The 57671-nt window shown below is 70.9% G+C and carries 50 protein-coding genes (2 of these 50 cut by a window edge); 28 read left to right on the top strand and 22 right to left on the bottom strand.

Annotated elements, in window-relative coordinates:
• Positions 1–304, top strand: partial view of an LPXTG cell wall anchor domain-containing protein gene (locus tag ACLZOT_RS26065; RefSeq protein WP_416971486.1) — the 3' end only. The gene continues 7211 nt to the left of window position 1, outside the view; the window shows 304 of its 7515 coding nt (coding positions 7212–7515); its start codon lies beyond the left edge, outside the window; the stop codon is at positions 302–304.
• A 75-nt stretch (positions 305–379) separates the two neighbouring features.
• Here ACLZOT_RS26065 and ACLZOT_RS26070 read toward each other — a convergent pair whose 3' ends face one another.
• Complete coding sequence (locus ACLZOT_RS26070) at positions 380–574, bottom strand: hypothetical protein (RefSeq protein WP_416971487.1); 195 nt, start codon at positions 572–574, stop codon at positions 380–382.
• 8 nt (positions 575–582) lie between these two features.
• The gene (locus ACLZOT_RS26075; RefSeq protein WP_416971488.1) at positions 583–1389 is read right to left on the bottom strand and encodes a helix-turn-helix domain-containing protein; all 807 of its coding nucleotides are present in this window, start codon (positions 1387–1389) and stop codon (positions 583–585) included.
• A 220-nt stretch (positions 1390–1609) separates the two neighbouring features.
• Here ACLZOT_RS26075 and ACLZOT_RS26080 point away from each other — a divergent pair, with 220 nt between their 5' ends.
• Genes ACLZOT_RS26080 through ACLZOT_RS26090 form a run of 3 tightly spaced genes read left to right on the top strand, consistent with a single transcriptional unit; the run spans position 1610 to position 2897 of the window.
• Complete coding sequence (locus tag ACLZOT_RS26080) at positions 1610–2134, top strand: ATP-binding protein (protein WP_416971489.1); 525 nt, start codon at positions 1610–1612, stop codon at positions 2132–2134.
• 53 nt (positions 2135–2187) lie between these two features.
• A complete protein-coding gene (locus ACLZOT_RS26085; RefSeq protein ID WP_416971490.1) occupies positions 2188–2562 on the top strand; it encodes a type II toxin-antitoxin system RelE/ParE family toxin in 375 nt (124 codons plus the stop codon).
• On the top strand, positions 2559–2897 hold the full coding sequence (locus ACLZOT_RS26090; RefSeq protein ID WP_416971491.1) for a helix-turn-helix domain-containing protein: 339 nt from the start codon (positions 2559–2561) through the stop codon (positions 2895–2897). Before ACLZOT_RS26085 ends, ACLZOT_RS26090 begins: the two co-directional genes overlap by 4 nt.
• 3 nt (positions 2898–2900) lie before the next feature.
• On the opposite strand, the gene ACLZOT_RS26095 is transcribed toward ACLZOT_RS26090, so the two are convergent.
• Positions 2901–4061 (bottom strand): thiolase C-terminal domain-containing protein, encoded by a 1161-nt coding sequence (locus ACLZOT_RS26095; protein WP_416971492.1) that lies wholly within the window; start codon positions 4059–4061, stop codon positions 2901–2903.
• A 90-nt stretch (positions 4062–4151) separates the two neighbouring features.
• On the opposite strand from ACLZOT_RS26095, the gene ACLZOT_RS26100 reads away from it, so the two are divergent.
• Both ACLZOT_RS26100 and ACLZOT_RS26105 read left to right on the top strand, forming a co-directional pair.
• Entirely contained in the window at positions 4152–5468 is a 1317-nt protein-coding gene (locus ACLZOT_RS26100; protein WP_416971493.1) for an acyl-CoA dehydrogenase family protein, read from the top strand.
• Positions 5465–5956, top strand: a complete 492-nt coding sequence (locus ACLZOT_RS26105; protein ID WP_416971494.1) for a nitroreductase family deazaflavin-dependent oxidoreductase — start codon at positions 5465–5467, stop codon at positions 5954–5956. Before ACLZOT_RS26100 ends, ACLZOT_RS26105 begins: the two co-directional genes overlap by 4 nt.
• Positions 5957–5996: 40 nt before the next feature.
• On the opposite strand, the gene ACLZOT_RS26110 is transcribed toward ACLZOT_RS26105, so the two are convergent.
• Positions 5997–6632, bottom strand: a complete 636-nt coding sequence (locus tag ACLZOT_RS26110) for a TetR family transcriptional regulator (protein ID WP_416971548.1) — start codon at positions 6630–6632, stop codon at positions 5997–5999.
• A 133-nt stretch (positions 6633–6765) separates the two neighbouring features.
• On the opposite strand from ACLZOT_RS26110, the gene ACLZOT_RS26115 reads away from it, so the two are divergent.
• The 3 genes from ACLZOT_RS26115 to ACLZOT_RS26125 all read left to right on the top strand — a co-directional run bounded on the left by ACLZOT_RS26115 (position 6766) and on the right by ACLZOT_RS26125 (position 10712).
• Positions 6766–7569 (top strand): VOC family protein, encoded by an 804-nt coding sequence (locus tag ACLZOT_RS26115; RefSeq protein ID WP_416971495.1) that lies wholly within the window; start codon positions 6766–6768, stop codon positions 7567–7569.
• A gap of 210 nt (positions 7570–7779) precedes the next feature.
• Positions 7780–10218: a PQQ-binding-like beta-propeller repeat protein gene (locus tag ACLZOT_RS26120; RefSeq protein WP_416971496.1), complete on the top strand. Its 2439-nt coding sequence runs from the start codon at positions 7780–7782 to the stop codon at positions 10216–10218.
• A gap of 284 nt (positions 10219–10502) precedes the next feature.
• Positions 10503–10712, top strand: coding sequence for a hypothetical protein (locus tag ACLZOT_RS26125; RefSeq protein WP_416971497.1), 210 nt, complete (start codon positions 10503–10505; stop codon positions 10710–10712).
• A 1-nt stretch (position 10713) separates the two neighbouring features.
• Here the strand turns inward: ACLZOT_RS26125 and ACLZOT_RS26130 are convergent, their stop codons facing one another.
• The 4 genes from ACLZOT_RS26130 to ACLZOT_RS26145 form a co-directional block, all read right to left on the bottom strand.
• Entirely contained in the window at positions 10714–11694 is a 981-nt protein-coding gene (locus tag ACLZOT_RS26130) for an alpha/beta fold hydrolase (protein WP_416971498.1), read from the bottom strand.
• 75 nt (positions 11695–11769) lie between these two features.
• A complete protein-coding gene (locus ACLZOT_RS26135; RefSeq protein WP_416971499.1) occupies positions 11770–12540 on the bottom strand; it encodes an enoyl-CoA hydratase/isomerase family protein in 771 nt (256 codons plus the stop codon).
• The gene (locus ACLZOT_RS26140) at positions 12537–12947 is read right to left on the bottom strand and encodes a Zn-ribbon domain-containing OB-fold protein (protein ID WP_416971500.1); all 411 of its coding nucleotides are present in this window, start codon (positions 12945–12947) and stop codon (positions 12537–12539) included. The genes ACLZOT_RS26135 and ACLZOT_RS26140 overlap by 4 nt, the downstream gene beginning before the upstream one ends.
• Before the next feature lie 44 nt (positions 12948–12991).
• A complete protein-coding gene (locus ACLZOT_RS26145) occupies positions 12992–14140 on the bottom strand; it encodes a lipid-transfer protein (RefSeq protein ID WP_416971501.1) in 1149 nt (382 codons plus the stop codon).
• Between the two features lie 110 nt (positions 14141–14250).
• On the opposite strand from ACLZOT_RS26145, the gene ACLZOT_RS26150 reads away from it, so the two are divergent.
• The 5 genes from ACLZOT_RS26150 to ACLZOT_RS26170 all read left to right on the top strand — a co-directional run bounded on the left by ACLZOT_RS26150 (position 14251) and on the right by ACLZOT_RS26170 (position 22246).
• Positions 14251–15846, top strand: a complete 1596-nt coding sequence (locus ACLZOT_RS26150) for a FadD3 family acyl-CoA ligase (RefSeq protein ID WP_416971502.1) — start codon at positions 14251–14253, stop codon at positions 15844–15846.
• A gap of 182 nt (positions 15847–16028) precedes the next feature.
• Complete coding sequence (locus ACLZOT_RS26155) at positions 16029–19001, top strand: BTAD domain-containing putative transcriptional regulator (RefSeq protein WP_416971503.1); 2973 nt, start codon at positions 16029–16031, stop codon at positions 18999–19001.
• 345 nt (positions 19002–19346) lie between these two features.
• Positions 19347–20579, top strand: a complete 1233-nt coding sequence (locus ACLZOT_RS26160) for an amidohydrolase family protein (protein ID WP_416971504.1) — start codon at positions 19347–19349, stop codon at positions 20577–20579.
• On the top strand, positions 20576–21514 hold the full coding sequence (locus ACLZOT_RS26165; protein WP_416971505.1) for an LLM class F420-dependent oxidoreductase: 939 nt from the start codon (positions 20576–20578) through the stop codon (positions 21512–21514). Before ACLZOT_RS26160 ends, ACLZOT_RS26165 begins: the two co-directional genes overlap by 4 nt.
• Positions 21515–21592: 78 nt before the next feature.
• The gene (locus ACLZOT_RS26170; RefSeq protein ID WP_416971506.1) at positions 21593–22246 is read left to right on the top strand and encodes a LuxR C-terminal-related transcriptional regulator; all 654 of its coding nucleotides are present in this window, start codon (positions 21593–21595) and stop codon (positions 22244–22246) included.
• Between the two features lie 12 nt (positions 22247–22258).
• Here the strand turns inward: ACLZOT_RS26170 and ACLZOT_RS26175 are convergent, their stop codons facing one another.
• On the bottom strand, positions 22259–23044 hold the full coding sequence (locus tag ACLZOT_RS26175) for a hypothetical protein (protein ID WP_416971507.1): 786 nt from the start codon (positions 23042–23044) through the stop codon (positions 22259–22261).
• Positions 23045–23082: 38 nt separating this feature from the next.
• Positions 23083–23820, bottom strand: a complete 738-nt coding sequence (locus ACLZOT_RS26180; RefSeq protein ID WP_416971508.1) for a hypothetical protein — start codon at positions 23818–23820, stop codon at positions 23083–23085.
• Between the two features lie 193 nt (positions 23821–24013).
• On the opposite strand from ACLZOT_RS26180, the gene ACLZOT_RS26185 reads away from it, so the two are divergent.
• The 5 genes from ACLZOT_RS26185 (at position 24014) to ACLZOT_RS26205 (ending at position 30158) form a co-directional block, all read left to right on the top strand.
• A complete protein-coding gene (locus ACLZOT_RS26185) occupies positions 24014–24793 on the top strand; it encodes an SDR family NAD(P)-dependent oxidoreductase (protein ID WP_416971509.1) in 780 nt (259 codons plus the stop codon).
• Positions 24794–24894: 101 nt separating this feature from the next.
• Positions 24895–26013 carry an LLM class flavin-dependent oxidoreductase gene (locus ACLZOT_RS26190; protein ID WP_416971510.1) on the top strand — a complete coding sequence of 373 codons (1119 nt, stop codon included), beginning with the start codon at positions 24895–24897 and terminating at the stop codon, positions 26011–26013.
• Between the two features lie 6 nt (positions 26014–26019).
• Positions 26020–27750, top strand: coding sequence for an N-acyl-D-amino-acid deacylase family protein (locus ACLZOT_RS26195; RefSeq protein WP_416971511.1), 1731 nt, complete (start codon positions 26020–26022; stop codon positions 27748–27750).
• Positions 27747–29198 carry an aldehyde dehydrogenase family protein gene (locus tag ACLZOT_RS26200; protein ID WP_416971512.1) on the top strand — a complete coding sequence of 484 codons (1452 nt, stop codon included), beginning with the start codon at positions 27747–27749 and terminating at the stop codon, positions 29196–29198. Before ACLZOT_RS26195 ends, ACLZOT_RS26200 begins: the two co-directional genes overlap by 4 nt.
• Positions 29199–29366: 168 nt before the next feature.
• Positions 29367–30158 (top strand): alpha/beta fold hydrolase, encoded by a 792-nt coding sequence (locus tag ACLZOT_RS26205; protein ID WP_416971513.1) that lies wholly within the window; start codon positions 29367–29369, stop codon positions 30156–30158.
• Between the two features lie 104 nt (positions 30159–30262).
• Here the strand turns inward: ACLZOT_RS26205 and ACLZOT_RS26210 are convergent, their stop codons facing one another.
• Together ACLZOT_RS26210 and ACLZOT_RS26215 are read right to left on the bottom strand one after the other, a co-directional pair.
• Positions 30263–30658 carry a nitroreductase/quinone reductase family protein gene (locus ACLZOT_RS26210; RefSeq protein ID WP_416971514.1) on the bottom strand — a complete coding sequence of 132 codons (396 nt, stop codon included), beginning with the start codon at positions 30656–30658 and terminating at the stop codon, positions 30263–30265.
• A 149-nt stretch (positions 30659–30807) separates the two neighbouring features.
• Complete coding sequence (locus ACLZOT_RS26215) at positions 30808–32319, bottom strand: CehA/McbA family metallohydrolase (protein ID WP_416971515.1); 1512 nt, start codon at positions 32317–32319, stop codon at positions 30808–30810.
• 200 nt (positions 32320–32519) lie between these two features.
• Here ACLZOT_RS26215 and ACLZOT_RS26220 point away from each other — a divergent pair, with 200 nt between their 5' ends.
• Entirely contained in the window at positions 32520–33365 is an 846-nt protein-coding gene (locus ACLZOT_RS26220; protein WP_416971516.1) for an LLM class F420-dependent oxidoreductase, read from the top strand.
• Here the strand turns inward: ACLZOT_RS26220 and ACLZOT_RS26225 are convergent.
• A complete protein-coding gene (locus tag ACLZOT_RS26225) occupies positions 33330–34034 on the bottom strand; it encodes a hypothetical protein (protein WP_416971517.1) in 705 nt (234 codons plus the stop codon). The genes ACLZOT_RS26220 and ACLZOT_RS26225 overlap by 36 nt on opposite strands.
• Positions 34035–34196: 162 nt before the next feature.
• Between ACLZOT_RS26225 and ACLZOT_RS26230 the strand changes: the two genes are divergently transcribed.
• Complete coding sequence (locus ACLZOT_RS26230; protein WP_416971518.1) at positions 34197–36782, top strand: bifunctional FO biosynthesis protein CofGH; 2586 nt, start codon at positions 34197–34199, stop codon at positions 36780–36782.
• A gap of 129 nt (positions 36783–36911) precedes the next feature.
• Positions 36912–37490, top strand: a complete 579-nt coding sequence (locus ACLZOT_RS26235; protein ID WP_416971519.1) for a hypothetical protein — start codon at positions 36912–36914, stop codon at positions 37488–37490.
• A gap of 81 nt (positions 37491–37571) precedes the next feature.
• Here ACLZOT_RS26235 and ACLZOT_RS26240 read toward each other — a convergent pair whose 3' ends face one another.
• From ACLZOT_RS26240 to ACLZOT_RS26250, 3 genes are all read right to left on the bottom strand, one after another.
• The gene (locus ACLZOT_RS26240; RefSeq protein WP_416971549.1) at positions 37572–38705 is read right to left on the bottom strand and encodes an ADP-ribosylglycohydrolase family protein; all 1134 of its coding nucleotides are present in this window, start codon (positions 38703–38705) and stop codon (positions 37572–37574) included.
• 227 nt (positions 38706–38932) lie between these two features.
• Positions 38933–40489 (bottom strand): sodium:solute symporter family protein, encoded by a 1557-nt coding sequence (locus tag ACLZOT_RS26245; protein WP_416971520.1) that lies wholly within the window; start codon positions 40487–40489, stop codon positions 38933–38935.
• Positions 40490–40722: 233 nt separating this feature from the next.
• On the bottom strand, positions 40723–41511 hold the full coding sequence (locus tag ACLZOT_RS26250; RefSeq protein WP_416971521.1) for an SDR family oxidoreductase: 789 nt from the start codon (positions 41509–41511) through the stop codon (positions 40723–40725).
• A 76-nt stretch (positions 41512–41587) separates the two neighbouring features.
• Between ACLZOT_RS26250 and ACLZOT_RS26255 the strand changes: the two genes are divergently transcribed.
• Entirely contained in the window at positions 41588–42457 is an 870-nt protein-coding gene (locus tag ACLZOT_RS26255) for a hypothetical protein (RefSeq protein ID WP_416971522.1), read from the top strand.
• A gap of 48 nt (positions 42458–42505) precedes the next feature.
• On the opposite strand, the gene ACLZOT_RS26260 is transcribed toward ACLZOT_RS26255, so the two are convergent.
• Together ACLZOT_RS26260 and ACLZOT_RS26265 are read right to left on the bottom strand one after the other, a co-directional pair.
• Positions 42506–44410 carry an MFS transporter gene (locus tag ACLZOT_RS26260; RefSeq protein WP_416971523.1) on the bottom strand — a complete coding sequence of 635 codons (1905 nt, stop codon included), beginning with the start codon at positions 44408–44410 and terminating at the stop codon, positions 42506–42508.
• Positions 44411–44589: 179 nt separating this feature from the next.
• Positions 44590–47028, bottom strand: coding sequence for a D-alanyl-D-alanine carboxypeptidase (locus tag ACLZOT_RS26265; RefSeq protein ID WP_416971550.1), 2439 nt, complete (start codon positions 47026–47028; stop codon positions 44590–44592).
• Positions 47029–48456: 1428 nt separating this feature from the next.
• Here ACLZOT_RS26265 and ACLZOT_RS26270 point away from each other — a divergent pair.
• The 3 genes from ACLZOT_RS26270 to ACLZOT_RS26280 all read left to right on the top strand — a co-directional run bounded on the left by ACLZOT_RS26270 (position 48457) and on the right by ACLZOT_RS26280 (position 50845).
• Positions 48457–49215, top strand: coding sequence for a GOLPH3/VPS74 family protein (locus ACLZOT_RS26270; RefSeq protein WP_416971524.1), 759 nt, complete (start codon positions 48457–48459; stop codon positions 49213–49215).
• Between the two features lie 396 nt (positions 49216–49611).
• The gene (locus ACLZOT_RS26275) at positions 49612–50493 is read left to right on the top strand and encodes a helix-turn-helix domain-containing protein (protein ID WP_416971525.1); all 882 of its coding nucleotides are present in this window, start codon (positions 49612–49614) and stop codon (positions 50491–50493) included.
• A gap of 163 nt (positions 50494–50656) precedes the next feature.
• On the top strand, positions 50657–50845 hold the full coding sequence (locus tag ACLZOT_RS26280) for a DUF397 domain-containing protein (protein WP_416971526.1): 189 nt from the start codon (positions 50657–50659) through the stop codon (positions 50843–50845).
• Between the two features lie 125 nt (positions 50846–50970).
• Here ACLZOT_RS26280 and ACLZOT_RS26285 read toward each other — a convergent pair whose 3' ends face one another.
• The 3 genes from ACLZOT_RS26285 to ACLZOT_RS26295 form a co-directional block, all read right to left on the bottom strand.
• Entirely contained in the window at positions 50971–51846 is an 876-nt protein-coding gene (locus tag ACLZOT_RS26285) for a MerR family transcriptional regulator (protein ID WP_416971527.1), read from the bottom strand.
• A 109-nt stretch (positions 51847–51955) separates the two neighbouring features.
• Positions 51956–52459 (bottom strand): glutathione peroxidase, encoded by a 504-nt coding sequence (locus ACLZOT_RS26290; RefSeq protein WP_416971528.1) that lies wholly within the window; start codon positions 52457–52459, stop codon positions 51956–51958.
• Between the two features lie 24 nt (positions 52460–52483).
• Positions 52484–53440: a transcriptional regulator gene (locus ACLZOT_RS26295; RefSeq protein WP_416971529.1), complete on the bottom strand. Its 957-nt coding sequence runs from the start codon at positions 53438–53440 to the stop codon at positions 52484–52486.
• A 92-nt stretch (positions 53441–53532) separates the two neighbouring features.
• Here ACLZOT_RS26295 and ACLZOT_RS26300 point away from each other — a divergent pair, with 92 nt between their 5' ends.
• On the top strand, positions 53533–54732 hold the full coding sequence (locus tag ACLZOT_RS26300; protein WP_416971530.1) for an MFS transporter: 1200 nt from the start codon (positions 53533–53535) through the stop codon (positions 54730–54732).
• 595 nt (positions 54733–55327) lie between these two features.
• Here the strand turns inward: ACLZOT_RS26300 and ACLZOT_RS26305 are convergent.
• On the bottom strand, positions 55328–56137 hold the full coding sequence (locus ACLZOT_RS26305; protein ID WP_416971531.1) for a hypothetical protein: 810 nt from the start codon (positions 56135–56137) through the stop codon (positions 55328–55330).
• Between the two features lie 126 nt (positions 56138–56263).
• Here ACLZOT_RS26305 and ACLZOT_RS26310 point away from each other — a divergent pair, with 126 nt between their 5' ends.
• Positions 56264–57671, top strand: partial view of an acyl-CoA dehydrogenase family protein gene (locus ACLZOT_RS26310; protein ID WP_416971532.1) — the 5' portion only. Its footprint extends 398 nt past the window's final position; the window shows 1408 of its 1806 coding nt (coding positions 1–1408); it begins with the start codon at positions 56264–56266; its stop codon lies beyond the right edge, outside the window.

The raw sequence follows: 57671 nt of genomic DNA on the forward strand, positions 1-57671 counted from the left end.
CGGGGCTGCGAAGTTGATCCCCGGCCAGCGGGTCACCTGTACGGCGACGTACGTGGTGACCGAGGCCGACGCGAAGTCCGGCAAGCTCAGCAACTCGGCGACCGGGACCGCGCGAGTGCCTGGTGGCGGTACGCCGCCCGTGCCGCCCACCTCGACGGTGACGGTGACGACCGTGCCGCCCGCGACGCCGGAACTGCCGGAAACGGGCGACGAGTTCAACCCGTTGCTGATCGGGTTGGCGGTGTCGTTGGCTGCGGCTGGTGGAGGGCTGTTGTTGGCGGTGAGGCGCCGACGCGGGGAGTAGTGACCGCGTGGTGAGGAGCGGGGCGTCTGCCGGGTGGCGGGCGCCCCGTTCGGCGTTGGGGGTGGGAGTTGGGGTTCAGAGGAGGTGGTCGGCTTTGCCGGCTTTGATTTCGAGGATGAGGGCGCGGAGGGCTTCGTGGGTGTCGGTGAGGGGGGTGGATTCCTGTCCGGTGACGGCGATGTAGGCGTTGCCGGAGGAGTCGGTGCCGAGTCTGAAGCAGGCGGATCCTTCCTGGCAGAAGGGGGCTTCCCAGGTGATATCGCTGCGCATGGGGGTCCTCAAAGTTCACGTGCGACAGTAAGGATGAAGTCGCGCGAGGCTGCCGGTGACAGCGCGGTGGAGTCCATCCAGTTCATATGTGCACGGTACTTCGCGAGTTGGGCGTCCGCGTCTGTGAATACAGGGCCGCTGGTGGAGTCCAACTGGACGGTGTCGAGCTGGGGGACGGGCCCGTCGGCGTACAGCATGGTGTGCCCCGCGCCGGGGAAGTCGAGGACGGTCATGGGGATGACGCGCACCTCGATCATGTCGCGCTCGGACTGCTCGGCCAGGTGCGTCAGTTGGTTTCGGGTGGCTTCGATGCTGCCGAACCGCATGCGCAGCGCCGCTTCGTGGATGTAGGTGAGGAAGGGGAGCGGGTCGGGTCGGTCGAAGACCTGTTGCCGGGCGATGCGATGGGCGACCCGCAACTCGATCTCCAGGCGGCTGATGGGAATCAGCCCGGCGCCGAAGATGCCGCGCGCGTACTCCTCGGTCTGGAGGAGGCCGGGCGGGTGCATGAACTGGGCCGCGCACAGCCGCGTGGCATGCCACTCCAACTCGGCGATGTCCAGCAGGCCGGCGGGCAGGGTGCCCCGGTACTGTTCCCACCAGCCGCGTTCCTTGTACTCGGCCATGGCGACCAGCGCGTTGACGTAACTCTCGTCCGTGCACTCGTAGTTGCAGGCAAGCGTGCGCACACGGTCCGCCGAGAACGTGCGGATGCCGGACTCCATGTTGGACAGGCGGGTCCGGTCGATGCCGAGGAGTCCGGCGGCGTACTCGGTCGTCTGCCCGGCCGCCGTGCGCATCTTGCGCAACTCCATGCCCAAGCGCTTCTGCCGCTGAGTCGGCGTGTTCCTCGTGGCCATGCTGCCCCTAACGCACGTGTGGTCGGCCCAAGTCTGCCGTGGGCAAGGTAACCGAGTCCAACACGGCCGGGGTAATTGTTCGCGAATCGATGGACAGTTAGCGGAACAACTCCCTACAGTCGGTCATGGCTCAGTCACTGAGCACTCAATCCCCACGCACCACAAGGGAGTTGCCGTGACCCTCGACCTGCCCGGAGACGGAATCTGTCGGTCCCCCCGCCTCAACCCCACCCACCTCCCCTTCACCCCCTGCCTCCCCACCGGCCTCCGCTACAGCTTCACCCTCCCCGCCGACCTCCAGACCCCCGCCGTCGCCCGCAACATCACCCGCGCCGTCCTCGACATCCACTCCCTCCCCGCCCTCACCGACGCCGCCGTCCAGACCGTCAGCGAACTCACCACCTGCGCCTGCCGTTTCACCCCTGGCAAGGACATCTACCTCTCTCTCCGCTACCGCCAGGACGCCCTGTACATCACCCTCTTCGACGACCACCCCCAGCACACCAACAGCCACCTCAAGTCCGCCTGCGAAACCCACCGCTGCACCGCCCTCGACCTCCTCGACCGCGTCATCAACACCTGCGCCGGCGACTGGGGCATCGGCCCGAGCAGCAGCTTCAGCGGCGGCACGAAGATGTGGGCGGTACTTCCGCGGGAGGGGGCGGAGGGGTACTTGAAGGAGGGGCGCTCGTACGGGTGACAGGAAACCGGAATCCGGAGCATGTGGGCAGTGCGGGCCACTACCTTCGCGGAGTGAGTGACCTCTACATGATCGAGCTGGAACCGGAAGTGCGGGCGTGGCTGTGTGATCTTTCGCCGCAGCACTACCGCCAGGTTGAGGAGAAGGCGACTCTGCTGGCGCAGTCTCCGACGACTCTCGGCGAGCCGCACTCTCGATACCTGGGCGAAGGGGTACGGGAGCTGCGGTTCATACTGGGAGGCTGTGCCGTACGCGTGACGTACTGGCTGGCGCCAGATCGCAGGATCGTGCTGCTTACTGTCTTCCGGAAGACCAGAATGAGGGAAGAAGCAGAGGTCAAGCGCGCCAAACTGGCGAAGGAGCTGTGCGAGGCCGAGCATGGACCTGCGCACGATGAGTTCAGCCGCGAGTTCCGGGAGGAACTGTGAACCACACGCGTTGGAAGCTGGCACGGGAGCGGATGGCCGCCGAGGGTGGGGGCGAGTCGCCTGAGGTGGTTGCCGAACGGGAACAGATTCGGCTGGCGTACGCGCTGGGACAGCTCGTACATGACCGGCGAGTCGCGCTCGGGCTGACTCACGCGGAGTTGGGGGAACGGCTGGGGATGGCTGAGGGGGACGTCGAGGCGGTGGAGCTCGGCGGTCTGCTTCCTCTCACCGCCGATCTGCTGGTCCGGCTCGCCACCGCACTGGACGTGACCGTGGACCTCCACATGGTGTCCGGCGGTCACCCCACCGTCGCGTTCGACGAGCACGCCGCCTGACCCTTACCTCCCCAGCACCACCGTCCCCGACGAGCAGAACCACCCGCCCGTCCCCGACGCCACCCCCAGTCGAGGCAAGTCCCCGTCCCGGGTGCGGACTTGCCTTGCCCCTGCCTCGCCGCGCAGTTGACGGACCGCCTCGACCAGAAGGAACAGGCCCCGCATGCCCGGGTGTTGGGCCGACAACCCGCCCCCGTCCGTGTTGACCGGCAACTCCCCGCCCTCGACGAGGAGTCGGCCCTTCTCCACGAACGCCCCGCCCTCCCCCTTCGCGCAGAAGCCGAGGTCCTCCAGGGTCACCAGCGTCATATAGGTGAACGCGTCGTAGATCTCGGCGAAGTCCATCTCCCCAGCCCCAACCCCCGCCCGCTCAAAAGCGATTCGCCCGCTCACCGCAGCCGGCGACACCGTGAAGTCCGCCCACTCCGACATGCTCGCGTGCGAGACGTACTCCCCGCTCCCCAGCACCCACACCGGCGCGGAACGGCAGTCCTGGACGTACTCCTCGGCCGCGAGCAGAAGAGCCGCACCCCCGTCCGAGCGGATGCAGCAGTGCAGCTTCGTGAACGGGTCGGCGATCAACTCCCCGTCCAGCACATCCGCTTCGGTGATCGGCGTCCGGAACATCGCCTCGGGATTCAGCGCCGCATTGGCCCGCGCCTGCACCGCCACCGCCGCCAACTGCTCGATGGTCGTGCCGAATTCGATCATGTGGCGGCGCGCGGCCATCGCGTACTTCGCGATCAGCGTGTGTCCGTACGGCACTTCGAACTGGCTCGGACCCCGGCTGCCGAAGGACAGCGTGCCGGTGCGGCGGCCCGCCCGGACGTCCGCCCGCGCCGTCGAACCGTACGCCAGGAGGACGACGTTGGCGTGACCGGCGGCAATCGCGTCGGCGGCGTGCGCGGCCATGACCTCCCACGTCGAGCCGCCCACGGACGTGGAGTCGACCCAAGTCGGCCTCAGGCCCAGGTAGTCGGCGACCTCGACCGGCGCGAGCGTGCCGAGTCCCGCCGAGGCGAAGCCGTCGATCACGCCCCGGTCCAGACCGGCGTCCGTCAGCGCGCGGCGGGCCGCCTGGGCGTGGAGTGCGTACGGGGTCGTGTCGTCGAGGCGACCGCAGTCGGAGAGGGCGGCGCCCACCACAGCTACCTTGCGCGTCATGGGATCTGACGGTACATCAGATCGGTTCTCTTCTGTATGGATCGGGTCTCTGATATGACGGATCGTCAGTTGTTGAGCCCTGGGGGACACATGGACGCCGGCCTCACCGCCGAACAGCACGAGATCCAGCGCACCCTGCGCGAACTCCTCGGAAAGCGTTGTGGCTCCGCCGAGTTGAGGGCGGCGGTCGAGACGCGGGCCGGGCACGACCCCGCCCTGTGGACTGCCCTCGCCGGGCACCTCGGGCTTCCCGGGCTCGCCCTGCCGGAGACGTACGGCGGGGTCGGCTGCGGCACGCTCGAACTCGCCCTCGCCGGAGAGGAGTTGGGGCGAGCCCTCGCACCGTCCCCGCTCGTCGCGACCTCCGTCCTCGCCGCACCGCTGATCGCGGCCCTGGGGAGCGCCGGCCAGCGGTCCGAACTGCTGCCCCGCATCGCCGCCGGGGACCTCACCGCCACGCTCGCGGCTCCGGTCGAGGCGCTCGCCCTGACCGGCGGCAACGGCGGTGACTGGGCCGGTGGGGGGCGCTCCGGTGGCGTACAGGCGAGGGGAGGTCACCAGAGCTGGCGGCTCTACGGCGAGGTCGTGCGCGTCCTCGACGGGCACAGTGCCGGGCTGCTGGTCGTCGCCGCGCACTGCGGGGGCTTCGCGCGCTCGCGGGTGCGGCTGTTCGTCGTACAGGGGGATGCGGTCGGGCTGACTCGGGTGCGGCATACCGCACTTGACGCCACCCGGCCACTCGGGCGCGTCCAACTGAGGGACGTTCCCGCCGAGTTACTGGGCGATTTCGACATCGACAGCGACGACATCGACGTACGCCCCGTCCTCGCCTCGACCGGCGCCGCGTTCGCCGCCCACCTCGCCTGCGAAGCCGTCGGCGCCGCCGAACGCGTCCTGGAGCTGACCGTCGAACACGTCAAGCAGCGCGAGCAGTTCGGGCGGGCGATCGGGTCGTTCCAGGCCGTACAGCACCGACTGGCGGACGTCTACGTGCAGGTGCAGGCCGCCCGTTCGGCCGCGTACTACGCCGCCTGGGCGGGCGGCAGGGAGGGAGTCGGGGGCGTCGCGCTCGCGCAGGCACTCGACACGCTGCGGCTGGCCGCCGGTGAGGGGATCCAACTGCACGGCGGGATCGGGTTCACATGGGAGCACGACGCGCATCTGTACTTCAAACGGGCGGTGGGGGACGCGTTGTTGTTCGGGCCCCCGCACCGGCTCCGCGCGCACGCGGCCGATGGCGCCGGGGTGTTCGGGCAAGGCGACGGGCGGAACCCCCAGCGGAATTCCCGACGGCACGACCCGCGCCCCGACCCGAGTCCCGCCCCGCATCCCGACGCACACCCTGATGCGCCGCACACCGCCCGCCCCGACCACCGAAACCCCCGGCAAGAAGAGGTCACCGCGTGATCACCATCGGCGTCCGCCTCGTCCAACGCGTCTCCTCCACAAGGGGGTTCAGCAAGGTCGCCCCGCGCGTCATCCCCGCGCTCGACCGTGCCGTACACCGCCTCAGCCGCGGCAAGCTGCTGCTGAGCGCGCAGATGCTGCCCGGGGTGATCCTCACCTCGACCGGTGCCCGTAGCGGGCTCCAGCGGCGGACGCCGCTCGCCTGCATGCCGGAGGGCGACGGGAGTTGGCTGCTCATCGGCTCCAACTTCGGCCGCCCGGGGCATCCTTCGTGGACCGCGAACCTCATCGCCCACCCGGCGGCGCGGATCAGCTGGAAAGGGCGTGAAGTGCCGGTCACGGCACGGCTGTTGACCGGGGAGGAGCGGGCCTCGGCGTGGCAGGCCGCGCTCGCGTTCTGGCCGCCGTACGCGACGTACCAGGCGCGGATCGAGCGCGAGATCCGACTGCTGCGTGTCACGGCAACGGGCGATGGCCCACCCAGGTGAACCACCGCCCGCTGAGACAGGACGAGTCAGGTCTGCACGCCTACTTCGTCGGCTTCTTGCCGGTGATGCCGAGGTGCACCAACAGCGCCAGGTTCGGCTTGAGTTCGGCCTGCTTCACGCCCCAGGTGGTGAACCCCTTCTGGTGCGAGGCGACGGCGGCGAGCATGGCGACGAGGGAACCGGCCACGGCCGCCGGGTTCACCTCCTTGTCGACCTTGCCCTTGGACTGGAGCTCGGCGACCGCGTCCGCGAGGGAGTTGTTCACCGAGTTGAGGATCTTCATCCGGAGCTTGTAGAACCGCTTGTCGCCCTCGGCCGCGCCGAGGTCCACGACCCGCAGGATCGCCTCGTTCTTCCGCCAGAACTCCAGGAATCCGTCCACGAGTTCCTGCGCGGTCTGCCAGCCGGCCTTGCCGACCCACGAGCGGCCTTCGAGGAGTTCGGTCAACCCCGCTCCCTCGGCGGCCATTTGCTCCGCGATCTCCAGGACGGCGCCTTCGACGTCCGGGAAGTACTGGTAGAAGGTCGCGGGCGAAGTGCCCGCCTTCCGGGCGACATCGATGACCTTGACGTCCCGGTAAGGAGAGGAGCTGAGCATCTCGCTGAGGCAGTCCAGCAGCTTCTGCCGCGTGGCCTGCCCACGCCGACCGGCTACGCGGCCGTCGACGGTACGCACTTGTCCTGTCATGCCGTCAGCTTACCGAGGGGTGATCGGAGCGCGATTCGGCCGATCCAAATGGGGTGCATTCCACTCCCTGAGGCGCATCCGCTGGTCTGCGCGGTGCGGTACTCACCGTTACTTTGGGCGCATGGCCGAAAACAGGGCATCGGGGTACGGAGAGGGCGCCGCCGCGCACACGGGCGGTTACGGAGAGGGCGTCCCCTGCTGGGTCGACGCCCAGCTCCCCGACCTCGACGCGGGAAAGCGTTTCTACGGTGAGCTCTTCGGGTGGACCTTTGATGTACCCGACGACCCCGGGGTGGACCACGGCGGCTCCCTGTGGGCCTGGAAGGACGGGAGACCCGTAGCCGCCCTGGCTCCCAAGAGTGACGGCCGTATGCCCACCGTCTGGACGGTCTACTTCGCCACCCCCGACATCCGCCGTACCGCCGGACGCATCGTCGCCGTCGGCGGCCAGGTCGTCATGGCCCCCTTCCCGGTCGGCCGGCTGGGTGCCGCCGCCCTGGTCGCCGACCCCGAGGGCGCCGTCTTCGGGCTCTGGCAGGGGGAGCGCCACCCTGGTTTCGGGGTACGTCATACCCCTAGTACTTTCGTCTGGGCCGAGCTGTACGCCCGGGACATCGACGCCGTGAACTCCTTCTACGGCGGCCTCTTCCACGAGGCCCTCTTCGGCGAGGGTGCCCGCCCCGACTTCGGCCGGGCCCCCGTCTCCGACGTCTTCCCCGCCGAGATGCCCCCGCACTTCGTCGTCCACTTCGGCGTCGAGGACTGCGCCGTCGCCGTACGGGCCGTCGTACGCCTCGGCGGGCGGGTCCAGGCGGGGCCGTTCGCCACCTCCTACGGCATCGCCGCCGTCGTATCGGACAATCAAGGGGCGTCGTTCGCGTTGTTGCAGCGGGAGAACCGCCGTTTCGGCGTCGAACCGGCGTGAATCGACATCGGTTCGAAGGCGATCCGGCGTTGATTTGGAAGAAATGTTCCGGTAGATGAAGTAGCGCCCTATTTTTCACCGGGTTCGCAACCAGCCGCCCGGCCAGGAAGAATCGGGGTGCGTGCCGCCATGGCGGTGCGGTGGTGAGACGCTGCACGGGGTCGCGTGAAGACGTGGCTTGCGCGGCCCGTACGGGGAGGTGGCAGGCAAGTGGTGGATCAGCTGACGCAGCACGATCCGCGGCGGATCGGGCCGTTCGAGGTGCTGGGACGGCTGGGGGCCGGCGGCATGGGGCTGGTCTATCTGGCGCGCTCCGCGTCGGGCCGGCGCGTGGCGATCAAGACGGTGCGGACGGAGCTCGCGGAGGACCAGCTCTTCCGCGTGCGCTTCACGCGCGAGGTCGAGGCGGCGCGGGCGGTAAGCGGTTTCTACACGGCGGCCGTCGTGGACGCCGATCCGCGCGCGGCGGTGCCGTGGCTGGCGACGGCGTACGTCCCGGCGCCCTCCCTCGAAGAGATAGTGAACGACTGCGGGCCGCTGCCGGCCCAGGCGGTGCGGTGGCTGGCGGCCGGGGTGGCTGAAGCGCTCCAGTCCATCCACGGCGCGGGTCTCGTGCACCGCGACCTGAAGCCGTCGAACGTCCTCGTCGTCGAGGACGGCCCCCGGGTGATCGACTTCGGTATTGCCTCCGGGGTATCCAATACCCGCCTCACCATGACGAACGTGGCCGTGGGTACCCCCGCGTACATGTCACCCGAGCAGGCGAAGGACTCGCGCAGCGTGACCGGCGCGAGCGACGTCTTCTCGCTCGGGTCGATGCTCGTCTTCGCCGCCACCGGGCATCCGCCGTTCCACGGCGCGAACCCGGTGGAGACCGTCTTCATGCTGCTGCGCGAAGGCCCTGACCTGGAGGGGCTGCCGGACGAACTGCGGCCGCTCATCGAGTCGTGCATGCAGATGGAGGCCACCGCCCGGCCCAACCCGGCCGACCTCCAGGCGCAGCTCGCGCCGCACCTGTTCGGCTCCGGGTCCGACGACAGCGGTACGGCCTCGGCGTGGCTGCCGGAGAAGGCCGTCACCATGATCGAGACCCGCCGGGGCGGACGTCCGCCGAAACCCGCGGGCGCCTCGGGGCGCAGCGGGGGCGGGGTGAACCTGGGAGGTAGGCCCGCGCTGCCGCCTCCGCCGTCGCACGACCCCGTCGTACCTGGTGGGGGCGTAGTACCCGTAGTACCTCCGAGGCCCGCCGGTCCGGCGCCGTTCCCCGCGCCGATGGGCGCTCCCGACGCCAGTCCGGTACGGCTCGCGGGTGCGCCGGTGCCGATCGGGCCGGGTCCGCGTATCTCCGACATCCGGGCTACCTCCGCGGTACGGGCCCCCGTGCCCGACCCGGGTCTCACGGGGTCCTGGACGCGGGTGCGGCCCGGGGTCAACGGCGCCGACCCTGTCGTACCCGTAGTACCCGGGAGCGGTGCGACCGGTGTGCCGGCGCTGCCGAGCGCGCCTCCGGAGGCGCCGCCCGGCTGGCGGCCCTGGCGCTTCCGGATGTCCAACGACGTCTGGGGTACGCCCTCGGTCGACGGCGACCTCGTCTACGTCACCTCCTTCGAGGTCCACGCGCTGGACGTCGCGACCGGCCGGCGCCGGTTCAAGACGCGGGACGTCGCCTGGTCGATGGCGGTCGCCGACGGCCGCGTCCACGCCTCCGACGGGCCCACCCTGTTCGCTCTCGACGCCCGCGAGGGCGGCGACCTGTGGCGGCTGCCCACCGACGCCTGGGTGTACTCCCTCAAGGCCGAGCGCGGCACGATCGTCACCGGCACGCGCGGCGGCGGCGCGCAGGGCTGGGAGGCGTCCAACGGGCAGAAGCTGTGGGAGGTCGGCGGCTGCCAGACCGACTTCGAGTCCCCCGAGGCGGGCCCCGTGCTGCACGAGGGCACGGTGTACGTCTGGCAGGACGCGAGGCTGCGCGCCCTGGAGGCCCGTACGGGTGAGGAACGCTGGTCTTACCCCATCGGTGACGCGGCCTCCTGCGGGGGCGTCCCCGTCCGCGTAACTCCCTCGGGGGACGGCAACGTGTACGTCTCCGCGGGTACACGGGTGCTGTCGATCGACATCGCCACCGGGATGGTGCGCTGGCACTTCGAGGCGCCGGCCGCGTTCCTGTCGCCGCCCGCCTTCGTGCCGGGGCCCGCCGTCACGGGCGGCGGGGTCTACCTCGCGGACTACCTGGGTACGGTCTACGCCCTCGACGCCGCCGACGGGCGCGACCGCTGGCGCATCGCCACCGAGGCGCGGTCCTCCATCGACCCCGTACTGGTCGCGGCCGGGCACGTCCACGTGGGCAGCGGCAAGGGGCTCTACACGCTCGACGCGGTCACCGGGACGCCCAAGTGGCGCTTCCAGGCCGGCGGGGACATCGTGGGGGCGCCCGCCGTCGCCGAGGGGCGGATCCACTTCGGGTCGACCGACTGCCTGCTGTACACGCTGAAGGCGGACGACGGGCGGCTGCGGTGGAAGCTGGCGACCGGGGGCGAGATCACCGGCTCTCCGGTCGTACGGGACGGGGTCGTGTACGCGTGCAGCAAGGACCGGTGCGTGTACGCGCTGGACGCGGAGAAGGGGACGGGGACGGCTCGGCCGGCGTAGGTGCCTAGAGTGGACGCATGCGACCACGGGGGTACATCTTCAGGTTTACGGCTGTGTCGGTGCTGGTCGTGTTCGCGCTCACCGGATTTTCCAGTGGGCGCAAACACGGGGGTGGCAGCCATGGCGGGGGCGGCGGGTGCAGCAGCTCCCGGCAGGATCACGACAGTTCGTCGTCGACGTCGGGGGGATCGTCCACGGGAGGTTCGTCCACGACGACCACGGTCGTACAGGACGCTCGCGTCAGCCTCATATCGTGTGCGACGAGCAAGGCGCCGTACACGACCGTGAAGGTCACCAACCCCAACAAGGGGCTGGACACCTTCGAGATCACCGTCCGGTTCCTGGACGCGAGCGGTGCGGTGCTTGCCGAACCCGTGACGAGGGAGATCGTCGGCGGGAAGAAGACGGAGGAGGTCCGTGTCCCCGTGGGGGACGCCGGCCTCGCCGCGCGGGTGGACCGCTGCGAGGTCGACGCCTACGCACCCGCCGCCTGAACTACGCCTGCTCGTCCCGCAGTCCGGTCAGGAACTCCACCAGGAGTTCGTTCACCTCGGTGGGGCGCTCCTGCTGGGTCCAGTGGCCGCAGCCCGGCAGCACGACCGGCGGGCGGCGCAGGCCCGGCACCAACTCCGGGAGGTGGGCGATGAGTTCGGGGGTGCCCGGGAAGTAGGCGACCGGGTCGCGGTCGCCGTACACGAAGAGCGCGGGCGTCGTGATGGACGCGCCCGCGTAGGGGGCTGTCAGCTCCCAGTTCCGGTCGAGGTTGCGGTACCAGTTGAGGCCGCCGGTGAAGCCCTTGGCGTAGTCCTCGGCCAGCTCGTCGAGGTCCGACTCGGTGAACCAGTCCGGGAGTTGCGCGGGGACGGCCGGCAACTGGTCCAGCCAGGGCGTGCCGGGCTCGACCAGGGCCTGGTGGATGCCGGGCTCGCCCGGGACGTCACCGGAGAGCGCGTACACGAAACGGCGCAGCGCGGCCTTCGGGTCCCGCCCGAACTCCTCGTCGGCGACGCCGACTTGGTTGAAGTACGTCCAGTAGAAGCGGCCGTCGTACGCGGCCTTCACCAGCTCCAGCGGTGGGTTGGCGCCGCGCGGTGTGGGGGCCACGCTGAGGCCCGCGACGCCGCGCACCACGTCCGGCCGCAGCAGCGCCGTGTGCCAGGCGACCGGCGCACCCCAGTCGTGGCCGACGACGAACGCGGTCTGTTCGCCGAGCGCGTGGATGAGGCCGACCACGTCCCCGACCAGGTGCAGGATGCTGTACGCGGTCACGTCGTCCGGGCGGTCCGAGGCGCCGTAGCCGCGCTGGTCCGGGGCGACGACGCGGAAACCGGCGTCGACGAGCGGCGCGAACTGGTGGCGCCAGGAGTGCCAGGACTCGGGGAAGCCGTGCAGCAGGACCACCAGCGGGCCGTCGCTCCCGGCCTCGGTGATGTGCAGGTTGACGCCGTTCACTTCTAGGGTGCGGTGCTGGATCATGCGGCTATTTTATGTTGGTGCCTGATACACGAATACAGCGCCCTTTGAATTCAGGGTCGCGGTCCGGGAAATTGTTCAGCGAATCCGGAAATTCTGCGTCCTTTCTGTGAACAGCCGCGCCTGCCGGTCGTCCGGCAGATTTCCCAGCGAGATCAGATGCGGGGCCTGCGCGAACCCCTGCGCCTGCGCCGCCTCCCGGGCCGACCACAGCGCGCGCACCGTCCCCTGCACCCCCTCCGGCGGATACCCGGCGATGACCCGAGCCCGCTCGACCGCGACCGCCAACGCCCGCCCGGTGTCGGCGAGTTCGGAGACGAGCCCGACCTCGTACGCGCGCCGCGCGGAGATCCGTTCCGCCGTCCCCATCAGCATCATCCGCGCGACCTCCCCGTACGGCATCCGCTGCGCCATCAGCACCGACTCGTACGCGCTGACCATTCCGTACGTCGTGTGCGGATCGAAGAACTCGGCGCCTTCCCCCGCCACCACGAACTCGCTCTCGCCCAGCAGATAGAAAGCGCCGCCGCACGCCATTCCCTCGACGGCGGCGATCACCGGTTTCCACAGGTCGTTGGCCTTGGGGCCGATACGCAGGAGCGGATCGTCCTGCATGTAGGGCGAGTTGGGCTGCGGGACGACGGCGTCGCGGTCGAGGCCGGTGCAGAAGGCGCGGGTGCCGGTCCCGGTGAGGACGATGGCTCGTACGGTGTCGTCGAACCGTAACTGGCGCCAGGTCTCGGCGAGTTGTCCGGCCGTAGGGACGTCGATCGCGTTGAGCCTGGCCGGCCGGTCGAGCGTGACCACCGCGACGCCGGTCTCCTTGTCGGTGTCGAGGCGCGGGGTCACGTCAGGACCCACTGGGGGAGCCCGCCGTCCGGGAACACCGCCTGGACTCGGGCCCCGATCCGAAGCCGTTCCGGGGCAAGGGAGTTGAGGGGGGCGCCGGGGCGGGCGACGACGTTGCCGACGAGGCGGACACGGGGGGCGTCGTCGAGTTCGACCAGGACGACGTTGTAGGGGGCCTGGGCGGCGTAGTCCGGCAGGAGGGGCGGGTGGGGGATCACGTACGACCAGATGCGGCCGCGCCCCGACGTGAGCCGCCAAGTCGACGCGAACGACTGGCAGTTCGGGCAGCAGGGACGGGGCGGGAAACGGGGCTCGGCGCACTGCGCGCAGGTCTGGACGCGGAGTTCGCCCTGAGCCGCGTACTCCCAGAACGGGGTGCCGTCGGTGTCGTGGAGCGGGGTCAGCATGGTCGGACTCCTCAAGTCCTGTGCGGGCCGGTGCGGTTGGCTCTTCACGTCCTCAGCAGCAGCGCGGAGGTGGGGACCCCCTCGCCCGCGGTGACCAGGCACGTCGAGGCGTCGGGAACCTGCGCGGTGCTGGTGCCCCGGAGCTGCTTCACGCCCTCGTTGATGAGGTTGAAGCCGTGTACGTACGCCTCCGAGAGGCCGCCGCCGCCCGTGTTGACCGGCAGCCGCCCGCCGAGTTCCAGCGCGCCGCCCTCGGTGAACGCGCCGCCCTCCCCGCGCCCGCAGAATCCGTAGCCCTCCAAGGAGAGGGGGACCAGGGGGGTGAACGCGTCGTAGATCTGGGCCACTTGGACGTCATCCGGGGTGAAGTCGGCCTGTTTCCACAAGTGTCGGGCCGTCGCCCAGGACGGGCCGGTGAGCGGGTCGTCGTTCCAGTAGTTGACCATGCCGTGGTGCTGGGCGGGCAGGCCCTGGGCGGCCGCGTGGATGTAGACCGGGGTGCGGCGGCAGTCGCGGGCCCGCTCCGCCGAGACCACCACGCAGGCCAACGCCCCGTCGGTCTCCAGGCAGTTGTCGAACAGGCAGAGGGGTTCGCTGATCCAGCGCGAGGTCATGTACATCTCGCGGGTCAGCGGGCGGTCGTACATGATCGCGGCCGGGTTCTGGTTCGCGCGGTTGCGGCAGGCCAGGGCGACGTTGAAGAGGTGGTCGCGGGTCGTGCCGTACTCGTGCATGTGGCGGCGGGCCAGGAGCGCGATCTCGTCGGCGGGGCGGAGCAGGCCGAAGGGGCGCGTCCACTGGGCGGGGGTGGGGAGTTGGGCCGTCGTGTTCGTCCAGGGGCGGGGGCCGCTGCCGCGTTTGCGGGAGCGCCAGGCGACGCCGACGCTCGCCTGGCCGGCGGCTATCGCGGTGGCGAGGTGGGCGACCGTCGCACACGAACCCCCGCCGCCGTACGGGGACTTGGCGAAGAAGGTGAGGTCGCCGAAGCCGACCGCCTTCGCGAGTTCGACCTCGTCCGTCTCCTCCATCGTGAACGAGGCGACCGCGTCCACCTCGGCGGGGGTGATCCCCGCGTCGTCCAGCGCGGCGAGGACGGCCCGGCAGGCGAGGGTTCTCTCGTCCTCCGGGAGGTGTTTGGCGAACCGTGTCTGGCCTATGCCGACGATGGCTGTCGCGTCCTTGAGTCCGGCCATGTCCCCCTCCGATCAGATCTGCTGACGGTTCTCGCCTGCTGACAGTGCGTCAGGTTATCGCTAATCTGACGGATCGTCAGCTACTGTCTTCCGTCTCGTCGGGGGCGTTCATGGAGTGGCACAGCATTCCCGAGCTGGTGCGCTGGTCGGCCGAGGAGTTCGGGGAGACCGAGGCGGTGGTGGACGGCCGGGTCCGGGTCTCCTACCGGGAGTTGGGGGACCGGGTGGAGCGGGCGGCCGCCGCCTGCGTCGCCGCCGGGCTGCGGGTCGGGGACCGGGTGGGGATCTGGGCGCCGAACTCGCTGGAGTGGATCGTCGCGGCGCTCGGGGCGGTGTCGGCGGGCGGGGTGCTGGTGCCGCTGAACACGCGGTTCAAAGGGGGCGAGGCGGCGGATGTGCTGCGCAGGAGCGGGGCGCGGCTGCTGTTCGTGACGGGGACGTTCCTGGGGACGTCGTACGTGGCGTCGCTGCGCAGGGCCGCGGGGGGCGGGGCGGGGGAGGGGCCGTTGCCCGGCTTGCCGGAGCTGGCGGAGGCCGTCGTCCTCGCGGAGGACGCGCCGACGGGGTTCTGGACGTGGAAGGAGTTCCTGGCCGGCGGGGAGGGGGAGTCCGCAGGTACTACGGGTATTACGGGTACTACGGGTACCAGGGGTATTACGGGGTCCTCGCCCTCCGACATCATCTACACCTCGGGTACTACGGGTAGCCCCAAAGGTGCCGTGATCACCCACGAACAGACCCTGCGCGGCTACGACGCCTGGAGCGAACTCGCCGGGCTGCGCGAGGGGGACCGGTACCTCATCGTGAACCCCTTCTTCCACACGTTCGGCTACAAGGCCGGGGTGATCGCCTGCCTGACGCGGGGCGCGACGATGATCCCGCAGCCGGTGTTCGACGTGACGACCGCGCTCGCGAACATCGCGGCCGAGCGCGTCACCGTCCTGCCCGGCCCGCCCACGCTCCACCAGTCGCTCCTGGACCACCCCGCGCGGGCGTCGTACGACCTGTCCTCGCTGCGGCTGGTGGTGACCGGCGCGGCCGTCGTCCCCCTCAGGCTCGTCGAGCGGCTGCGGGACGAGCTGGGGGTGGCGACCGTACTCACCGCGTACGGGCTGTCCGAGGCGAGCGGCATCGTCACGATGTGCCGGCGGGGCGACGCCCCCGAGGTGATCGCGACGACCTCGGGACGGGCGATCCCCGGCACCGAGGTCAGGGTGGTGGACACGGTGGGCCGGACCCTGCCGTCCGGGCGGCCCGGGGAGGTGCTGGTACGGGGGTTCAACGTCATGCGTGAGTACTACGGGGACGACAGGGCCACCCGGGAGGCGGTCACCCCGGACGGCTGGCTGCGTACCGGGGACGTAGGGGTCCTGGACGAGGCCGGGAACCTGCGGATCACCGACCGGATCAAGGACATGTTCATCGTCGGCGGTTTCAACGCGTACCCGGCCGAGATAGAGCAGCTCCTCGGTCTGCATCCGGCCGTCGCGGACGTCGCCGTCGTCGGCATACCGGACGTCCGCCTCGGAGAGGTCGGCAAGGCGTACGTCGTCCGGCGGGCCGGTTCCGTGGCCACCGGGGACGACCTGATCGCCTGGGCGCGGCGGGAGATGGCGAACTACAAGGTGCCCCGAGTGGTGGAATTCGTGGGCGAGTTGCCCCGGAATGCGAGCGGTAAAGTCGTCAAGGGGCAGCTACGGAGCTGACGTTGGGGTTGGCGAGAACCGCCGCAGCCCCTCGGCGCACCCACCCCGGCGTTGTGGAGAGTCCGTGAGGGACCTGTGTACTCCCGTGCGCCGTCGTGCCCTTGGTGTCTCCCGTTGCTGACGCGTCCCGTGCCAGCAAGGCAAACTGGGCAGGTCAACAGGGAGCGCCCAGGGAGACCGCGATGGACGACCGAGTACCGCGCGTGCCGAGACAGGAACGCCACGACCCCGCGCGGGACGAGGACGTGGCGGGACTGAGGTTCGGTGTGCTCGGACCGGTACGGGCCTGGCGCGGCGACGATCCGCTGCCCACCGGGTCGCCCCAACAGCGCGCCGTGCTCGCGACGTTGCTGCTGCGCGAGGGCCGCACGGTGACCGCCGCCGAGCTGATCGACGCGGTGTGGGGCGAGGACCCGCCCTCCCAGGCGCTGGCCGCGCTGCGGACGTACGTGTCGCGGCTGCGGAAGGTCCTGACGTCCCGGATGCTGGTCAGCGACGCCGGGGGCTACGCGCTGCGGGCCCCGGCCGGCGTGGTCGGGCTCGACCTCACGGCGGCGCGGACCCTGTCCGAGGACGCCGAGAAGGCGTGGGCCGCCGGGGACGTACGCGCCGCGCGGGACCGCCTCGACCACGCGCTCGGCCTGTGGGAGGGCGAGACGCTCGCGGGCGTACCCGGGCCCTACGCGGACTCCCAGCGCGTCCGGCTGGAGGAACTGCGCCTCAAACTCATCGAGAACCGCCTCGACCTGGACCTCGAACTGGGCCGACATGCCGAAGCCGTCTCGGAGTTGACCTCCCTCACCGCCGAACACCCCCTCAGGGAACGCCTGCGCGAGCTGCTCATGCTCGCCCTGTACCGAAGTGGCCGCCAGGCGGAGGCACTTGCCGTGTACGCCGACACCCGCCGCCTGCTCGCGGACGAACTCGGCGTCGACCCCCGGCCCGGCCTGCGCGACCTGCAGGAACGCATCCTGCGCGCCGACCCGACGCTCGCCGAACCCGAGGCACCGGCCACCGAGACGCCCCTCGTACGTATTCTGCCCGCCCAACTCCCCGCATCGGTACCGGATTTCACCGGACGGGAGACTCTCGCCCGCGAACTGGGCGAAGCGCTCGTCACCGAGACCGGCGACGAGAACCGGGTGATGGCCGTCTCCGCCGTCGCCGGGATCGGTGGCGTCGGCAAGACGACACTCGCCGTGCACGTCGCCCACCAGGCCCGACACGCCTTCCCCGACGGCCAGTTGTACGTCGACCTCCAGGGCGCGAGCCCCCGCCCCGCCGAACCCCAGGCCGTCCTCGGCGCGTTCCTGCGCGCCCTCGGCACCGCCGACCCCGCGATCCCCGACTCGCTCCAGGAGCGCTCGGCACTGTTCCGCTCACTGCTCGACGGCCGCCGCATCCTGGTCCTCCTCGACAACGCCCGGGACGCCGCCCAGGTAAGGCCGTTACTGCCCGGTACGGCGGGCTGCGCGGCCCTCGTCACCTCCCGCACACGGCTGGTGGACGTCGCCGGCGCGCACCTCGTCGACCTCGACGTGATGGCGCCGCACGAGGCGCTCGCCCTCTTCACGCGCATCGTCGGCGCCGAACGCGTCGACTCCGAACGGGAGTCGGCGCTCGACGTCGTCGCGGCCTGCGGCTTCCTGCCGCTCGCGATCCGGATCGCGGCCTCCCGGCTCGCCGCCCGCCGCACCTGGACGGTGTCGGTCCTCGCGGACAAACTCGCCGACGAGAGACGGAGGTTGGACGAACTCCAGGCCGGGGACCTTGCCGTGAAGGCAACATTCGAGCTGGGGTACGGCCAGTTGGAGCCTTCACAGGCCCGCGCCTTCCGGCTGCTGGGCCTCGCGGACGGACCGGACATCTCCCTCGCCGCCGCGGCCGCCGCCCTGGACCTGGCACCGGACGACACCGAAGACCTGCTGGAGTCCCTCGTCGACACGTCGCTCCTGGAGTCGGCGGCGCCCGGCCGCTACCGCTTCCACGACCTGGTCCGCCTCTACGCCCGGGCCTGTGCCGAACGCGACGAACTCCCCTCCCGGGAACGGGAGTCGGCGCTCACCCGGCTCCTCGACTTCTACCTCGCGACGGCCGCCGGGGTGTACGCGGTCGAGCGGCCCGGCGACCGGCTCGTGGAGCAACTGGAGGAAACCGCCTACCCCGGGCTGCACTTCGAGGACCGGCACGACGCGCAGGACTGGCTGTACGCCGAGGCGGGCGCCCTGCTGTCCTGCGTCCGGCAGTCCATCGGGGACGGCCGACTGCGCCGCGCCGTCGACCTGTTGTGGGTCGCCAAGGACCTGGCCGAGTCCGGGGCCAACGCCCGCGAGTACGAGGTGGCCGCCAACGAGGCGCTCCAGCAGGCCCGTTCGGCCGATGACCCGCACGCGCTCGGGCGGTCGCTGATCACCCTGACCGACGTCCACCTCGTCGCGGGACGCTTCGACCGGGCCGACGCCGCGGCCGTCGAGGCGCTGCGGGTCACCGAGGACGCCGACGACCCCGTACCGCGCTGCTGGGCGCCCAACACCCGGGGAATCATCGCCCTTTACCAGGGGCGGCACGAGGAGGGCGAACGCCATCTCACGGTCGCGTTCGACAACTTCCGCGCCAACGAGAACAGGGCGGGCGAGGCGAGCGTCCTGTGCAACCTCTCCCGCATCCACCTCGCGACCGGCCGGGTGGAGAGCGCGGTGACGCTGGCCCACCAGGGCATCGGGATCTACGACCGGACCGGCAACGCCCTGCGCGGCGCCAACGGGCGGTACGCGCTCGGGCTAGCGCTCACCGAGAGCGGGCTGCTCACCACGGCCGCGGACATCCTGCGCGACGCGCTCGACGTCTTCCGCGACAGCAGGCAGCGGCTGTGGGAGGGCATGACCCTCTTCCGGCTCGCCGAGGTCGACCTCGCCGCGCACCGCCCCGCGCAGGCCGCCGCCCACGCCGACCTCGCGCTCACCGCCCTGCGCGGCATCGGCGGGGAGTGGCGCCGGGGGCTGGTCCTCACGGTCCTCGGGCGGGCCCTGAGCGGCTTGGGGCAGGCCGGGCGGGCGCACGTGTGCTGGACGGAGGCGCTGGGGATCTACGAGGAGCTGCGGGCGCCGGAGGCGGAGGAGGTACGGGGGCTGCTGAAGCTCTCGGTGGCGGCGTAGGGCATACCCGGGAGGGACTACCTGGGAGGTAGCTCTCAGGAGGTAGTACCCGGGCGGTCCGGGCCTTCGCTCAATACGGAAGCGGACGTTCATGGAACGTTTATCGCCCCCTGACATGCTCTTACCAACGAACGGCCGGACCGGGGGGAACGGCCGAGGTCGTTGCAGCCCGTCCGGCGACTCACGGGGGAGTAGCCGGACGGGAGTTCCACTCCACGGGGGAGTCGGAGGGGGGATCCGGGGGACGGCCGCGGTGGCACGGAGGGGGAGCCGCCGCGGCCGAGGGAACGCCCTTTGCCGCACCGGGAGCTGACGACCCGTCAGATCGGCGCTACCGTGGCCGGCATGGAGAACACGACAGAGTTCCCGCTGATCATCTCCGTCGACGACCACACCGTCGAACCCGCGCGCGTCTGGCAGGACCGCCTCCCGAAGAAGTTCCTCGGCACCGGCCCACGCGTCGTCCGCGCCCCGCTGAAGGAAATGACCTTCCTGGGCGGCCACTTCAAGCCCGTGATGGGCGAGAAGGGCGACGAGGGCCCGCTCGGCGACTGGTGGCTCTTCGAGGACCTCAGGCGCCCCCTCACCCGCCTCGACACGGCCGTCGGCTTCAGCCGCGACGAGATCCGGCTGGAGGTCATCACCTACGACGAGATGCGGCCCGGCTCCTACGACGTGCCCGCCCGCCTCGCCGACATGGACGTCAACCACGTCCAGTCCGCGGTCTGTTTCCCCACCTTCCCGCGCTTCTGCGGCCAGACCTTCACCGAGGCGAGCGACCGCGAACTCGGCCTGGCGTGCGTGCGGGCGTACAACGACTGGACGGTCGAGGAGTGGTGCGGCCCGCAGGCGCGCGGCCGGCTGATCCCGCTCACCCTGATCCCGCTGTGGGACGCCGAGTTGGCCGCCGCCGAGGTCCGCCGCAACGCCGCGCGCGGGGTGCGCGCCGTCGCGTTCTCCGAGATACCGCCCCACCTCGGCCTGCCGTCCGTGCACTCCGACGCCTGGGACCCCTTCCTCGCCGCCTGCGACGAGACCGGCACCGTCATCGCCATGCACATCGGCTCCAGCAGCCGCATGCCGTCCACCTCCAAGGACGCGCCCCCGGCGGTCGGTTCGACCATCACCTTCGCCAACTGCTGCTTCTCCATGGTCGATTGGCTGATGAGCGGCAAGTTCGAACGCTTCCCGAACCTCAAAGTCATGTACGCCGAGGGGCAGATCGGCTGGATCCCCTACATCCTGGAGCGCGCCGACGTCGTCTGGGAGGAGAACCGGGGCTGGGGCGGCGTCGCCGACAAGGTCCACCGCCCGCCGTCGGAACTCTTCGCCGACCACGTCTACGGCTGTTTCTTCGACGACGCGTTCGGCCTGCGCAACCTCGACTCGATCGGCGTCGGCAACGTCCTCTACGAGACCGACTACCCCCACTCCGACTCGACCTGGCCGAAGTCGAAGGAGGTCGGCGAGGCCCAGATGGGCCACCTCGACGCCGACGTCGTCGACCGCATCGTCCGCCGCAACGCCATCGACCTGCTCGGCCTGACCGAGGCCGGCCTGTGGCCGGGCCCGCGATGACCCGCCGCCTCGCCCACGGCATCCAGCTCCCCGTCCAGTCCCAGAGCCGTATCTACGTCGAACCCTGGGAACCAGCCGCCGGACCAAGGGAGTTGGTGGCGGTGGCCCGCGCCGCCGACGAGTCCGGGTTCGCGTACGTCGCCTGCTGCGACCACGTCGCGATCCCGCGCGGCCTCGCGGACGCGATGGGCACGGTCTGGTACGACCCCGTCGCCACCCTCGCCCACCTCGCCGCCGTCACGACCCGTGTCCGGCTCCTCAGCCACGTCGCGATCGCCGCCCTGCGCCACCCCCTGCTCACCGCCAAGCAGTACGCCACCCTCGACCACCTCTCCGGCGGCCGGCTGATCCTCGGCGTCGGCGCGGGCCACGTCCCGGAGGAGTTCGCGGCGCTCGGCGTCGACTTCGCCCGCCGGGGCGCCGTACTCGACGAGACCCTCGACGCCCTGCGCACGGCGCTGGGACCCGACGAATTCGTGGGCCACCACGGCGAGTTGTACGACTACGAGGATCTCGGCCAGCGCCCCCGGCCCGCCCAGCAGCACGTCCCGGTCTGGGTCGGCGGCTCATCACCGGCCGCGATCCGCCGGGCCGCCCTCAAGGGCGACGGCTGGCTGCCGCAGGGCGATCCGCGCGACCGGCTGCCCGCGCAGATCGAGGAGATCCGCCGACTGCGCGGCGACGGCGGCGAGTTCACCGTCGGAGCGATCGCCGAGCCGCTGTACGTCGGGACGCCGGACTGGGACGTCGGCCGTCGTACGCTCACCGGGAGCCCCGGTGAACTGGCCGACTCCCTCAACGAGTTCGGGCAGTTGGGAGTGGACCAGGTCCAAGTCAGGTTCAGGAGCCGCTCCGTCGACGAACTCACCGACCAGATACGGCTGTTCGGCGCCGAGGTGGCCCCGCTGCTGGGGTCTGTGAGGCAGCTCTCTTGAATCTTTGAACATGTCCACGCCGGTCAGCGTATGTACGAACGTACGGACGTCGCTGTTCCGGCGGAAGGACCCCCCACAGTGAGCTCCTCCGAAAGACTCTCCGTCGCTCTCGCCTGCGCGGAGGGCACCAGTTGGCCGCACGCCGACTGGCCCGCGCCGGACGACTCGTACGTGGGCCGGGTCTGGCAGGTAGACCCGCCCTACCGGAAGCTGGCGGACACGCCGTTGGACGTCGTCCTGCTCAGCTGCGTCGAACCCGCCCACGCCCTCCCGGAGTTGACCGGCGCGCTGGCCGGGCGCGGGGTGCCCGTCATCGTCGTCAGCGGGCGGCGGGACGTCGAGACCGTCGTCGAGGTGTTCCGCGGCGGCGCGGGCTACCTGGTCGACGGCGACTACTGCACCTGCATGCTCTCCTCGGCCGTGATGGCGGCCACCGTCGGCCACACCTACCTGTCCCCGGCGGCCTGCGCGGCGCTGCGCGAGGGAGCCCGCGAGGCGCCCACCGGAGGGGACGCGGTGGAGCGCCTGCGGGCCCTTCTCTCGCCGCGCGAACGGCAGATCATGGAGCTGCTGTCGACCGGGCTCGGCGCCCAGGAGATCGGACTGCGGCTGCGGCTCAGCGAGAAGACCGTGCGCAACAACCTCAGCAACATCTACGCGAAGCTCGACGCGCGGGGAAGCACGGACGCGGTCCTGCGCTGGCTGGGTGCCACGCCCGTGCTTCGCTTCTGAGAACGTCCGCCGCTAGGACTGGCTGATCTCCGTCACCGGGATTTCCACGTCCGTCACATTGGTGCCGCCCTCGTCGAGTCCGGGCTCCACCCGGATGCTGTTCTCGGAGTTCAGGATGCCGTTCGCCTGAGGCGTTCCGCACTTCACGTTCCGCAGCCACAGACGTCCGTCCGGAGTTCCGTTCTTCAGGATCTGCGGATAGAAGACGTGCACGGACGTGGCGCCTTCGCTCGGGGAGAAGAAGACTTTCTGTCCGTCCTGGGCTTCTTTGTACGTGGCGCGCAGGAATCCACTCACGTCCGTGCGCTTCGCCGACCACATGAAGAAGGCGATGCTGTCGGGCTGGACGGTGTCGGTGCGCGAGAAACTCAGGCCCGTCGTCTTCTCGTCACGGGTGATGTTGATCTCCGAGGTGGAGAACTGGACACCGACCTCGAAGACGGAACTCGCGAGTTTCGTTCCGCCCTCCACGGTGAAGCCGTCCTCCAGCTCGATGCTGCGGGTCACCGAGGTGCTGACCGCGAACTCCTTCGACGCCGCCGTCGTGTTTCCGCAGTTGTTCGTCACGGGAGAGACCCGCTCATTCGCTCCCAGGCTGTTCGCCTTGAACTGGACGTCGACGAACTCGCAGTTCTCCAGCTTGTCGGAATCCGCCGCGCAGTCGGCCGACACCTCGTTGGGCGTCGCCGCGCCGGCGGAGTTCATCAGCGGGATCGCGACGGCGAGCGCGGCCACCGGGGCGAGGGCCAGGGTGATGCGCTTCTTGCGGCTGCGGTGCTTTCTGGTGCGGGTGCCCATGACGGTCTCCAGGGGGTGAAGTGGCTGGTGGAAAGGGTTCAGCAGTCTTCGAGGACGGCCTTGGACACGCCGTCGACGACGCCCGGCGCTCCGGCCGCGCCCGGCAGCATGTGCGGGCCCTCGACGACGTCCGGGGCGACGAAGTTCTTCTCCGGAGTGGCGTTCGTGACGGTCGTCGCCGAGCGCGCGTCGATCCGTACGCGCCATTCGCCGGTCATCCGCTGCATCTTCGGCGTGAATTCCATGTGCAGCACCTTGCCGGCCGGAACCTCACGCTCTTCCGTGTCGCTGGCGGTCGCCGAATCCACGGTCATGTCCAAGGTGCCCTTGTGCTTCACCCACGAACCGCTGATGGCACCGAAAAGACCGCCACCGCCGCCCTGCTGGGTCACGGTGTACTTTCCTTCTCCCTGGGCCACCGTCGCCGTCCAGCCGATCTTCACCTTGGACGGTTCCGTGGCGCCCGGCTCGCAGTTCGGGAAGTCGATCGACGCCTTCTCGGTGGGGCCGTCGAAGGTCTCGAAGTTCGTCTCGACGAAATCACAGTTGTCGGCCTGGAACCCGTCGGCGAACCCTCCGTTGAAGTCGCTGACCGAGCGCTGTTTCCCGTTGAGCACGGCCGAACGCTCGCACATCGTCATGATCTGCTCCGGCGTCTTCTGCTCGTCGGCGGCGTTCGCCGAGGGGAGCAGGGTGATGATGGCGCCTCCGGTCGCCAGCGCGGCACCTATCGCGACGTATCGGACCTTCTTGTTCCGGAGCTTTCTCTTGGCCATGCCTTGTCCCTTCCTTGGCGACTTCTTTGTCCTCCGCGCCAGGATTATCGAAGGCTTTCGATGGGTGCCGACAGGGTCAAATATCCCGACTCGCAGGTCTGTGACATTGCTCACGCAACGGCCGTACAGGTATCTGACGCTTCATCAGGTACGGCGTTACGATGCTGACCTCCACCGATGCCGAGGGGGTCCCATGGACAGCACGGGCAAGTTGGACGGCCGGGTCGTCATCGTTACGGGCGCGGCCCGAGGGCAGGGCGAGCAGGAGGCGCGGCTCTTCGCGGCCGAGGGGGCGCGGGTCGTCGTGGCCGACGTCCTGGACGAACAGGGCGCGGCCCTCGCCGCCGAACTCGGCGCCCTGTACGTGCACTTGGACGTCCGCGAGGAGGACTCCTGGTGCGCGGCGACCGACGCCGCCAAGCGGGCGTACGGCCGCCTCGACGGCCTCGTCAACAACGCCGGCATCCTGCGTTTCAACGCCCTCACGGACACGCCCCTCGACGAGTTCATGCAGGTCGTGCGGGTCAATCAGGTCGGCTGCTTCCTCGGGATCAAGACGGTCGCCCCCGACCTCGCGGACGGCGGCACGATCGTCAACACCGCCTCGTACACGGCGATCACGGGCATGGCGGCGGTCGGCGCGTACGCCGCGAGCAAGCACGCGATCCTCGGGCTGACCCGGGTCGCCGCCCTGGAGCTGGCGCCCCGGGGTATACGCGTCAACGCGATCTGCCCCGGCGCGATCGACACGGCCATGTCCAACCCCTCGCTCCTGGACCCGGGCTCGGACCCCGAGGAGACCTCGAAGGCGCTCGACGGCCTGTACCGCAAGCTCGTTCCCCTCGGCCGCATCGGACGCCCCGAGGAGGTGGCCCGCCTCGCGCTGTTCCTGACGTCGGCGGACTCCTCGTACATCACGGGGCAGCCGTTCGTGATCGACGGTGGCTGGCTGGCGGGGGTCTCCGTCATCTGACGACTCGTCAGCTATTGACGCTTACGGGGGCTGGTGCCAGAGTCGGCGGCAGTTCGTTGACTGACGGTCCGTCAGAAACAGTCTTGGGGCGGTGAACCTCCTTGGAATTCGGGCTCTTTGTTCAGGGATATGTCGGCAAGCGGGGCGAGACGGACCCGCTGGCGGAGCACAAGGCGCTGATGGAGGAGACCGAGTACGTCATCGAGGCGGACCGGTCGGGCTTCAAGTACGCCTGGGCGTCGGAGCACCACTTCCTCGACGAGTACTCGCACCTGTCCGCCAACGAGGTGTTCCTCGGCTACCTCGCGCACGCCACCGAGCGGATCCACCTCGGCTCCGGGATCTTCAACCCGCTCGCGCCGGTCAACCACCCCGTGAAAGTCGCCGAGAAGGTCGCCATGCTCGACCATCTCACCGGCAACCGCTTCGAGTTCGGCAGCGGACGCGGCGCCGGGTCCCACGAGATCCTCGGGTTCATGCCGGGCGTCACCGACATGAACCACACGAAGGAGCTGTGGGAGGAGACCATCGCGGAGTTCCCCAAGATGTGGCTCCAGGAGGAGTACGCCGGATTCCAGGGCAAACACTGGCAGTTGCCGCCGAGGAAGGTCCTGCCGAAGCCGTACGGCAAGTCCCACCCGGCCATGTGGTACGCGGCCGGCTCGCCCCCGTCGTACGCGATGGCCGCCCGGAAGGGCCTGGGCGTCCTGGGGTTCAGCATCCAGAAGGTCTCCGACATGGAATGGGTGCTGGAGCAGTACAAGACGGCGATCGTGGACGCCGAACCGGTCGGGGACTTCGTCAACGACAACGTGATGGTGACGACCACGGCGATCTGCGCGCCCACGCACGACGAGGCGATCCAGGTCGCGGTCAGCGGCGGACTGCACTACCTGCCGTCGCTCGTCTTCCGTTACCACGACACCTTCCCGCGCCCCGAGGGCTTCCCGGTCTGGCCCGAGACACTGCCCGAGTACACCCCCGAGTTCGTCGAACTCCTCATCGAGGAAGAGCTGTTGATCTGCGGCGACCCGGACGAGGTGCTGCGGCAGTGCAAGCGCTGGGAGCAGGCCGGCGCCGACCAGCTGAGCTTCGGGCTCCCGGTGGGCGTACCGAAGGAACAGACCCTCCAGACCATCCGGCTCATCGGCGAGCACGTCATCCCGAAGATCGACACGGACCCCGTGCACCGGACGACACGGTTCCGTCAGGGGGCGTGAGAGCTGATGCTCGATCACGTCATCAAAGGGGCCACGGTAGTTGACGGCTCCGGTGGCCCGGCCCGGATCGCCGACGTCGGCATCCGGGGCGGCCGGATCGCGGTCGTCGGCGAAGTCACCGAGGAAACCAGGACAGTCGAGGACGCCACCGGCCTCGTTCTGTGCCCCGGCTTCGTCGACCCGCACACCCACTACGACGCCCAGCTCTTCTGGGACCCCTACGCCACCCCCTCCCTCAACCACGGCGTCACCACCGTCGCCGCCGGGAACTGCGGCTTCACCCTCGCCCCCCTCAACCCCGCGCGGCCCGAAGACGCCGACTACACACGGCGGATGATGTCCAAGGTCGAGGGCATGTCGCTGGTCGCCCTGGAGGAGGGGACGCCCTGGAGCTGGCACTCCTTCGGGGAGTACCTCGACGCCCTGGAGGGGCGGATCGCCGTCAACGCCGGTTTCATGGTGGGGCATTGCGCCCTGCGGCGGCACGTGATGGGCGCCGACGCGGTGGGCGGCCGGCCGTCCGACCGGCAACTCGCCGACATCGTCGGTCTGTTGCACGACGCGATGGACGCCGGAGCCTGGGGCTTCTCCACCACCCAGTCCACCACCCACTCCGACGGCGACGGCCGGCCGGTCGCCTCCCGGCACGCGCTGCCCGCCGAACTCATCGCCCTTTCCAGGGCGGTCGGCGAACACGAGGGCACCCAGATCGAGGCCATCGTGGCCGGCTGCCTCGACCAGTTCAGCGACGCCGAGATCGACCTCCTCGTCGACATGTCCGCCGCCGCCGGACGGGCGATCAACTGGAACGTCCTCACGATCGACGCCGAGGTCCCCGACCGCGTCCCCCGGCAACTGCACGCAAGTGAGCGCGCCCGCAAGGCCGGTGGCCGCATCGTGGCCCTCACCATGCCGATCCTCACCCCGATGAACATGTCCCTCGGCACGTTCTGCGCGCTCAACCTCATCCCCGGCTGGGGCCCGGTCCTCGGACTGCCCGTCCCCGAACGCATCGAGAAGCTCGCCGACCCCGACGTCCGCGCCGAACTCCTGCGCCGCGCCCGGTCCAAGGAGGCGGGCGTCTTCCGCAGGCTCGCCGACTTCGGGCGGTACGTCATCGGCGACACCTACAGCCCTCAGAACGAGGGCCTCACCGGGCGCGTCGTCCGCGACATCGCCGCCGAGCGCGGCCAGGACCCCTTCGCGACCCTCGTCGAGATCTGCTCCAACGACCGTCTGCGTACGGTTCTTTGGCCGATGCCGCGCGACAACGACCCCGCCTCCTGGGCGCTTCGGGCGGAGACCTGGCGGCACGAGGACGTCCTCCTCGGCGGCTCCGACGCCGGCGCGCACCTCGACCGCATGTGCGGGGCGCCGTACACGACCCGCTTCCTCGGCGACTGCCTGCGCGGACGCAAGCTGGTCGGGCTGGAGCAGGCGGTGAAGATGCTCACCGACGACCCCGCCCAGCTCTTCGGGCTGCGTCAACGGGGGCGTGTGGAGGAGGGGTTCCACGCGGACCTCGTCCTCTTCGATCCCGAACGCATCGACGCCGCGAAGGCCACCCTCGTCCACGACCTGCCGGGCGACAGTCCCCGGCTCGACTCCAAGGCGATCGGTATAACGGCCGTATGGGTCAACGGAGTCGAGTCCATCCGCGACGACGTCGTCACCGGAGCCGTACCCGGCAAGGTGCTGCGCTCCGGGACCGACACGCGCACGGTGAGCACCAAGTGACCGACGGACAGCGGCTGTTCGTCGCCGGAGAGTGGGTCGAACCGGACGGCGGGCACTACGAGGTGATCGACCCCGCGACCGAGGACGTCGTCGGCCTCGCGCCCGAGGCGTCCGCCGCACAGGCCAAGGACGCCTGCGCGGCGGCGAGTTCGGCGTTCGAGAGCTGGTCGCGGACCCGCCCCGAGGAGCGGGCGGCCGTCCTGGCCCGCGCCGCCGACCTCATCCTGGCCCGGCGCGCGCACCTCACCGGCCTCGCGTGCGCCGAGACCGGGGCGACCGTCCCGACCGTCCGTGGCATGCAACTCGGCGTCGCCGCTGCCCGGTTCAGGCGCTACAGCCACGTCGAACCCACCGAGTGGGCCATCGCCCCGCAGATCAACGAGGCCGGGCCGATGGGGAAGGCCGCCGTGATGGGCGCGCTCGCGATCCGGCAGCCCGTCGGCGTCGTCACCTGCATCACCTCCTACAACAACCCCTGGGCCAACCCCGCCGGGAAGATCGCGCCCGCACTCGCCATGGGCAACACGGTCGTCGTGAAACCCGCACCCCAAGACCCGCTCTCCGTCTACCGGATGGCGGAGATCCTGGAGGCGGCCGGGGTGCCGCCCGGCGTCGTGAACGTGGTCTCCGGAGAGGCGGTCGAGGTCGGGGAGGCGACCGTCTCCTCCCCCGACGTCGACATGGTCAGCTTCACCGGGTCCACCGCCGTCGGCGTACGGATCGCCGAGGTGTGCGGGCGGGGCATGAAACGCCAGCTCATGGAACTCGGCGGCAAGGGCGCGGCGTTGGTGTTCGACGACGCGGATCTGGGCTCGGCGGTCGCGGGGATCGGGACGACGTTCTCCTTCTACAGCGGGCAGATCTGCACGGCGCCCACCCGGGTGCTTGTCCAACGGGGTGTGTACGGCAGGCTTGTTGAGCAACTCGTCGCCTACGCCGGGCGTTTGACGCTGGGGGACCCCCGGGAGGCCGGGACCGTCATGGGGCCGGTGATCAGCGCCGCCCACCGCGACCGGGTGCGGGCGTACGTCGAGTCGGCCGTCAGGGAGGGGGCAACGCCCCTGGTGGGCAAGGTTGTTGACCTTCCCGAGCGGGGCTTCTACCTCGGGCCGACCGTCCTCGCCGACTGCTCCAACGACATGCGGGCCGTCCGCGAGGAGATCTTCGGGCCCGTCGTCGCCGTCCTCCCCTTCGACGACGAGGAGGAGGCGATCACCCTCGCCAACGACTCCGAGTACGGGCTCATCGACTACGTCTGGTCCGGTGACGTCGCCCGCGCGTTCCGCGTCGCGCGGCGGCTGCGGGCCGGGGGAGTCGGGGTCAACACCGTCGGGCGGAACATGGAGGCGCCGTTCGGGGGGTTCAAGAGGAGCGGGGTCGGGCGGGATGTCGGGTCGTACGCGCTGCATGCGTACAGCGAGGTGCAGGCGATCGTGTGGCCGGGGTGAGGGGGCGCCGCCGGGTGAGGTGGTGGGGCTCGGTCCGGGGTAGGGCGTGCGGGGGCCGTCGTGGGGCGTGCGACCGGAGTACGGCCGGTGTGCGCGGCTTGTTTCCGAGGGCGGTCACCGTCCGTTTTCCGCCGGGCGCGATGCCGCCGTATGGGGCAGTATCGGGGCATGGGTGATGTAGCGGGCGTCATGATCGCGGTCGACGGCGGCGAGGTCTGGGCCGAGGAGCGGGGCGACGGCGACGGGCCGCCCCTGGTCCTGCTGCACCCCGGCGTCGGGTCCTCCGAGATCTGGGAGCCCGTGCTCGGCCCGCTCGCCGAGCGCCACCGGGTCATCCGGTACGACGTCCGGGGGTACGGGCGGTCCCCCGCGCCGACCTCCTCGTACCGGCAGGACCTCGATCTCGCCGTCGTGTTCGACCACTTCGGCGTGGAGCGTGCCGTGCTGGTCGGCAACAGCATGGGCGGGTCCACCGCTGTCGCCTACACGCTGGACCACCCCGAGCAGATCGCCGCGCTGGGGCTGCTCGTCCCCGGAGTGGCCGGATACCCCGAGCCCGATCCGCCCGAACTCGCCGCGCAGGTCGAGCCGTTGGCGCTCGCCGGGGATCTCGACGGGCTGGCGGATCTTGGCATGACGTGGTGGGGGAGGGCCGGGACGCCGCCCGACCGCGAGGCATGGCGGTTGCTGCGGGCGGTGCTGCCCGGGTGGTTCACCTCGTACGCGCACGAAGACCAACTTCCCTCCTGCTACGAGCGGTTGGGCGAGCTGTCCATGCCGTGCTCGCTGCTGCTGGGGGAGTTGGACCAGCCGGTCGTCGTCAAGCGCAACGAGGTCATCGCCTCGCTGATCCCCGGGTGCCGGCTGGTGCGGGAGAGCCACTGCGACCACTTCCCCACGCTGCGGGTGCCGGAGGCGGTGGTGGAACTGGTGGAGGACCTGTACCGGCGGGCGGGGTGAAGGGGGCGCGGGCGAGGGGGTGAGGCTGCCGGGGTGAGGTGGTGCGGGTACTACACGGGTACTGCCCGGGTACGGGGGTGACCGGGGCGCGGGTCTGACCGAGGTCAGTCCGTGTGGAGGTCCACCCGTACCGTCAGCAGGTCGGTCCCCAGGACTCGTACCGCCGTGCTGTTCAGCCTCGGCAGACTGCGCAGCCGGGCCACCGCGTCGTCGTCCGGGAGGATGTGCGCCGTACCGGCGTGCCAGCGGCCCCGGATGCGGACCCTGACCCTCGGGTCGGCCTTGATGTTCCGGATGTACTGCGAGCGGTCCCCGAACTCCGACACCAGCCAGAAGGAGTCCCCGATCCGGCGGCCACCGAGCGGGGTGCGGCGGGGTAGTCCGGAGGTACGGCCGGTGGTCTCCAGGACGGGCTGGAGCGGGAGCCTGCGGATGAGCGGGTTGAGGCGGCGCTGCACGGCGGTGGTGATCCGGAAGCGGCGGTCGGTGAGGGTGGGCATGGGGGGCCTGACTGGTCGGGGCGGGAGCTGGGGGCGGTGGGCGAGGGGCAGGGGTGCGACGCGTGTGGTCCGGTACCTCTCAGGTATCCCCACCGATTCTCCCTCCGAGGTCTCCGCACCGCGCGCCACCCCGGCCGACCCCGCGCTGCTCAGCCCCGCCCGCGCCCCAGGAACACCGGGTTGGTCAGCGCCGCCAACGGTCCCGGCAGCGGCGCCGACGTCGCCGGATGCCGGACCTCCGCCCGTACGTACGCCGCGTATGACGGTGTCGTACGCCACTCGAAGACCCCCGTCCCCGAGCCGCCGACGGGGCCGCCGGTGAACAGGACGCCCTCGTCGGTGACGAGCCGGACCGTGCAGCCCGTCACCCCTGAGACCTCCACGTGTACGACCACAGGGGTATCCGGCGCGACCGCGAGCCGCTCCCCGATACCCGCGTGCTCCCCGCGCGGGCCGGTGACGGTGAGGGCGACCGAGACGCCCTGGGACTCCGCGATGTACGACCGTCCGGCGCGGATGCCCTCCTGGATCGCCTGCCGGGTCAGGTCGTCCGCGAGGACCACGGTCTGGGGCAGTCCCACCACGTCCGGGTCGCGGTGCGCGTCGCTGTTGCCCATCGCCGGGAGCCAGTCGCGGCCCTCCCGCACGGCGGCGACCAGCGTCGCGTCCCAGGAGGCGACCGCGACCTCGTCGTCCGGGGTGTAGGGGCCGTTCCACACCTCCACCGCGTCCGCCTCGCCGAACCCGAACTTCCAGGCGCAGCCGATGCAGGTGGCGTGCGGGTGCGCGGGGACGACGAGCCCTCCCGCGCGGCGGATCTGCCGGGCGAACCGTCCGAACCGGTTCTCGCGGGCCCGGTAGCGCCAGTCGACGAACGTGCCGGGGTCGGTGCCGAGTGCGACGACGTGGCCGTTGCGGGTGGTGACCTCCTCGCCGAGCAGGATCAGCAGGTCGTCGCCGGCCTGGTCGGCCCAATGCCCGTGCCCCGCATGGGTGTTGTGCTCGGAGGTGTTGATGAAGTCCAGCCCGGCGGCCCGCGCCAGCGCCGCGATCTCGGCGGGGGTGCGGCGGCCGTCGGAGTACCAGGAGTGCAGGTGGCAGTCGCCCCGGTACCAGGCACGTCCCCGGCCCCGCGCGCGCTCCGGCGGATAGACGGGCCTGGGGGTATGACCTGGTGCCCCATACGTGAGAGTGACGGTGATCTCGTACGCCAGCCCCTGCGGGGCCACGGTGTACGGCCCCAGTGCGACGTACCACGTACCCGCGCGGATCGGCCCCGGGACGTACCCCGCAGTCGCGTCGTCCGCCCGCACGAAGAACTCCGTACGGGCCCCGCCGGACCACCCCCGGAAGCCCCGCCCGCCCAACTCCGTACCGCGCTCGTCGAACAGCCCGATGTCCAGGGCGTTCCCGGCGGTCCCGGTGGGCACGGCCGGCCGGTCATAGCTGTACGCCACCCTCAACTCGCGTACCGCCGCCGGAACTTCGACCGGCACGTACACGAAGTCCGGCGCCCCCGTGGGCAACGTCCCTCGCAGGCTCTTCGTCGCCTGCCCTTGTCCCTCGGCGGAGGCGAAACTCATCCCCCCGACAGTCATCGCCGCAGCAGCACCCGTCACGAACAGGGCACGTCTGCCGATCTCGTGAGCGTCGTCGCACATGGGGTCAGTGTGGGGGAGAGGGGTGAACTCCGGGGGAAGCCAAGGGAATCGGGGTGCGAGGCCGTCCGGATGGGGGCAGGTATGAGCCACGCCGACTCCCTGTGATTCCGACCGGTCGGTATGGACAGTTCGGGTAGTTCCGGGTACAGATGAGGGCGGCATCCTCGCCCGCACCGCCGTACATCCGGAAAGGCCGTCGTATGCGTATCTCGGTCACGATCTTCCTCACCGACGAGACCATCACTCCCACGCGTCTCGCGCGGGAGCTGGAGGAGCGGGGGTTCGCCGGGCTCTATCTGCCGGAGCACACGCACATCCCGGTCGAGAGAGTTACGCCGTACCCCGCAGGTGGGGGGCTACCCAGGGAGTACACGCGGACGTTGGACCCGTTCGTGGGGCTCGCGCAGGCCGCCGCCGTGACCGAGCGGCTGGGGCTGGGGACCGGGATCACGCTCGTCGCCCAGCATGACCCGATCGACCTCGCCAAGCAGATCGCCACCGTCGACCATCTGTCCGGCGGGCGGCTGACGCTCGGGCTCGGGTACGGGTGGAACGTCGAGGAGGCCGCCGACCACGGGGTCGAGTGGCGGACCCGGCGGGAACTGGTGCGGGACCGGATGGCGTTGATGCGGGCCCTGTGGTCCGACGAACCGACCGGGTACGAGGGCGAGTTCGGGAGCGTACGGCCGTCCCTGGCGTACCCCAAACCGGTGCGCAAGCCGCGCGGGCCGGTCGTCGGGCCCCGCACCCTCATCGGCGGCGGCGCCGGGCCCAAGCTGTTCGCCCACATCTGCGAGTACGCCGACGGCTGGCTCCCGATCGGCGGACGCGGGCTCGGCGAGTCGCTGCCGGCGCTGCGCGCGGCGTGGGCGGAGGCGGGGCGGGAACCGGCGGAGCTGGAGGTCGTGCCGTACGCCGTAGTGCCTACCCGGGGAAAACTTGAGTACTACGGGGAGCTGGGCATCGAGGAGGCGGTCGTGCAGCTGCCTCCGGCGGGGGAGACCGAGGTACTACGGGTACTGGACGAGCTGGCTCCGTACGTGTGAGGGGGACGGGGTGAGGGGCGGCGGCCACCTGAGGTCGCCGGTGGGGTCGCCGTCCCCGGTCTGCCAGCCGGGAGCCATCGCACAGGGCGTGACGGAGCCGCCACTGAAGTAGCCGCTCTTCGCGGACCAGCCGAAGGACACCCGCTCCTCACCGTCCGAGCGTGAGGCGAACAGGCTCCAGTAGTCCCCGGACACGTTCTCCCGGTAGGACGTGATGTCCCAGCCGGTGTCCGCGAGATGCGTACGCAGCCGGCGCAGCCCGGGGACCGCCTGCCCGGCGGTGACGTGGTCGAGCGCCCAGCTGTGGCTCAGGGTGTAGGCCCCGTCGACGACCTCGTCCGTCAGCCCGCCCCGGTAGCAGAGGTCGGAGCTCAGGGTGTTCTCGGCGGAGACCCCGAGATCCGCGACGCCGTGGGGGATCGTGCGCGTGAACCCCAGCACCCCGTACGCCTCCTGGGAGTTCGCGGCCGCCCGGTCCGCCATCTCCTGGGGCGCGACCCGGGGAAAGTCCGACGCGTCCTTCGTCACCAGCGCGAGCCAGACGAGCAGGGCGAGCCCGAGGAACAGCGGCACGGCGACGAGCGCGGCACAGCCGATCCCCGCGGCCTGCCCCACCCGGGCGGCGGCGGATCGGACGGGTACGGCGTCGGGCGTGATCTCCACGGACATGCCAGGACCGTAGGCGGGAGCCGCGACCCCCGGCATCGGTACGACTGCGTACACCCCCTGGGTACTAGTACTCAAGAGCGACAGGACCAGAGGTGCACGCCCGCCCCCACTCCCCACCGAGCACCCCCGCACCTCCCATGACCTCGAACGTATGCTCAAAGGATGACGACTTCCGCGACCTCGGGAACCGGCCCCACCGAGAACTCCATGCGTCGCGCCCTCAAACGCGCCCGGGACGGCGTCGCCCTCGACGTGTCCGAGACGGCTGTGCTGCTCCAGGCGCGCGGCGAGGCTCTCGACGACCTCACGGCGAGTGCCGCACGCGTGCGGGACGCGGGCCTCGCGGCGGCCGGCCGCCCCGGCGTCATCACGTACTCCAAGAGCGTCTTCATCCCCCTGACCCGCCTGTGCCGCGACAAGTGTCACTACTGCACCTTCGTCACGGTGCCGGGCAAACTCCGCCGTGCCGGCCACGGCATGTTCATGTCCCCCGACGAGGTACTCGACGTAGCTCGCAAGGGTGCCTCCCTCGGCTGCAAGGAAGCCCTCATCACCCTGGGCGACAAGCCGGAGGACCGCTGGCCCGAGGCGCGCGAGTGGCTCGACGCGCACGGGTACGACGACACCATCGCCTACGTGAGAGCCATCTCCATCCGCATCCTGGAGGAGACCGGCCTGCTCCCGCACCTCAACCCCGGCGTGATGTCCTGGACCGACCTCCAGCGCCTCAAGCCGGTCGCGCCGAGCATGGGCATGATGCTGGAGACGACGGCCACCCGCCTGTGGTCCGAGCCCGGCGGCCCCCACTACGGCTCCCCGGACAAGGAACCGGCCGTCAGGCTAAGGGTGTTGGAGGACGCCGGCCGCTCCTCCGTGCCCTTCACCTCGGGTCTGCTGATCGGCATCGGCGAGACGTACGAGGAGCGCGCCGAGTCCCTCTTCGCGCTGCGCAAGGTCTCCCGCGCGCACCACGGCATCCAGGAACTCATCATCCAGAACTTCCGCGCCAAGCCGGACACGGCGATGCGCGGCATGCCGGACGCCGAACTCGACGAACTGGTCGCGGCGGTGGCGGTGTCCCGCCTGATCCTCGGCCCCTCCGCGAACATCCAGGCCCCGCCGAACCTGGTCGACGGCGAGTACGAGCGCCTCATCGGCGCCGGCATCGACGACTGGGGCGGCGTCTCCCCGCTCACCATCGACCACGTCAACCCCGAGCGACCCTGGCCGCAGATCGAGGAGTTGACCCGCCGCTCCGAGGCGGCCGGCTTCTCCTTGCGTGAACGCCTGTGCGTCTACCCGGAGTTCGTCACCCGAGGCGAGCCCTGGCTCGACCCCCGCCTCCTCCCGCACGTCCGCGCGCTCGCCGACCCCGCCACCGGCCTCGCGGTCCCGGACGCCGTCGTCGAGGGCCGCCCCTGGCAGGAGCCCGAGGAGGTCTTCGAGGCCACCGGCCGCACGGACCTGCACCGCACGATCGACACCGAGGGCCGTACGTCCGACCGCCGCGAGGACTTCGACGAGGTGTACGGCGACTGGTCCGAACTCCGCGAGGCCGCCGCCCCCGGCATGGTCCCCGAGCGCATCGACACCGACGTACGCCAGGCCCTGGCGACGGCGGCCGACGACCCGACGAAGCTGACCGACGCGCAGGCGCTGGCGCTCTTCCACGCGGACGGCCCCGCGCTGGACGCGCTGACCCAGATCGCCGACGACGTACGGAAGTCGGCGGTCGGCGACGACGTCACGTACATCGTCACCCGGAACATCAACTTCACCAACGTCTGCTACACCGGCTGCCGTTTCTGCGCGTTCGCCCAGCGCCGCACGGACGCCGACGCCTACACCCTCTCCCTGGACCAGGTCGCCGACCGCGCCCAACAGGCGTGGGATCTCGGGGCCGTTGAGGTCTGCATGCAGGGCGGCATCCACCCCGACCTGCCGGGCACCGCCTACTTCGACATCGCCAAGGCGGTCAAAGAGCGAGTCCCGGGCATGCACGTCCACGCCTTCTCGCCGATGGAGGTCGTCAACGGCGCGACACGCACCGGGCTTTCGATCCGCGAGTGGCTGACTCGGGCCAAGGAGGCGGGACTTGACACGCTCCCCGGCACGGCCGCCGAGATCCTCGACGACGAGGTCCGCTGGATCCTCACCAAGGGCAAGCTCCCGGCCGCGACCTGGATCGAAGTCGTCACCACCGCCCACGAGTTGGGCATCCGGACGTCCTCGACGATGATGTACGGCCACGTCGACCAGCCGCGCCACTGGCTCGGCCACCTCCGCACGCTCGCCGGGATCCAGCAACGCACCGGCGGATTCACGGAGTTCGTGACGCTGCCGTTCATCCACACCAACGCGCCCGTGTACCTGGCGGGCATCTCGCGGCCCGGTCCGACGATCCGGGACAACCGCGCGGTGACGGCGATGGCCCGGCTCCTGCTGCACCCGTGGATCCCCAACATCCAGACCAGCTGGGTGAAGCTGGGCACCGAGGGCGCCGCCGAGATGCTGCGCTCCGGCGCCAACGACCTCGGCGGCACGCTGATGGAGGAGACCATCTCGCGGATGGCGGGCTCGTCGTACGGCTCGTACAAGTCGGTCCGTGACCTGATCGCCGTCGCCGAGGCGGCGGGGCGTCCGGCGAAGCCGCGTACGACGCTGTACGGCGAGGTCCCGGCCGAGCGGCAGCGGGCGGCCCAGGCGTCCGACGGGCACCTCCCGGAGCTGCTGCCGGTCCTCGACTGACCCTGGTGGAGCGCCGGTCGCGATCTTGGAACGGTACCTGGGAGGGACCGGTACCGGCCCGGCGGACAGGCGCTCCACAGTAGGATGATCCGACCCCCGAGGTGCGGGGGTCGGATACTGAGGAGTTGCGTGCCCGTGCCTGCCCTGCGGCTTCCCTCGTGGGTCTGGGTCACCGGTCTGACGGCCGGGGCGATCGTCGGCGTGGGCTTCCTGGCGATCGAGGCGGACAACGGCGTGCACCCTCACCCGACGGCCGCCGCCAGCTCCAAGCCGACGGCCAAGCCCCGGCAGTCGGTGGCTCCGGAGGCGTCCACGCCCAGTACCCCGGGACTACCCGCCAAGTCGGGCACGGGGCGTCGTATCGTCTACTCGCTCTCCGCGGACCGGGTCTGGCTGGTCGACGCGGACGACCGGTCCCGCCGCACCTTCGACGTCTGGCCCGGCACGGTCGACCCCGCCCCGGGGACGTACACGATCTCCGTGCGCACGCCCGCGACCACCGGCTCCGACGGGGTCGCCGTCGAGCACGTCGTCTACTTCACGGTGAAGTCCGGCATCAACATCGCCTTCTCCAACGCCGTCGACGGCTCCTCCCCGCCGCCCGCCCCCGCCGGCACACAGACCGGCGGCATCCGCCTCCACAAGGAGGACGGCGCGGCGCTGTGGGCGTTCGGGGCGACGGAGACCAGGGTCAGGGTCGTCGAGTAGCAGTCGGGTAGTACCCGGGTAGTACCCGAGACGTACGGCGGCCGCTGCGGCGCCGCCCGCCCTCCACCCCGGCTCCACCCCCTACCCCAGCTCTACCCCGCTACCTCTCGGGTACCGGGCCAGCCACCCCGGCGCCGCCCCCGCCGGGTTGTGCAGCGCCGGCCCCTGCGTCATCTCCATCGCGAAGTCGTCGGCGATCTCCAGCAGCGTCGGCCGCCCCTCCAGCTCCGCGAGCCACGCCGGGGGCAGCGCCGTCTCCCCGTGCAGCGCGCCGAGGAGCGACCCCGCGAGGGAGGCCGTCGCGGCGGAGGGGGCGCCGTGGTTGACGGCGAGCCGCAGCCCGTGCCGGACGTCCTCGGCGACGAGCGCGCAGTACACGGCGGCGGACAGCAGCTCGGGCGCGCTGCCGCCACCGGCGAGTTCCTCGACCCGCACGGGCGTCGGCAGCCCCTGCCTCACCGCGCCGAGCCCCCGTTGCAGCGCCTCCGACACCGGCTCGTGGCCGGGCCGCGCCGACAGGTGGGACAGCGCCCGCTGCACCGCGCTGTCGAGACTGTCGCCCCTGGCCAGCGCGTGGACGACGACCGCGTACGCGCCCGCCGCGAGGTAGGCCGCCGGATGGCCGTGGGTCTGCGCCGCGCACTCCACCGCGAGCTGCGCCACCAGCTGCGGCTCCCAGCCGACCAGCAGACCGAACGGCGCCGAGCGGCCGAGCGCCTCCGGGCCGTCCGCCGCCGGGTTCTTCGGCGATTCGAGGGTGCCCATCCGGTCGTCCCCGAGGCCGAGCAGCAGCGCGCGCGTCGGGTCGCGGCGGGCGTACAGCCACTCCTCTCGGGCCAGCCAGCCGTCGTCCTTGCGGCGTAGGTCGGGACCCCAGTCGCGCTGGGTGGCCGCCCAGCGCAGATACGCGCGATGTAGGTCTGTGGGGGGATGCCAGGCGCCGGTGTCGCGGCGGACCTGGGCGCGGATCAGGCCGTCGACCGTGAACAGGGTGAGCTGGGTGAGATGGGTGATCGCGCCGCGCCGCCCGTACGCGGGGACCAGGTCGACGACGCCCTCCACCCCGTACGTCTGGAGTATGTCCTCCCCGGAGGCCCGGTCCACCGGGGCGCCCAGGGCGTCCCCGAGGGCGCCGCCCAGCAGGGTGCCGCGTACCCGGCTACGGAAGTCCTGCTGCTCCGTACGGCCCCAGATGGGCCCGGCCGCCGTACCCACCACCAAGCCTCCCGCGACACCGTCCGCCGTCCGTACGACACGATTCGCCACTGTAATCGAACGGGGACGGGGAGTTGAGGGGCTGCTCGGTATGCCCCCTGTGCCCGAAGCGCAAAGGTTTTCGGCCGTCCTCTCACTGTTTCTGCGCACTGGTCCGGCACGGTCTTCCACACGCCGGAACCGGGCCCCGTGAGCAGCGGGGCCCGGTTCCGGGGGCGGTGCGGAGGTCAGGTGCGCGGTGCGGGCACCGAATCCCGCTGGTCGGGTACGACGGCCGCCGCCGCGTCGTCGTCCGAGTTGATCTTCTCGATGATCGCGAGCCGGCCGGGGGTGTCCTCGGGCCGGATGAACCCGATGACGATGTAGAGGACGAGCGAGACCGCGAGGGGGACCGACACCTGATACTGGAGAGGTACGCCGCCGTCGACGTTCCAGTTGATCGGGTAGTTGACGAGCCAGAACGCCAGCAGCCCCATCGACCAGCTGGTCAGCGCCGCCGTCGGACCGGAGCGGCGGAACGGCCGCAGCAGCCCGAGCATCATCGGGATGGCCATCGGCCCCATCAGACCGGCGACCCACTTGATGACGACGGTGATGATGTCCTTGAACGCGGGGGAGTTGACCTGGGTCGCCGCGGCCATCGAGAGGCCGAGGAAGACGACGGTGGCGATGCGCGCGACGCGAAGTCCCTGTTCCTGGTTCCAGGTTCGGGCCCGTTTCCAGATGACCGGCGCGCAGTCCCGGGTGAACACGGCGGCGATCGCGTTGGCGTCGGAGGAGCACATCGCCATCGTGTGGGAGAAGAAGCCGACGATGACGAGCCCCAACAGGCCGTGCGGCAGGAGCTGTTCGGTCATCAGGCCGTAGGAGTCGGAGCCGTCCGGCTTCTTCGACTCGACCAGCAGCGGCGACATCCACATCGGGAAGAACAGCACGACCGGCCAGACCAGCCACAGCAGCGCCGACAGCCGCGCCGAGCGCTCGGCCTCCTTCGGGGTGGGCGTGGCCATGTACCGCTGGGCCTGGTTGAGCATGCCGCCGTTGTACTCGAACAGCTTGATGAAGAGGAACGCGAGCAGGAACACCGTGCCGTACGGCCCGACGAGCGGCTTGCCGTGGCCCTGGAGCGCGGGTTCGTCCCAGGCGCCGAGGAACCCGATGTTCCTGTCGTTGAGTTCGACGATGACGGCGATGAACATCGCGACACCGGCGAGGAGTTGGATGACGAACTGCCCCAACTCCGTGAGCGCGTCGGCCCACAGGCCGCCGATCGTGCAGTACACGGCGGTGATCGTGCCGGTGATGAGGATGCCCTGGTTCAGCGAGATGCCGGTGAACACCGACAACAGGGTCGCGATGGCCGCCCACTTGGCGCCGACGTCCACGATCTTCAGCAGCATGCCCGACCAGGCGAGTGCTTGCTGCGTCTTGAGGTCGTACCGGTTCTTCAGGTACTCCAGCGGGGAGGCGACGTGGAGGCGGGAGCGCAGCCGGTTGATGCGCGGCGCGAACAGCTTCGAGCCGATCGCGATCCCGAGGGCGATCGGGAAGGACCAGGTGACGAAGGAGGTCACCCCGTAGGTGTAGGCGATGCCGGCGTACCCGGTGAACATCACCGCGCTGTAGCCCGACATGTGGTGGGAGATACCGGAGAGCCACCACGGCATCTTGCCGCCCGCGGTGAAGAAGTCGCTGACGTCGTCGACCCGTTTGTGCGACCAGACTCCGATGGCGACCATCACACCGAAGTAGCCGATGAGCACGGCCCAGTCGAGACCGTTCATGTGCCCCCTTCCAGGGTTCGCCGTCAACGTGGGGGTTCGCAGCAGACAGGCAGGGCAGGCATGTGAACTCTGGGTGTGATGGTGTGCTCACGGCAAGCGCAGGGATGGTCAAGGAGGAGTAAAATCGTTCGGCGAGATGACTTCGATTCCTGTACGTGAACGCCGAATTCACCGTCGAACGCAGCGTCGAACACGCCGCCGAAGTGCGGGCCGACCGGCCGGTGAGGACCCGCTCAGCGCATCAGCTCCCCCGCGTTCACCAGCAGCGACTGCCCCGTGATCGCCCGCGCCCGCGACGACGCCAGGAACACCGCCGCGTCCGCCACGTCCCCGTCCGTCGCCAGCTCCGGCAACGCCATCCGCCCCGAGAGCCGCCCCAGCACCTCACTCTCGGGTACCCCCTCCGTCTGCGCCGTGAACCGCACGTACGCCTCGACCGGCGGCCCCCACATCCACCCCGGCAGCACGGTGTTCACCCGCACCCGGTACGGCCCCAACTCCCTTGCCAGCGAGTACATCACGCTCGTCAGCGCCCCCTTGGACGCCGCGTACGCCGCCTGCTTCACCTGTGACGGCGCCGCCACGGCGGACTGCGTCCCGATGAACACGACCGCGCCCCCGCCCCCCTCCTTCAGTGCGGGCAGGCAGGCCCGCGTCATCCGCAGCGTCCCCAGCAGATTCACGTCCATGACGGACCGCCAGGTCTCGAAGTCGGCGTCCTCGACACCCCCGAAGTAGGAGTCCCAGGCGGCGACCTGGACGACGGCGTCGATCCCCCCGAACCGCGACACCGCCAACTCGGCGAGCGCGCCGCACTGTTGCTCGTCGGTGATGTCGGTGGACAGGAACGCGGTGTGCGCCCCACCGGGATCGATGTCCCGCGCGGACTTGGCGAGTCGATCTTCGGTCCGCGCACCCAGGACCGCGTTGCCCCCTTCCCGTACGACGGCCGCCGCGACCTGGTGACCCAGGCCCGCGCCGACTCCGGAGACGACGACGGTCCTGCCGGGGAGCAGAGACATGGGCCCTCCCTGAGACTTCCGCATTGTCTGACGGACCGTCAGAGTATGGGCGAGCGCGCAGGAAAGGGGAACGCACATGAGCGAGGACAGCACCGGCAAGACCACTCCCGGCGAGGCCGAGACCGGCGCCCGGTACGCCGAGCTGGCATCCGTGGGCCCCTACGGCGTCCACCCCGGCCACGCCCTGATCACCATGGTCGAACCGCACCCCGGCCACGAGTACGCCTACAACCGCTGGTACGAGGACGACCACTACTACGCCGGCGCGATGGCGATGCCCTGGATGTACGCGGGCCGCCGCTGGGTCGCCACCCGGGACCTCCAACTCCTGCGCTACCCCGAGAAGTCGGCGATCGCCCAGCCCGTCGGCCAGGGCTGCTACCTCTCCACCTACTGGATCACCGAGGGCCGCTACGCCGAGCACATGCGCTGGACGGTCTCCATCAACCGCCGCCTCAACCACGACGCCCGCGTCTACCAGGACCGCACCCACGTCTTCACGGCGTTCCAGGACCACGAGACGACGGTCTACCGCGACGGCGCGGCCGGCCCCCGCGACTTCCACGCCCTGGACCACCCCTACCAGGGGCTGATCCTGGAGGTGATCGACGCCGAGACCCCCGAGGGCCGCGCCGGCCTCCTCCACTGGCTGCGCACCCGCCACCTCCCGCGCGCCCTGAGATCGTCCCCCGCCGCGCTGGTGACGGTCTTCCGGCCCACCCCCCTGCCCGTCGACCGCATGTCGTACGTGAAGCAGGTGAAGGGCACCGACACCCGCCTGACCCTCCTGTGGTTCCTCGAACAGGACCCCCGGGACGTCTGGCAGGACCACTACGCCGACCTCGACACCCCCGTCACGGAATCCGGTCTGGGGCGGGTGGAGCTGGTGGCCCCCTTCATCCCGACGATCCCGGGGACCGACCGCTACGTGGCGGAGCTGCGGTAGCCCTCGGGTACTGGTACCGACCTCAGGTACTAGTACCCCTCTCAGGTACTACTTGAGCTCGTCCGGACACGGCGTCCCCCGGGGCAACTGGTACGGCGCCGCCAGCCGGTAGATCCCCGCCGTGGGCGCGACCAGCATCGTCCACTTGTCCCCCTCCGCGTCCTCCTCCGTCTCGAAGAGGCACCCGTGGAGGTTCTCGTAGACCTTCGGCTCCCCCTCCTCGCGGTGCTTGGAGGCTTCGGTCTCCTGGGGGGCCTTGAGGCTCTTGCCCTCGGCGTCGACGATGCTCAGCCAGGGGGAGTAGGGGATCTTGACCAGGACCCGCCCGGCCCGCTTCACGTCGATCGTCATCTCGCCCTGCTCGGCCCGCTGGACCACGGCGTCGGGCTCGGCGAGCGGCGCCGGGTCGTTGACCCGGAAGAGCTGCCAGTTGGCGTCGCCCCAGATCTGCTTCAGGTAGGGCAGACCCCGCTGCACCAACTCGCGCTCGCGCTCCGCGCCGTCCCCGTCCGGGGCGTCCTTGGGTACGACGACGAAGTGCACGGCCCACCGCTTGAGCCATTCGTGGTAGTTCGCGGAGTTGAGGGTGTCGTCGTAGAAGAGCGGGTTGCGCTTCATGTCGGCCTGCCGGTTCCACCCGCGCGCGAGGTTCACGTACGGCGCGAGCGCCGACGCCTCGCGGTGCGAGCGCGCGGGTACTACCTCCACCCGGCCCTTCCCGGCGCCGACCTGCTGCAACTCGTTCACCAGCGGCGCCAGCTCGCGCGCCCAGGAGGCGGCCGGGGTCGTCCGGACGATGTCGTCGACCGACTTGAAGCCGACCCACACCACGAACCCGACCGTCGCGATCACCAGCGCGTACCACTTACGGCTGCGCGGCACCGCGAACGGCAGCGCGCACGCCACCACGACCCCGCCGAACAGCATCGCGAGCCGGGTGATGTTGGAGCCGATCTGCGAGCTGACGATCCACACGCCGAGCACGAACAGCCCGTACACCGCCGCCGTGATCCGGACCGTCTTCCAGTCCTTCGGCACGGCGAAGAGGACGATCACCGAGTAGATGAACGGCAGCGACGCGGAGCCGATCGACATCGGCTGTGTCCCGGAGAACGGGAACAGCCACGCCGACACGCCGACGACGACGGCCGGCGCGATGCCCAGCGCCCACGCACCCGGGCGTCGCTTCTGCAAAAACAGGGCGACCGCGACCAGGCCGACGAACAGGCCCGCGACCGGGGACGACATCGTCGCGAGCGCGGCCAGCGGCGCCGCGACCAGCGCCTTCGCCCACCGCTTGTACCGCCACCTGTGCGGCCAGCAGAAGACGGCGGCCACCGCGCCCAGCGCGAACATGTTGCCGAGGCCGAAGGTGACACGGCCGCTCGCCGCGTTGCACAGCAGCGCGATCACGCCGATCAGCGCGGGCAGCACCGGGTTCTTCACCGGCCGCGAGCGCAGCAGGACCAGCGTCAGCAGGCCCGCCGAGAGCGTCCCGGCGATCATCATCGTCGTCCGCACGCCGAGCACCGACATCAGATACGGCGAGATCACGCTGTACGACACCGGGTGCATGCCGCCGTACCAGGCGAGGTTGTACGCGGAGTCCGGGTGGCGGCCGACGAACTCCGCCCACGCGTCCTGCGCGGCCAGATCGCCGCCGCTGTTCGCGAACGCGAAGAACCAGAGCAGGTGCAGGCCGCCCGACAGGACGGTCATGGAGAGCACCAGGTGGTTCATCAGCCAGGTGCGCAGCCGGTCGAGGCGGGGGCCGAAACGGGCGTCGAGGCGGGCCTTGAGGGAAGGCTTCACGCCGGGCACCCCGGCGCTCCCGGCCGGTCCGGTGGGGTCGAGCCGGTCATGGGAGCCGGAGTGCGGCGCGGGCAGCCGTATTCGCGGGCCGGTGCCTCGGCCCGGACCGGTGTCGTCGCGTGTCGGCTCCGCAGTGGCCACCTGTAGGCACTCCCCGTGTCCCGTCTTCTTCTCTCGTCCCCTATCGGCTTCCCGTAAGACCGCAGGGTTACGGCCACAGGGTGAGCGGCCGTCGAGTTGTGTCCGTTTCGTGACGCTAGCACGCAGCCCGCCGACCAGGACCGGGTGGTACTGGTCGGCGGGCTGCGGAGTCGGTCGGGTCAGCCGACGCGGGTCAGCTTGGCACCGAAGCCGGGCTCGGCCAACTCGGTTTCGAGGGCGACGGGTACCTTCACGGCACTGGCCGCGCCGCCGTCCCCGACGGTCAGGGTGGCCACCTGGGTACCCGCCTTCGCGGTGTGCGGGAGATCACCCGCGACGAAGGAGAGCTTCACCTTCAGGCCGGGCCAGCCGACCGCGGTGACGTCCCGCGTGACTACCACGGGGGTACGGCCGCCGAGGCCGTCGTCGACGTACCCGACGACGGCGCCCTTCTTCAGGATCGTCGCCGAGGTCAGGACCTCCTGGGCCGCGCGGATCAGTTTGTCGCCGGAGTCCAGGGCCGCGCTGAGGATCGTGTTCTCCGGTCCGCCCGCGGGCTGCCGGACGACCGCGCCGATGATCGTCCGGGTCTCCCCGCCGACCTCCTTCTTAGCGGCGAACATCAGGTTGCCCAGCGCTGAGGTAGTAGTACCCGTCTTGATACCGACGACCTTGTTCTTGCCGACCAGGCCGTTCCAGTTCGAGTGGTACTCACCCTTGTAGTCCGTGTACGACATCATCGCCGCGACCTCGCGGAAGACGGGCTGCTGCATCGCCGCCTTGCCCAGCTTGACCTGGTCGATCGCCGTCGAGACGGTCGTGTCGTTCAGGCCCGAGGGGTCCGTGTACGTCGTGTTCGTCATCCCCAGGTCCTTGGCGGCGGCGTTCATCTTCTCGACGAACGCCGTCTCCGAACCGGAGTCCCAACGGGCCAGCAGGCGGGCGACGTTGTTCGCCGACGCGATCAAGATGCTTTCCAGCGCCTCGCGTTGGGTGATCGAGTCGCCCTTCGTGACGTTCACCGTCGACTCCTGGCCCGCGTTCGACTGGTCCTGCGCGGCCTGGTCGATCGGGATCTTCGGGCCGTCGTCGCCGCTCTTCAGCGGGTGGTCCTTGAGTATGAGATACGCCGTCATCACCTTCGCGACGCTCGCGATCGGTACGGGCTTCTCCTGGCCGGACGAGCCGAACGTGCCGACGCCCTGGACGTCCAGCGCCGCCTGGCCCTGCGCGGGCCACGGGATCTCGGCCTTGGCTCCCTCGAACGTGTACGAACTCGCCGCCGTCAGGTCCAACTCCGGCTTCGGCAGCGGGCGCACCAGCTGCGCGATCGCGAACACGACCGCCAGCAGGAGGATCAGCGGCGTCCAGATCTTCACCCTGCGCACGAGGGTGCGCATCGGGGTGGGCGGCGGCGGGGGCGTGTTCGTCAGCTCCGCCAGCAGGTCCAACGGCGGCTTGGGGGGCAGGGGTTGCTGCGTCGTCCGCTCCGGGCCCACCTGCGGTACGGCCGTGGTCGCGGTCGACTCTCCCCCTGGAGAGCTACGGGGTTTACGCGTCGCCGGGTCGTCGAGGGGCTTCAGCGCGACGAAGGTACTGGTCCGCTCGGCATCGCGGTCGCCGGGGGCCTTGCCGCCGGCCGGGGCCTTGCCGGTGTCGCCCGCCCTCGCGGCAGGGCCGGTCTTGCCGACAGGCCGGGCCTTGTCGGCAGGTCCGGTCTTCTCGCTGGGGCCGGCCTTCTCGACGCTGCCCGGCTTCGCGGCGGCGCCAGGCTTCGCGGCGGCGCCAGGGGTCTCGCCAGGGGGCTTGGGGGCGCCGGTCTTCGCGTCTGCGTCCGCGCCGCCACCCGCGCCGGGTTCCTCGCCGGTGCCGGGCTTCTTGGAGGCGCCGACTGTCCAGGCGGCACCTGCGGCACCTGCCGTTTTGGCTGTGCCCGTCGTCCCGGTCGCGCCCGGCTTCCCTGTGTCGTTCGCCTTGTCCGTGCCGCTCGGCTTCTCCGTGCCGGGCTTCTCCGGTGCGGTCGGTTCGCCGGAGGCGGTCTTCGCGTCGGCGCCGGGCTTGCCCATGTCGCCCAGCTTCAGCATCGTCGTCGGCTGGTCGACGTTCGGCTTCGGGCGTACGGCCTTGAAGATCGCGGTCGGTTGGTCGATGGGGCGGGCGTCGCCGGAACCGGGCTGGTCGGAGGCCGAGTTGGAGTCGTCGGCGTCGGTGCCAGTGCCACCGTCGGTGGGGGACTCCTCGGCGGTGACCGAACCGGCCTTGTCCGCCGGTGACTTGGGCTTGGCGTCGCCCTCGGTGTCGTCCGAAGCCGCCCTGTCCGAAGCCACCTCGTCCGCAGGCGAGTTGCCCGCAGAGGGCGTTCCCTCGCCGGGCGAGGTGCCCTCGGGGGTGTCAGAAGCGTCCTTGTCGGACCGGGACTTGCCCTCCGCCGGAGCGGCCTTGTCTGCGGGGGACTTGGGCTGGGAGTCGCCCTCATCGTCCGGAGCGGCCTCGTCCGTAGCCCCCTCGTCCGCAGGCGAGTTGCCCGAAGCCGCCTCGTCCGAAGCCGCCTCGTCCGAAGCCGCCTCGTCCGAAGCCCCCTCGTCCGCAGGCGAGCTGCCCGCAGCTGCCTCGTCCATAGCTGCCGTATCCGCCGAGGGCGTTCCCTCGCCGAGCGAGGTCCCCACAGCGGTGCCGGAACCACCCTCGTCCGACGAGGACTTGCCCTCCACGGCCCCCGAACCCCCCTCGTCCGAGGGCGAGTCGACTATCGCCCCGTCGGCTGCCACGCCCGGCGCGTCACCGACGTACGAATCCGCCGCACCCCCAGCCGAGTTGCCCCGCCCGCTGCCCGAACCCCCGCTTCCCCGACCGGAGTCGGCACCGCCGGCGTCGTCCGCAGCCGTACGCACCTCCCCGGCCTCCCCGGACCCCTCGGAATCCGCCGCGCCCGCGCCTTCCCCCGCGTCGCGAGCCGCCTCCGCCCTCTCCGAGCCCCCTTCAGCGCCCCCAGACGCCCCCAGGGCGCCCTTCACGCCCCCGGACTCTCCGGACCCGCTCTCAGGCTCCCCGGAGCCCTCAGATCCGCCCTCAGCCCGCTCACGGCCCCCCGACCGGCTGGCCTGATCGGTACCGTCGCCGACAGCGTCGACGTCACCACTCTCGGTACCCGCCGAGTCCGCAGCCCCGCTACCCCGGCGACCCTCGGCGCGCTCACCACCCCCCGAAGCCTCCCCGGAACCCTCACCGTCACCGGCGCCCCCGGTCACCTCACCGGCGTCCCCGGCCCCAACACCCTGATCGCCCGAGCCTTCCCCGACCCCCTCGGCACCTCGCGCCCGCCCGGAGTCGCCCCCGGCAGAACCAGCCCCAGCACCGGCCTCTCCGGCCTCCGCGCCCCCCTGAGCCTCGCCGGCACCCCGTCCCTCTCCAGCCTCTTCGCCGCCCTGACCACCCTCGGCGCTCGCACCCACGTTCTCCCCGGCCTCCCCGGAGCCCTCGGAACCCTCGACTTCCCCGGAGCCTTCAGCCGCCCCGGCAGCCTCGCGCCCCTCGGAGCCCTCCCGGTCCCCGGAGCCCCCGGAGTCCTTGGAACCCCCGGCCTCCCCGGAACCCTCCGCCACCCCGCCCCCGGCGTCCGTCGCCCCCGCGTTCTTCGGCAACGTCAACACCCGAGTGGCCAGGTCCACACCCCCCTCGCCCCCGTTCCCCGCCGGAATCCGGGGATCGGGAACCGGCGTGCCGGAACCCTGCGTCGGTCGTGACGACTCGTGCTGCTTCGACCTGTCGGGGGACTCGCCCGCCACCGATGCCTCCTCATATGCCGCACGCCCTGCCGTACGGCCACGAAACGAACCGTGTACCTGGTACCTGGCCACCAACACCCCGCGCCCGGACGGCGCCTCGGCACTGTCCGAACCGTCTACCAGTGTCCTGTGTGGAGCGCTTGGCCCCTGCGGTAGACGAGAACGACATACCTGCTGGTTCCCTTACAAACAGGTCACGCACCCTCGACAGATGAATGTGAGAGGGGTCACCCTGTCTTTCATCCACGCGGGGAGGCATGGATGGGCAGGAGCCGCAGAACTCTTCCGGAAGAGCTTCTGTTGCTGGCGTTGGACCCGACCACGGGTACCACCGCGCAGCCGCAGTCGCTCGACCTCGGTCTGGCCGGAGCGCAGCTAGTGGAGCTGGCGCTGGCCGGACGGATAGCCCCTGACGGGGATCGTATCGCCGTGGTGGCACCACGGCCGACAGGTGATCCGACACTGGACCACGCCCTGGAGCTGCTGCGCCGTCGCGGCGCTCCGGTCCGCGCGGTCCACTGGATCGGCGGACCCCGCCTGGGGCTCCGCCAGACGTACCTCTCGCATCTGGAGCGGTGCGGCATGGTGCATGCCGTGGCCGGCCAGATGTGCGGGGTGCTGCCGACGACTCGCTACCAGGCGACGGACAACGCGATCAGCCGGGAGATCAGGTCCCGGCTGGACTCCGCGATCCGCACCGGCGTTCCGCCGGACCCGCGGACCGCGGCGCTCGCCGCGCTCGCGCACGCGGTCGGCCTCGGCAAGCACCTGTACCCGGGCAACGAGGGTCGTTCCTCGCGCTCCCGGCTACGGGACCTGATCAGGCACGATCCGATGGGCGGCCTCGTGGCGCACGCCGTGATGGACGTCCAGAACGGCGTGGCGGTCCAGCCGCGCCGGCCCGCCCCGGCACCGGCCGGCCGCCAGGCCGCGCCACCCGCCAGGGCGAGCGCGGAAGGGGCCCATGGGGTTCCGGCGCAGCCACGCCGGTCCACCATGGCGCGCGTCGTGGCCCACTGAGCCGCGGGCCGTCGTACGCGCGACGTCTACGCCTACGGTCGCCCTGGTGGCCGTAGCTCTCAGGCAGTGGCTCCGGGGTACTACCTCTGAAGCCGTAGCCCGGGAGTGGTAACTCCGCACCTCACCGGACCCGTTCGGGAGCCGCGCGCACCGCGCGGGGTGGTGTGTCCGTTTCGCCGGTCAAGGCGAGACGGTCCGCCGCCCCGCGCGGACGCATGTCCGAAAACAGGCGCCCCGCCGGGGAGTTGAACACACGGAATCCACCAGTATCCCCGAACTTGCGGACCTCGCTGGCATATCCGGGGTTTCCCAGCGGTAATAAGCACCTTGGTGGCAGTCTGCTCAGCAGCAGATACGCAAAGTATCAACAGGCATTCAGCCGGAGGTGCACATCACATGCCGACCAACACCAATCCCACCGTGCGTCGTCGGCGTCTCGGCCTGGAACTGCGCAAGCTCCGCGAGTCCAAGAACATGACCGCCGAGCAGGTGGCCAAGCGACTACTGGTCTCACAGTCGAAGATCAGCCGCCTGGAGAACGGCCGGCGCAGCATCAGTCCGCGGGACGTCCGGGATCTGTGCGGGGTGTACGAGATCGAGGACGAGCGGATGGTCGAGTCGCTCATGCAGATGGCGCGCGAGTCGCGGCAGCAGGGCTGGTGGTACGCGTTCAAGGACGTCCCGTACAGCGTGTACATCGGCCTGGAGGACGACGCGTCGAGTCTGCGCGTGTACGAACCCCAGCTCGTCACCGGCCTGTTGCAGACCCCCGAGTACGCCGAGGCGGTCGTCCGGGGCGGTGCGCCGGAGTCGTCGGAGGAGGAGATCGGCAAGCGCGTCGAGGTCAGGTTGCGGCGCCAGGGCCGCCTGGGCGAGCAGACGAACTCCGTCACGGGGGAGCTCAAGGAGGCGATCCGGCTGTGGCTGGTGCTCGACGAGGCGTGCCTGCGCCGTGTCGTCGGGGGGCGGCGGATCATGCGCGAGCAGCTGGAGTTCCTGGTGGACCAGGCGAAGCTTCCCCATGTCACCATCCAGGTACTGCCGTTCGGAGTCGGCTCCCACACGGGCATCAACGGCCAGTACGCCATCCTGGAGTTCGCCGAGCTGGCCGACTCCAGCGTGGTCTACATCGAGGGGGTCACGAGCGACCTCTACCTGGAGAAGCCGCACGAGGTGCAGAAGTACTCCCTGATGTACGAGCACCTGAGGGCGCAGTCCCTCAACCCCGAGGAATCGATCAGGATGATCCAGGACCTCGCGAAGGAATATGCGCACTGAAAGACCGCACCCTATAGGGACGTGCGACGACGCATGAGGTGTTCCCGGAATATGTCATCCGAATGGGTGAAGGGCCACCCCGCGCGGTGGAGGGTGTGGGTAGCGTCGAACGAGCCAGCGATCACCTTCGTTGGCGCGAACGCGACTGCTTACCGGAGAGGCCATGGCAATTCTTCTCGGTGCCACCCCCGCGTGGACGACCTCCACCTACACCAACAACAACGGCGCCTGCGTGCGGGTCAGGTCGACCGATGTGCGCGCGCTGGACGTCGGCGACACCAAGGTTCCGGACGGGCCCTCGGTGAAGGTCCACGCGGGATCGTGGACCGCCTTCGTGGAGTCGGTCAAGTAACCAACTGAACAAGCACCACCGAGAGCCCTCTCGACGAGTATCGCCGTCCTTGCCGAGGGGGCTCGGCTTGTGCCCGGGGCAGGTACTAGTACTGGCCCTCCGGTACTAGTACCTGGGGACCGTTCCTAGGCCGGGGCCGTCCCCCGCCGTACGGGGAACGCCACGTCGCACACCGGATCGTCCGGCCCCGCCGCGTCCCAGTCCGCGAAGTACACCTCCCGGCAGGGCCCGTCGTACTCCCACCCCTCCCGCTTCATCCACGCCTCCACGGCCTCGTACGCCGCGAGTATCTGGGGATGAGCCACCTGAGCCTTGGTGACTCGCGTGACCGCCAGCCGCCGGGCGGGCTCCCGGTGGGTACGGGTATGACGGGTACGGGGCTGCCCGGCGACCCAGGCGCGCGCCGCGTCCTCGTCCCCCACAGGTACGCACGCCTCGGCGGGACCGTCGCTCTCCATCGACGACTCCGCGTGGTACGCGACGAAGGGGTGCCCGGCGATACCCCCGCAGGCCGCCGCCCCCTCCTCCAGCCGGCCCAGCGCGGCCGGGATCCACACCGGCAGCTCGTCCGCGAGGACGTGCCGCTTCTCGGTGATCAGCAACTGCTCGGGCACATCCACGAGTTCGACCGCGAACGCCTCGTACGGGTCAGTCATCTCCTGGCTCCTTCCGGTCATACGGCGACGGAGGTAGCCGGCGAGCGCGCGCCGCTCGGCGTGCAGGGACTCTGCCTCGGACCAGTACGCGTCCAGCAGCCCGGCGCCCTGCGCGCCGTCCGCCTCGACGACCGCGGCGACCCGGGCGAGCGGCATGTCCAGGCGGCGCAACAGGGCGACCAGGCGGGCGCGTTCGATCTGGTCGGCGCGGTAGTAGCGGTAGCCGCTCGCCGCGTCGACGTGCGCCGGGGTCAGCAGACCCAGCCGGTCGTACAGCCGCAGCGCCTTCGCGGACAGCCGTGAGCGTGCCGCGAAGGCGCCGATGCCGATGAGTCCCTCGTCCATCCCGCCATCCTCCGTCACCGGGCGGGGCCGCCCGGTGCGAGGAGGCTCGGGTCTGCCCCTGGGGGAAGGTCAAGGGAGGGAGTACCGAGGTATGTCGTACCCGGGTACGTCAGCCCGCGAGCTGAGCCTCGACCGCCCCGACGACGTCCGTCGACTCCGGCTCGGTCTGCGGGGAGAACCGGGCGACGACGGAGCCGTCCCGGCCGATGAGGAACTTCTCGAAGTTCCAGCGGATGTCGCCGCTGTGCCCCTCCGCGTCGGCGAACCCGACGAGCCGCTCGTACAGCGCGTGCCGCTCGTCCCCGTTCACCTCGACCTTCTCGGTCATCGGGAACGTCACGCCGTACGTCGCGGAACAGAACTCCGCGATCTCCTCGGCGCTGCCGGGCTCCTGGCCCATGAACTGGTTGCACGGGACGCCGAGGACGGTGAAGCCCTGGCCCGCGTACCGCTCCTGGAGCTTCTCCAGGCCCGTGTACTGGGGGGTGAGCCCGCACTTGGAGGCGACGTTCACGACGAGGACGACCTGACCGGTGTACTGCCCGAGGTCCGCGGAGCCGCCCTTGAGGGCGTCGATCTCGACCTGGAGGGGGGAGGTGGCGTTGTTAGTCATGCTTCGGATGCTAACTCCGTGGGGTTACCTCTTGCGGGTGAGCGCATCCCCCAGCCCCGTCCGCACGTACAGCACGGACCTTCCCACCCGCCGCCGCTCCACCAGCCCCGCGTCCCACAGCACCCGCAGGTGCCGCCCGACCGACCCGAGCCCCTGCCCGGTGACGGCGACGAGCTGCGTCGTACTCAGGGGGTACTCCAGCAGGACGAGGACCCGTGCCCGCCCGGTCCCGAGCAGCGCCTCCAGTGCCCCGGCCCGCTCCACCTCCCGTTCCTGCGCCAGTACCCCCGCGCAGGGATAGACGACCGCGTACCGCGAGGACTCCTCCCACGAGACCCACCCGGTCTGCGGGGTCACGGGGACGAGGACCAGCTCCGCGCCGGAGATCTCGCGCGGCGGATACTCGTGCCGGTTCACCTGGAACGTGCTCTCGCCGAGCCAACGGGTCCCGGGCCGCAGCGAGTCGAGCACGGCCGCCCACCCGCCCCGGCTCACCTGGCCCAGCCGTACCGCGATGTCCGCTTCGAGGACGCGGCGCCGCCGCTCCCAGGAGGGCTGGACGGTCTCCTCCCACACCCACTCCAGGAGGCCGGCGGCCCGGCCCGGCAGGTCGTCCCGCACCAGTGCCTCAGGCAGCTCTCCGGCAAGGGACATCCGCAGATGGGCGTGGGACTCGGCGACCCCCGCACCCCGTACCCGTAGTACCTCGGTGGCGAAGTCCTCTCCGCCCCGGGGTGCAGGCGTCAGGAAGTCGGCGATCCACTCCCGCCCGAGCCCCGCCTTCACGAGCAGCCCGGTGACGGGATCGGCGGCGAGCCGTGCCCGGTACACCGGCAGGTGCGCGGCCAGCCACCGGCTCTCCCCGGGGTGCCGCCCCACCCCGGCGTGCAGCAGCTTCAGCGCGGCGAAGGTCTCGGCGAGCGGCGACACCACGAACCGGCTCCGGGCGAGCGTGTCCGCGTTGACCTGCCACAAGCCCACCCGTCACTCCCCAGCGGTAGCCCTTCGGTACGACCTTTCGCGCACCCGCGAAACAATAACCACCCCGCCCGGGCCGCCCCGAGACTCCGTCCATGACCGGCGACACCACCGAGACCGCTCCCGCCACCGGGTACGGATCCCTCTTCACGACCCCCGAGTTCACCCCGCTCTTCCTCTCCTCGGCGGCCCACGTCGCCGCCCAGACCCTCGCGGGCCTCGCCCTCGGCACCCACGTGTACCGCGAGACCAACTCCCCCCTCCTCTCCGCCCTCAGCATGTTCGGCCCCTCCCTGGCCCAGGTCCTCGGCGCCACGTTCCTGCTCTCGGGAGCCGACCGCCTCCGCCCCCGCGCCACCCTCGCGGCCCTCTCCCTGGCGTTCGCGACGACGACGGCCCTCGTCGCGCTCCCCGGCCTCCCGCTGGGCGCGGTGTTCGCCGTGCTCCTCCTCCAGGGCCTGGTCGCGGCGCTGGGCGGCGGAGTCCGCTGGGGCCTGCTCAACGAGATCCTCCCCAACGGCGCCTACCTGACCGGCCGTTCCCTGTTCAACATGATGAACGGCCTGATGCAGATCGGCGGTTACGCGACCGCCGGCCTGCTCCTGACGATCGTCAGCCCGCCCCAAGTCCTCGCCCTGGCCGCCCTGTTGTACGTCACCTCCGCGGCGGTCACCCGAGCCGCCCACGCCGAACGCCCGCCCCGCACCACCGGCCGCGCCACCCCGGCGGAGACCTGGCGCACCAACGCCGAGCTGTGGTCCGCCCGCCCCCGCCGCCTCACCTACCTCGGCCTGTGGATCCCCAACGGCCTGGTCGTGGGCTGCGAATCCCTCTTCGTCTCCTACGAACCCGGCGCCGCGGGCACCCTGTTCGCCTGCGCGGCGCTCGGCATGCTGATCGGCGACGTGACCGTCGGCCGCGTCCTCAGGCCCGCCGTACGGCGCCGGGCGGTGACCCCGCTCCTGCTGCTCCTGGCCGCCCCCTACGCCGTCTTCGCGTTCCACCCGCCGCTCCCGGTCACCGCGACGGCCGCGGCGCTCGCGTCGATCGGCTTCGGCGCGAGCCTCGCCCAGCAGGAACGGCTGATGGAGCTGACGCCCGATCAACTCAGCGGCCATGCCCTCGGGTTGCACTCCTCGGGAATGCTCGCGCTCCAGGGACTGTCGGCGGCGGCAGCAGGATCGCTCGCCCAACTCGCAGGTCCGGCACGGGCGATGGCCGTCCTGGCAGCGATCTCCGTCGCCGTCACCGCCGCCCTGCACCTGGCCGACAACGGGCGTCGGATCCGGCACTGACGAGGAGGAACCAGGAGCCCCCGGCGAACGAACGGAGTCTCCTGGATGAGCGGCGCGCTGCGAGACCTCCTGGTGAACCTCTCCTCGGCGTCGCTCGCGTTCGCGGCGGGCCGGCCCTTCGGCAAGGTCGGTGACCTGTGGCGCTGCCGGGACAACCGGGGCTTCTGGAAGCCGTTCACGGCCCACGGCCTGAAGAGCGCTCGGCCTCGTGGGCGGGACGTCCTGGCGCTCCACGAACTGCGCCAGCAGTTGCAGCGCACGGGAGTCGGACACCTCCCGCTCACCCCGAGCCACCACCTCACGGGCCTGGAGAGCCGGGGCGACCTCATCCTCGCCGGCAGCTTCGCCTTCGGCACCAGTGCATCGGCCTCAAGGGGCTGCGGGAACTCGCCACGGGCGCACGGAGAACGACGGGGGCGGCGTAGGGGAGGCGGCGGAAAGGCCCGGCGGAAGCGGCCGCACCCAGGGACCGGCCCGCAGGCGGCCGCCGCGCCAAGTAACCGGCCCCGCAGAAAGCCGCCGCGACCGTCCGGACGCCGCCCCTTGCAGCCGGCCACCGCGAGCATCACCGCCCGACCCCTCGCCCCCGACCCCCTCACCGCTCCTCCGGCACACCCCCCTCCAACAGCCGCTCCCCGATGTCGTCCGCCCACAACTGCGCCCACCTCCGCAGCCGCCCCACGTCCGCGCACCCCGTGAACTCCGTGTCGTCGAGCCACTCCGAGCGGATCAACCGTCCCTGGAGATCGGGGAGTTCCAGGCCGTCGCGGCTGTGCCTGCGGCCGAGTTCCTCCAGTTCCGGCCAGCTCCAGAGATCCGCGCCGGCGGCGACGCGGGCGAGATCGCGGCCGTACCCGCGACGGACGAAGTCGCGGACCGTGACCCCCATGGCGTCGGGAAGGGCGAGCGCGAGACCGGACGGGGTCTCCACGGGAGGCCGGCAGAAGACCTCCTTGCAGAGGGAGACGGAGACCTCCGCCGGGCCACCGGAACCACCGACCGACGCCGGACCACCGAAGCCGCCAGCCGCTTCCGGGGCACCGAAGTCGCCGGTCAACGCCGGGCCACCGAAGCCACCTCCCACCACCGGGTCACCGAAGCCACCGATCGACGCCAGGCCACCGAAACCACCGCCCACCTCCGATTCACCCCACCCCCCGACCACCAGCCGAGCGAACAGCGGCCCCTTCTCCGCAACCCGCGCCTCCCACCCCAACTCCCCCAACCCGACAGCCACTTGGGAGGCGATCCACTCCAGCCGCGCCGGATGCTCCGTGGCCACCCCGACCCCCCGCGACCACCCCACCACCCCATGCGCACGCAACGCGCAGCCACCCGTCAGGGCGAGCGGATACGGCGCCCCGACGGCCAGGACATCGGCCGCCAGGGACCGTCCGGTGAACATGGCTGGATTATGCCGGGCGGACATGCCCACCCGCGGGGCGCACGACCAGCGCAACGCTCCTCACCGGCAACATCGGGCATTCCACGGGCACTTGACGCACTCGGCACCCGCCCTGACCATGAGCCCATGAACGCGATGTCCGACGAGATCGCAGTCATGCTGTCCGCCGACCGGCAGGAGGAGGCGTACCGCCACCACCGAGAGCTCTTCACCCAGCCCCTGTTCGCACAGGACTGGCGGGCGAGGCCGACGGACCCGGGGCGGCGTGCCTACGAACGGTATCTGCGGCTGCTGCCCCGGCTGCGGCCCATGGAAGCGGCTTTCGACGTCCGCGAGTTGGTCACGCTGCACGAGTGGGCGACGACGGTCGACCCGCACCTGGCGCTGCTGCTGAGCGTCCAAGTCAACCTGGCGCTGGGCACGTTGACCGAGTACTCCCCGCTGTCCGGCGAACCCGAACGCACCCGCCGCCGCATGCTGGAGGGCCGCGCGGTCGGCAGCTACGTGGTGACCGAACTGGGCCACGGCAGCGACCTCAACAACGTCGAGACGATCGCCGAATTCGACCAGGACACACGGGAGTTCGTGCTCACCACCCCGTCCTCGACGGCGGTCAAGTTCATGTCCAGCACCGCCCCGCCACCGCTCGCCGGCGTCGCCCGCTTCGGCATCGTCCTGGCCCGCCTCAGGCTCTGGGGCGAGGACCGGGGCCCGTACGCCTTCCTGGTCCACCTCACCGCCCCCGACGGCACGGTCATGCCCGGAGTGACGGTCCGCCGCCTCCCCGACAAGCCGGTCCTCGGCATCGACAACGCGCTGACCCGCTTCGACGGCGTACGTATCGGCCTCGACTGCCTCCTCTCGCCCGAGGGCACCCATGTCACGCCCGAGGGCGAACTCGTGGAGCCGCTCCCCGACACCAACCGCACCTGGCGCGCGATCAGCAGGGTCCGCACCGGCCGGATCGCCGCCGCGGCGATGGCGGCCGCGGCGGCCCGCGCCGCCCTCTCCATCGCCGTACGCCACGCCTCCCAGCGCGAGATCGAGAGCAAGGCGGGCGGCCGGATCCCCCTCGCCCACGTCCGCTCCCACCACGGTCGCCTCCTCGACGCCCTGGCGGACACCTACGTCGCGACGCTCGCCGTCCGCGAGGCGGCCTGCGCGTTCGCCGGGATCCCCGACGAGTACGCCTCAGGGGTGACGGACGAGATAGCTCTCACGAAGTACTTCGTCACGACCGTCGCCGCCCGCGCCTGCGACGAGGCCCGCGACCGGCTGGGCGCGCAGGGCGCGTTCGCGCACAACCGCGTCGTGGAGTACCGCGCGCTCAGGGACGCGGTGACGACGGCGGACGGCGACAGCCACGTGGGCGCCCTGCACGCCGCGTACCGCCGGCTGGCTCTTCCGGAGGAGAAGGGGACGACCCGCTGGGACCCCGCCCGGCCCTGCGGCGCGGACAGCCCCGGACTGTGGCTGCGCTGGCTCGCCGTACGTGAGGAGTACCTCCACCGTAGGGCCCGCCACCTCCACGCGA

The organism is Streptomyces sp. 4F14, assembly GCF_048159485.1.
Lineage (GTDB): Bacteria > Actinomycetota > Actinomycetes > Streptomycetales > Streptomycetaceae > Streptomyces.

Bases quoted from the DNA above. Each gene is read 5' to 3' on its own strand.
- ACLZOT_RS26070 (WP_416971487.1), bottom strand. From the start codon at position 574: ATGCGCAGCGATATCACCTGGGAAGCCCCCTTCTGCCAGGAAGGATCC.
- ACLZOT_RS26230 (WP_416971518.1), top strand. From the start codon at position 34,197: ATGACGACTTCCGCGACCTCGGGAACCGGCCCCACCGAGAACTCCATG.
- ACLZOT_RS26205 (WP_416971513.1), top strand. From the start codon at position 29,367: ATGGGTGATGTAGCGGGCGTCATGATCGCGGTCGACGGCGGCGAGGTC.
- ACLZOT_RS26245 (WP_416971520.1), bottom strand. From the start codon at position 40,489: ATGAACGGTCTCGACTGGGCCGTGCTCATCGGCTACTTCGGTGTGATG.
- ACLZOT_RS26285 (WP_416971527.1), bottom strand. From the start codon at position 51,846: ATGGACGAGGGACTCATCGGCATCGGCGCCTTCGCGGCACGCTCACGG.
- ACLZOT_RS26275 (WP_416971525.1), top strand. From the start codon at position 49,612: ATGCCGACCAACACCAATCCCACCGTGCGTCGTCGGCGTCTCGGCCTG.
- ACLZOT_RS26250 (WP_416971521.1), bottom strand. From the start codon at position 41,511: ATGTCTCTGCTCCCCGGCAGGACCGTCGTCGTCTCCGGAGTCGGCGCG.
- ACLZOT_RS26305 (WP_416971531.1), bottom strand. From the start codon at position 56,137: ATGTTCACCGGACGGTCCCTGGCGGCCGATGTCCTGGCCGTCGGGGCG.
- ACLZOT_RS26300 (WP_416971530.1), top strand. From the start codon at position 53,533: ATGACCGGCGACACCACCGAGACCGCTCCCGCCACCGGGTACGGATCC.
- ACLZOT_RS26165 (WP_416971505.1), top strand. From the start codon at position 20,576: ATGACCCGCCGCCTCGCCCACGGCATCCAGCTCCCCGTCCAGTCCCAG.
- ACLZOT_RS26265 (WP_416971550.1), bottom strand. From the start codon at position 47,028: ATGGACGAGGCAGCTGCGGGCAGCTCGCCTGCGGACGAGGGGGCTTCG.
- ACLZOT_RS26130 (WP_416971498.1), bottom strand. From the start codon at position 11,694: ATGATCCAGCACCGCACCCTAGAAGTGAACGGCGTCAACCTGCACATC.
- ACLZOT_RS26215 (WP_416971515.1), bottom strand. From the start codon at position 32,319: ATGTGCGACGACGCTCACGAGATCGGCAGACGTGCCCTGTTCGTGACG.
- ACLZOT_RS26175 (WP_416971507.1), bottom strand. From the start codon at position 23,044: ATGGGCACCCGCACCAGAAAGCACCGCAGCCGCAAGAAGCGCATCACC.
- ACLZOT_RS26280 (WP_416971526.1), top strand. From the start codon at position 50,657: ATGGCAATTCTTCTCGGTGCCACCCCCGCGTGGACGACCTCCACCTAC.
- ACLZOT_RS26195 (WP_416971511.1), top strand. From the start codon at position 26,020: ATGCTCGATCACGTCATCAAAGGGGCCACGGTAGTTGACGGCTCCGGT.
- ACLZOT_RS26255 (WP_416971522.1), top strand. From the start codon at position 41,588: ATGAGCGAGGACAGCACCGGCAAGACCACTCCCGGCGAGGCCGAGACC.
- ACLZOT_RS26140 (WP_416971500.1), bottom strand. From the start codon at position 12,947: ATGCTGACCCCGCTCCACGACACCGACGGCACCCCGTTCTGGGAGTAC.
- ACLZOT_RS26150 (WP_416971502.1), top strand. From the start codon at position 14,251: ATGGAGTGGCACAGCATTCCCGAGCTGGTGCGCTGGTCGGCCGAGGAG.
- ACLZOT_RS26270 (WP_416971524.1), top strand. From the start codon at position 48,457: ATGGGCAGGAGCCGCAGAACTCTTCCGGAAGAGCTTCTGTTGCTGGCG.
- ACLZOT_RS26100 (WP_416971493.1), top strand. From the start codon at position 4,152: ATGGACGCCGGCCTCACCGCCGAACAGCACGAGATCCAGCGCACCCTG.
- ACLZOT_RS26145 (WP_416971501.1), bottom strand. From the start codon at position 14,140: ATGGCCGGACTCAAGGACGCGACAGCCATCGTCGGCATAGGCCAGACA.
- ACLZOT_RS26155 (WP_416971503.1), top strand. From the start codon at position 16,029: ATGGACGACCGAGTACCGCGCGTGCCGAGACAGGAACGCCACGACCCC.
- ACLZOT_RS26185 (WP_416971509.1), top strand. From the start codon at position 24,014: ATGGACAGCACGGGCAAGTTGGACGGCCGGGTCGTCATCGTTACGGGC.
- ACLZOT_RS26220 (WP_416971516.1), top strand. From the start codon at position 32,520: ATGCGTATCTCGGTCACGATCTTCCTCACCGACGAGACCATCACTCCC.
- ACLZOT_RS26075 (WP_416971488.1), bottom strand. From the start codon at position 1,389: ATGGAGTTGCGCAAGATGCGCACGGCGGCCGGGCAGACGACCGAGTAC.
- ACLZOT_RS26225 (WP_416971517.1), bottom strand. From the start codon at position 34,034: ATGTCCGTGGAGATCACGCCCGACGCCGTACCCGTCCGATCCGCCGCC.
- ACLZOT_RS26180 (WP_416971508.1), bottom strand. From the start codon at position 23,820: ATGGCCAAGAGAAAGCTCCGGAACAAGAAGGTCCGATACGTCGCGATA.
- ACLZOT_RS26210 (WP_416971514.1), bottom strand. From the start codon at position 30,658: ATGCCCACCCTCACCGACCGCCGCTTCCGGATCACCACCGCCGTGCAG.
- ACLZOT_RS26095 (WP_416971492.1), bottom strand. From the start codon at position 4,061: ATGACGCGCAAGGTAGCTGTGGTGGGCGCCGCCCTCTCCGACTGCGGT.
- ACLZOT_RS26115 (WP_416971495.1), top strand. From the start codon at position 6,766: ATGGCCGAAAACAGGGCATCGGGGTACGGAGAGGGCGCCGCCGCGCAC.
- ACLZOT_RS26290 (WP_416971528.1), bottom strand. From the start codon at position 52,459: ATGACTAACAACGCCACCTCCCCCCTCCAGGTCGAGATCGACGCCCTC.
- ACLZOT_RS26160 (WP_416971504.1), top strand. From the start codon at position 19,347: ATGGAGAACACGACAGAGTTCCCGCTGATCATCTCCGTCGACGACCAC.